Consider the following 57,671-nt stretch of genomic DNA (forward strand, 5'->3'; position numbering starts at 1 on the left):
TCTCCGCCACGCCCACCGCCGTGCGCTCCGGGCCCGCGCGGCCGGGAGCCGACACCGAGGGCGTCGCCCGCGACTGGGACGTGCCCGCGCTGCTCGACGCCGGGACAACTTGAGCACCCTGAACACCCTGAGCACCCCGTAAAGCACGGTCCGGACAGGAACCCGCCACTTCGGCACCCGCCACGACGGAACGGATGACCATGGAACGGCAGATCTTCGACGCCGAGCACGACGCGTTCCGCGAGACCGTGCGCACCTTCCTCGCCAAGGAGGTCGTACCCCACTACGAGCAGTGGGAGCGGGACGGCATCGTCTCCCGGGGCGCGTGGCGCGCCGCGGGCAAGCAGGGACTGCTCGGGGTCGCCGTGCCCGAGGAGTACGGCGGCGGCGGGAACGCGGACTTCCGCCACGCCGTCGTGCTGGCCGAGGAGTTCACCCGGGCGGGCGCCGCGGGCCTCGCGATCGGCCTGCACAATGACATCGTCGGCCCGTACCTGACCGGCCTCGGCACCGAGGAGCAGAAGCGCCGCTGGCTGCCCGGCTTCTGCGACGGCTCGCTGATCACCGCCATCGCCATGACGGAGCCGGGCGCGGGCTCCGACCTCCAGGGCATCCGCACCACCGCCGAGGACCGGGGCGACCACTGGCTGCTCAACGGCTCGAAGACGTTCATCTCGAACGGCATCCTCGCCGACCTCGTCGTCGTGGTGGCCCGGACCACCCCGGAGGGCGGCGCGCACGGCCTGTCGCTGCTCGTCGTCGAGCGGGACATGCCGGGCTTCGAGCGCGGCCGCAACCTCGACAAGATCGGCCAGAAGGCCCAGGACACGGCGGAGCTGTTCTTCCACGACGTACGCGTGCCCAAGGAGAACCTGCTCGGCGAGCTGAACGGCGCCTTCGTGCACCTGATGACGAACCTCGCGCAGGAGCGCATGGCCATCGCCGTCGCCGGGATCGCCGCGGCCGAGCACCTGCTGGAGATCACCACGGCGTACGTCAAGGAGCGCGAGGCCTTCGGGCGGCCCCTCGGCAAGCTCCAGCACATCCGGTTCGAGATCGCCGAGATGGCCACCGAGTGCGCCGTCACCCGCGCGTTCCTCGACCGCTGCGTCGTGGATCACTCGAACGGGCAGCTCGACCCGGTGCACGCCTCCATGGCCAAGTGGTGGGCCACGGAACTCCAGAAACGCGTCGCCGACCGCTGCCTGCAACTGCACGGGGGCTATGGCTACATGGCGGAGTACCGGGTCGCGAAGGCGTTCACCGACGGCCGCATCCAGACCATCTACGGCGGCACGACCGAGATCATGAAGGAGATCATCGGCCGTGCCCTCCTCGACTGACCCGACGCGCCCCTCCCGCACGACGGCCCCGGTAGTCATGGCAGTCCTGCCGGGACCGTCAGACCCGTCAGATCCGGCAGCTCCGGTAGTCCCGGCAGACCCATCAGATCCGGCAGTCCCCGCAGACCCAGCAGTCCCCGTAGACCCCACAGGCCCTCCCCGACCTCCCCGAAAGGCGTTCCAGTGAGCTCCGAAGCGTACGTGTACGACGCGATCCGCACCCCGCGCGGCCGTGGCAAGGCGAACGGCGCCCTGCACGGCACCAAGCCGATCGACCTCGTGACCGGTCTGATGCGCGAGATCCAGCGCCGCTCCCCGGACCTCGACCCGGCGGCGGTCGACGACGTGGTCCTCGGCGTCGTCGGGCCCGTCGGCGACCAGGGGTCCGACATCGCCCGGATCGCGGCCATCGCGGCAGGGCTCCCGGACACGGTCGCCGGCGTCCAGGAGAACCGCTTCTGCGCCTCGGGCCTGGAGGCCGTCAACATGGCGGCCATGAAGGTCCGCTCCGGCTGGGAGGACCTGGTGCTGGCCGGCGGCGTCGAGTCCATGTCCCGGGTGCCGATGGCGTCCGACGGCGGCGCCTGGTTCAACGACCCCATGACCAACCTCGACACCGGCTTCGTCCCGCAGGGCATCGGCGCCGACCTCATCGCCACCCTGGAGGGCTTCTCGCGGCGCGACGTCGACGAGTACGCCGCGCTGTCCCAGGAGCGCGCCGCCACCGCCTGGAAGGAGGGCCGCTTCGAGAAGTCCGTCGTACCGGTGAAGGACCGCAGCGGCCTCACCGTCCTCGACCACGACGAGCACATGCGGCCCGGCACCACCGCCGACTCCCTCGCCAAGCTGAAGCCGTCCTTCAAGGACATCGGCGACCTCGGCGGCTTCGACGCCGTGGCGCTGCAGAAGTACCACTGGGTGGAGAAGATCGACCACGTCCACCACGCGGGCAACTCCTCCGGCATCGTGGACGGCGCCGCCCTGGTGGCCATCGGCAGCAAGGAGGTCGGCGAGCGCCACGGCCTCACCCCGCGCGCCCGGATCGTCTCCGCGGCGGTCTCCGGCTCCGAGCCCACCATCATGCTCACCGGGCCCGCCCCGGCCACCCGCAAGGCCCTCGCCAAGGCCGGTCTGACCATCGACGACATCGACCTCGTCGAGATCAACGAGGCCTTCGCCGCGGTGGTCCTGCGCTTCGTCAAGGACATGGGGCTGAGCCTCGACAAGGTCAACGTCAACGGCGGCGCGATCGCCCTCGGGCACCCTCTCGGCGCCACCGGCGCGATGATCCTCGGCACCCTCGTCGACGAACTGGAACGCCAGGACAAGCGGTACGGCCTCGCCACGCTGTGCGTGGGCGGGGGCATGGGCATCGCCACGATCGTCGAGCGGCTGTAGGGCTCGGCGCCCCGGTTTCGCGCCGCGGCTCCGCGCCCTGGCTTCGCGCTGCGGCTTCGCGCCCTGGCTTCGCGCTGCGGCTTCGCGCCCCGGTTTCGCGCCGCGCGGTTCGGGGTGTGTCGCCGGCCGCGGGTGCGTCGTGGTCGCTCGCGCAGTTCCCCGCGCCCCTGAAAACGCACTCCGTGCGCCCCTCAGGCCGGCGAACCGCGCGACCGGCCCCCACCGGTGGCGTAGACCCGCCCTCCTCCATTCCGCCTGCCACAGACTTCACGGAGACACCGACATGACCGCAAGCACCACCATCCGCTGGGAACAGGACGACACCGGCGTCGTCACGCTCGTCCTGGACGACCCCGACCAGTCCGCGAACACCATGAACCAGGCGTTCAAGGACTCCATCATCGCGATCGCCGACCGCGCCGAGGCCGAGAAGGACTCCATCCGCGGGATCGTCTACACCTCCGCCAAGAACACCTTCTTCGCGGGCGGCGACCTCAAGGAGATGATCCAGGTCGGCCCCGAGAACGCCCAGGTGGCGTTCGACACCGGCACCGCCATCAAGAACGCGCTGCGCCGCATCGAGACGCTCGGCAAGCCGGTCGTCGCCGCCCTGAACGGCGCGGCCCTCGGCGGCGGTTACGAGATCGCGCTGGCCAGCCACCACCGGATCGCGCTCGACGCGCCCGGCAGCAAGATCGGCCTGCCCGAGGTCACGCTCGGCCTGCTGCCCGCGGGCGGCGGCGTCACCCGCACCGTCCGCCTCATGGGCATCGCCGACGCCCTGCTGAAGGTGCTGCTCCAGGGCACCCAGTACAACCCGAAGCGCGCCCTGGAGAACGGCCTGGTGCACGAGCTGGCCGCCACCCCCGAGGAGATGCTGGAGAAGGCCCGCGCCTTCATCGACGCCCACCCCGAGTCCCAGCAGCCCTGGGACGTGCCCGGCTACCGCATCCCGGGCGGCACCCCGGCCAACCCCAAGTTCGCCGCCAACCTCCCGGCCTTCCCGGCCAACCTGAAGAAGCAGCTCAACGGCGCCCCCTACCCGGCCCCGCGCAACATCCTCGCGGCCGCCGTCGAGGGCGCCCAGGTCGACTTCGAGACCGCGCTGACCATCGAGGCCCGGTACTTCACCGAGCTCGTCACCGGCCAGACCTCGAAGAACATGATCCAGGCGTTCTTCTTCGACCTCCAGGCCGTCAACTCCGGCGCCAACCGCCCCAAGGGCGTCGAGCCGCGCCAGGTCCGCAAGGTCGCCGTCCTCGGCGCCGGGATGATGGGCGCGGGCATCGCCTACTCCTGCGCCCGCGCGGGGATCGACGTCGTCCTCAAGGACGTCTCCGCCGAGGCCGCGGCCAAGGGCAAGGGCTACTCGGAGAAGCTGTGCGCGAAGGCCGTCTCCCGCGGCCGCACCACCCAGGAGAAGGCGGACGCGCTGCTCGCCCGCATCACGCCCACCGCCGACGCGGCCGACCTCGCGAACTGCGACGCCGTCATCGAGGCGGTCTTCGAGGACACCGCGCTCAAGCACAAGGTGTTCCAGGAGGTCCAGGACGTCGTCGCGCCCGACGCGCTGCTGTGCTCCAACACCTCCACGCTGCCCATCACCCAGCTCGCCGAGGGCGTCACCCGGCCCGCCGACTTCATCGGCCTGCACTTCTTCTCGCCCGTCGACAAGATGCCGCTCGTCGAGATCATCAAGGGCGAGCGCACCGGCGAGGAGGCACTGGCCCGTGCCTTCGACCTCGTCCGGCAGATCAACAAGACGCCCATCGTCGTCAACGACTCGCGCGGCTTCTTCACCTCGCGCGTCATCGGCCACTTCATCAACGAGGGCGTCGCGATGGTCGGCGAGGGCATCGAGCCCGCCTCCGTCGAACAGGCCGCCGCCCAGGCCGGCTACCCCGCGAAGGTCCTCTCCCTGATGGACGAGCTGACCCTCACGCTGCCCCGCAAGATCCGCAACGAGACCCGGCGCGCCGTCGAGGAGGCGGGCGGCACCTGGGCCGTCCACCCCGCCGAGGCCGTCATCGACCGCATGGTCGACGAGTTCGGCCGCCCCGGCCGCAGCGGCGGCAAGGGCTTCTACGACTACGGCGACGACGGCAGGCGCACCGGCCTGTGGCCGGGCCTGCGCGAGCACTTCACCAAGCCCGGGTACAGCATCCCGTTCGAGGACATGAAGGAGCGGATGCTGTTCGCCGAGGCGCTCGACACCGTGCGCCTCCTGGAGGAGGGCGTCCTCACCTCGGTCGCCGACGCCAACATCGGCTCCATCCTCGGCATCGGCTTCCCGGGCTGGACCGGCGGCGTGCTCCAGTACATCAACGGCTACGACGACGGCGCCGGCCTGCCCGCGTTCGTGGCCCGCGCGCGGGAGCTCGCCGAGCGCTACGGCGAGCGGTTCACGCCGCCCGCGCTGCTCGTGCAGAAGGCGGAGCGCGGCGAGACATTCCGCGACGGCTGAGGCGCCCCAGGCGCGTGTGGGGGAGTGGCCGCGGGCCCGGCGAGCAGGTGCTCAGGACCGCGAGCAGGGGCTCAAGGCCCCGGCCAGGTGCTCAAGGCTCCGGCCAGGGGCTCAGGACTCCGTGAGCCACTCCCTCAGCTCCTCCTTCAGCGACCGCTGGAACGCCGTGACCAGCGCCTGCACCACCAGCGGCTGCATGTGCGCCGAGAGCGACCTCATCGCCGCCACGTGCCCGGGGTCGCTCTCGCGCTCGCGGTAGGGGTCCCACACCTCGTCCCGGAAGAGCCGCGACAGCTCACGCGCCGCCGAGCGCGTGTGCTCCATCAGTACGGTGCGCGCGGCCAGGATGGTCTCGTGCGCGATCGGTACGTCGAGCAGCCGCACCCCGAGCCGCAGCAGCCCGGGGTCCACCCGGCAGCGGTCCGCCGCCGCGTCGTACGCGACGACGCCCATCGCCGCCAGGCGCTCCACGTCCTCCGCCGCCAGGGCCCGTCCCGCCCGGCGCTCCAGCTCCGCCCGGGACATCTCCTCCGCGCCCTCCGGCGCCCACGAGGCCACCACCGCGCGGTGGATGGCCAGGTCGTGCGCGCTCAGGTCCGGCGGCAACTGCTCCAGATACCGCTCGATGGCCGCGAGCGTCATGCCCTGGTGCTGCAACTCCTCGATGAGGGCGAGCCGGGAGAGGTGCCCGGGGCCGTAGAGCCCCACCCGGCGCGGACCGATCACGGGCGGCGGCAGCAGGCCCTTGGTGCTGTAGAAGCGGATGGTGCGCACCGTGACGCCCGCGCGCGCGGCCAGCTCGTCCACCGTGTACGTCGCCGCGGCGGACGCGCCCGCCGCGCCTTCCGCGCTCCCCGCGTACGCCGCCGGGGACGCGACCGCGGCGGCGTGGCCCGCCACGTCTCCGGGGTCGGCGCCGTCCGCCGCGTCCGCCGCGCCAGCCGCGTCCTCCACGACGTCGGCCGTCGCTTCGTCGGCGGATGCCTCCGTGTCCGTCGCCATGGCGGTGCGTCGCCTCCCCGGTCGTGCGGCAATGCGGTGCAACAGTATTGCTGTACCACCGCCGCTGTGAAAGCCTCCGGGGCAGTCACGCCACGTAGCCGATGACGAACCGACGGTACGAGCCGACGGTACGACCGACGGTGCCAGGAGGCGGTTCCATGACCACGACCCGGCGGCTTCCCGGGAACCCCGGCGACACCACCTTCCCCGCCCTGCTGCTCCGCAACGCCGAGGACCACCCCGGCGGGCCCGCGCTCTCCTGGCGCGAGGGCGCCGCGTGGACCACGCTCACCTGGGCCGAGGTGCGGCGCGAGGTCGCCCTGCTCGCCGCCGGGTACGCGGCGCTCGGCGTCCGCCGCGGCGAGCACGTCCTCATGATGATGGCCAACCGTCCCGAGCACTGGCTCAGCGACCTCGCCCTGACGCACCTCGGCGCCGTGCCCGTCACCGTGTACGGCACCTCGGCACCCGAGCAGGTCGCCCACATCGCCGGCACAGCCGCGCCCGCGTGGCCGTCGTCGAGGGCGCGGGCGAACTGGCCCGCTGGGAGCCGCTGCTCTCCGACGCCGGGGTGCGCCTCGCGCACCTGGTCGTCGTCGACCCGGCCGCCGCGGGCGACCACCGCTCCTACGCGTCGGTGCGTGCGAGCGGGGCCCGGCTGCACCGCACCGAGGTCTTCGAGAAGACCTGGCGCGAGGTCCGCGCCACCGACCCGCTGACCGTCGTCTACACCTCCGGCACCACCGGCGACCCCAAAGGCGTGTGCCTCACCCACCGCGGCGTCCTGCACGACGCCGTCCGCGTCGCCGAGACCACCGGCCTGGCGGTGCCCTCCGGCCACCTCTGCTACCTGCCGTTCGCCCACATCGCGGAGCGCATGCTCGGCATCTACCTGCCGCTGTACCGCGCGTCCCGGGTGTACCTGTGCGACGACCCGGCCAAGGTCGCCGAGGCGGCGCGGGAGCTGCGCCCCGAGCAGTTCTTCGGGGTCCCGCGCGTGTGGGAGAAGCTCGCCGCGTCCTTCCGGGCGGCCCTCGCCGGCCTGCCCGAGGAGCGGCGGCGCGCCGTGGAGGCCGCCACCGGCACGGCCCGCGCGCACGTGGCCTGCCGTGAGCGCGGCGAGACCCCGCCCCCCGACCTGGATGCGGCGTACCGCGAGGCCAAGAAGCGCGTGCTCGACCCGCTGCTCGCGTACGCCGGACTCGACCGGCTGAGCCGGGCGGCGAGCGCCGCGGCGCCGATGCCGGTGGAGGTGGCCCGGTTCTGGGCGGGCTTCGGCGTGGTGATCATGGACGCCTGGGGGCTGAGCGAGACGAGCGGCGTGGTCACGGCGAACAGCCCGGAGGCGTTCCGGCTGGGCTCGGTGGGCAGACCACTGCCCGGCGTGGAGTTACGCATCGCCGGCGACGGGGAGATCCTCGTCCGCGGCGACATCGTGTGCGAAGGCTATCTGCGGGCCGACGGCGGCCTCGACGACGTGCGCGACGCGGACGGCTGGTTCGCCACCGGCGACGTCGGGCGGCTCGACGAGGACGGCTTCCTGTGGCTCACCGACCGCAAGAAGGAGCTGATCGTCACCTCCACCGGCAAGAACGTCGCCCCCGCGCTGGTCGAGTGCGCCCTGAAGGAGCACCCCCTCGTCGGCCAGGCCCTGGTGTACGGCGACGGCCGCTCGTACCTGGTGGCGCTGCTCGTCCTGGACCCGGAGACGGCCGCGGCCTGGGCCGCCGCACGCGGCATCGAGGGAGATCCGGGGGCCAGCCCCGAGGTCCGGGCGGAGGTCGCCCGCGCCGTCGAGGCGGCCAACGCGCGCCTCAACCGCACCGAGCAGATCAAGCGCCACCTGCTGCTGACCGAGGAGTGGGGCCCGGAGACCGGCGAGCTCACCCCCACGCTGAAACTGCGCCGCCGGGTCGTCACAGCGAAGCACCGCCACCTCATCGAGAGCCTTTACACCGCGTGACCCATGGATGTACATGTGGCTCTCACCATGTGAGAAGTACCGCTATGTGACGTGCGCCACCGCGTTTCGGGCGTTGCGTAAGGGAAGGTGTCGGGTCGGTCCGTGGTGCGTCAGGGGTACTGCGGGCCCGAGCACATCCGGACCCCGGGAGCTCTTTCCGGGCACCACAGAGTGGACCTTCCACGTGAGCAACGACGCCGTAGACACGGCCGTGGACGCCAGCCGCACCGCTGCGTCCCAGGCCCCCGCGGACGCGGGCGACGCCGGTTACAGCAAGGACCTCAAGGCCCGCCACGTCAACATGATCGCCATCGGTGGCGCGATCGGCACCGGCCTCTTCCTCGGGGCGGGTGGCCGCCTCCACTCGGCGGGCCCCGCGCTCGCCCTCGCCTACCTCGTGTGCGGCGTCATCGCGTTCTTCGTCGTACGCGCCCTCGGCGAGATGGTCCTTTACCGGCCCTCGTCCGGCTCCTTCGTCAGTTACGCGCGCGAGTTCCTCGGCGAGAAGGGCGCCTACGTCGCCGGCTGGATGTACTTCCTCAACTGGTCGACGACCTGCATCGCCGACATCACGGCGATCGCCCTCTACACGCACTACTGGAGTTTCTTCACCGACATCCCGCAGTGGGTGCTCGCGCTGATCGCCCTCGCCGTCGTCCTCGCGGTGAACCTGATCTCGGTGAAGTACTTCGGCGAGATGGAGTTCTGGTTCGCGATCATCAAGGTCGCGGCGCTCGTCGCGTTCATGTTCATCGGCATCTTCCTGGTGGCGACGCAGCACGACGTGGGCGGCGAGACGCCCGGCCTGAGCATGATCACCGATCACGGCGGCTTCCTGCCGAACGGCGTCATGCCGGTCGTGATCGTCCTCCAGGGCGTCGTCTTCGCGTACGCCTCCCTGGAGCTGGTCGGCGTCGCGGCGGGCGAGACCAAGGACCCGCAGAAGGTCGTGCCGCGCGCCGTGAACTCGATCATGTGGCGCGTGGGCCTGTTCTACGTCGGCTCGGTCGTGCTGCTCGCGCTGCTGCTGCCGGGGTCGGTGTACTCGGCCGACCAGAGCCCGTTCGTGACGGTCCTGTCCAAGATCGGCGTCTCGGGCGCCGGCGACGTGATGAACTTCGTCGTCCTGACCGCCGCCATGTCCTCGCTGAACTCCGGCCTGTACTCCACCGGCCGCATCCTGCGCTCCATGGCGATGGCGGGCTCCGCGCCGAAGTTCACCGCGAAGATGAACCGCAACCACGTGCCCTACGGCGGCATCCTGCTCACCGCGAGCATCGGCGTCCTCGGCGTCGCGCTGAACCGGGTGGTCCCGGACCAGGCGTTCGAGATCGTCCTGAACGTCGCCTCGCTCGGGATCATCGGCACCTGGATCAGCATCATGGTCTGCCACCTGGCGTTCGTGAAGCGGGCCAAGGAGGGGCACATCACCCGGCCGTCGTTCCGGCTGCCCGGCAGCGGCGTCACGGAGTACGTCACCATCGCCTTCCTGCTGGCCGTGCTCGGTCTGATGTGGAAGGACGCGGAGGTCGGGCGCAAGACGCTGTTCCTGATTCCGGTGGTGGCCGCGGCGCTCGTGGTCGGCTGGTACGGGATCAGGCGCAAGGCCGACCGCGAGGCAGCCGCCCTCACCAAGTAACCGGGCCTCCACCCCGGCCCCCGGGGCCCGGCCCCGCTGGGCCCCAGGCCTGCCCCGGGGCTTCGCGCGACCTCCGGCTTCCCTGGGCTCAGCCCTGGCCCATACGAGGCCACCGGGCCTTCGCCTCTACGCCGACGGGCGGCACCCCACGCGGGTGCCGCCCGTCAACGTGTCTGCGGCGGCCTCAGCAGGCCTTTCCCACCCACCCGCCCGTACCGCCCCGGTGAGTAGGCCGGGCCTGTCCGGCGCCCCGGCGCCAGGCCTCGCGGCAGCGTCACAGGGGCTTTCCCACCCGCCCACCCGTACTGCCCTGGCGAGCAGGCCCGGCCTGCCCACCGCCCCGGCGCCAGGCCTCGCGGCAGCGTCACAGGGGCTTTCCCACCCGCCCGCCCGTACTGCCCTGGTGAGCAGGCCGGGCTTGTCCGGCGCCCCGGCGGTGACTCTCGCGGCAGCGTCGCAAACCTTTCCCACCCGCCCGCCCGTACTGCCCCGGCGAGCGGGCCCGGGTCAGCCCCACCCATCCGCAGCCCTGATCGCCCCCCTCGCGGCGGCGTAGGGGTTCCCGCCCGTCCGCCCCGGAAGGGGCGGGTGGGCGGGGGGACATCCGTCGCGGAGCGGCGGATCAGCGGACTACCACTCCAGTGATGGACGAAGGCGTACCCGAGCCCGGGAGGCCCGGGTGAAGCGAACTGCGTCCGAGCCCACCGCAGGCTGCCCGGCCTGCCCGTCCGCCCCGGAAGGGGCGGGCGGGCGGGGGGACATCCGTCGCGGAGCGGCGGATCAGCGGGCCACCACCCCAGCGACGGACGAAGGCGAACCCAAGCAGGAGCAAGCCCGAGCGACCCAGGCAGCCTGAGCAGGCCCGAGCAAGCCCGAGCGATCCGGGCAAACCCGAGCAGAGCGAACCGCGCCCCAGCCCGCCGCAGGCGGCCCGCCCCGCCCGCTCGCCCCGGGAAGGGGCGGGCGGGGCAGGGTGGGGAACATCCCTCGCGCAGCCCCGGGCCAGGGGCCCCCAGGCCAGGAGCGGCCGAGGGCCGGTGGAGGCGCCGGGGGGCAGGGGGGTCAGTGGTGGTCGTGGGCGGTGTTCGTTGCGGCGATCTTCTTCCAGGACTTCGGCTTCGCCGGAGCCTTCTCCCCCGCGGCCAGGGCAACCCCCGCCCCCCGCGCGGCCGGAGCGCCCGGCTTGCCCGCCTTGTACAGCCACGTCTCGAAGAGCCCGCTCAGCGGCTTGCCGCTGACCTCCTCGGCGTAGGACACGAAGTCCCGCACGCTCGCGTTGCCGTGGGCCCGCTCCGTGGGCCAGCCCTTCAGGATCTCGAAGAAGGCCTTGTCGCCGACCTTGTTCCGCAGCGCCTGCAGGGCGAGGGCCCCGCGGTCGTACACGGCGACGTGGAACTGGTTGTCGGGGCCCGGGTCACCCGGCTTGACCTGCCAGAAGGGGTCGTTCGCGGCGCGCGAGGCGTAGGTGTAGTCGGCCAGCTCCTGCGCCGTGCCCTCGCCCTCCTTCTCGGACCACAGCCACTGGCTGTAGCGCGCGAAGCCCTCGTTGATCCAGATGTCCTTCCAGTTCTCCACGGAGACGCTGTCGCCGTACCACTGGTGGGCCAGCTCGTGCACGACGATGGAGACGTTCGAGCCGTTGGCGAAGGCCCGGGGGCCATAGAACGGTCGTGTCTGGGTCTCCAGGGCGTAGCTCGCGGGGACGTTCGGGACGTAGCCGCCGAGGGCGTTGAAGGGGTACGGGCCGAAGAGGGTCTCCAGCCACTCGGCGACCTCGGTGGTGCGCTCGATGCTGGCGCGGGCGGCGCCCGCGTTGTCGCCGAGGTCCTTGCTGTAGGCGTTCAGGACGGGCAGGCCGTTCTCGGTTTTGTCCGTCGTGATGTCGAATTTGCCGACGGCGAGCGTCGCCAGGTACGGCGCCTGCGGCTTGTTGGAGCGCCAGTCGAAGCGGGTCCAGCCGAGGCGCGAGGTCTGCCGCTGGAGCACGCCGTTGGAGATGGCCTGGGAGCCGTCCGGCACGGCCACCGACACGTCGAACGTGGCCTTGTCGCGCGGGTGGTCGTTGGCGGGGAACCACCAGGCCGCCGACTCCGGCTCCTGCGCGGCGACGCCCCCGTCGGGCGTGCGCTGCCAGGCGGTGAAGCCGTGTATCTTCACCTCGGACGGCTTGCCCGCGTACCGCACGACGATCGTCACGGAACTGCCCTTCGGCAGCCCCGACTTGGGCGTGATCTCCAGCTCCTGCTCGCCGGAGCGCGTGAACGACGCCTTCTTGCCGTTGACGCGCACCTCGCTCACCTTGAGGCCGAAGTCCAGGTTGAAGCGCGACAGGTCCTGCGTGGTGGTGGCGGAGATCGTCGCCGTGCCCTCCAGCAGGTCCGTCTTCGGCTGGTACTTCAGGCGCAGGTCGTAGTGCGAGACGTCGTAGCCGCCGTTGCCGTGGTCCGGGTAGTAGGAGTCGCCCACGCCCGGGGCCCCGGGCGTGAAGTCGGCCGCCGTCGCCGGGATCGCAAGGAGGAGGGAGGCGGCGAGCGCGCCCGGGGCGATGAGTCTGCTGCGGTGCACGTGTATCTCCAAGTGGGTTGGCGGTGCGGGTCGATCGCGTCCGGCGGCGGCCCCGGTCGGAGACTGCGCGCCGGGCACCTCACGATGCGGACGACCCTATTGAGCCCCGCCACTCCCGGTCATGTCCATGGCCGCATATGTCACACGATCGCCATTCGGCCGACATGTGCGACCATGACCGACGCACCTTTCACCACCGCGCGCCGCCCGCGCCACGAGCCCCGTACGGCCCTCTTTCCGGCCGCTGTTGACCGGTGTACCTTCCGCGCCATGCCGATACGCGCGCGCACCCGCCTGCCGATGTGGAGAACGCTCTCGACCGCGGCCCTCACCGCCCTGCTCGCCACCCTCGTGTCCCCGGGCGCCGCGCGGTCCGCGCCCGGCGCCCCGGCCGCGTACGACAAGCCCCGGGAGAGCAGACCCGTCCACTCCTACGCGGACGCGATACGCGAGTCCGTGTGGGTGGACACCGGCCTCGACGGCGACGCGGACGGCACGGCCGACCGCGTCGCCGTCGACGTCGTCCGGCCCCGCGAACCCGCCGCGCGGGGGCGGAAGATCCCCGTCATCATGGACGCCAGCCCGTACTACGCCTGCTGCGGCCGCGGCAACGAGAGCCAGAAGAAGACGTACGACGCGCAGGGCAGGCCGGTGCGGTTCCCGCTGTACTACGACAACTACTTCGTGCCCCGCGGCTACGCGTACGTCGCCGTCGACCTCGCAGGGACGAACCGCTCCACGGGCTGCGTCGACGTCGGCGGGCGCTCCGACGTCCGGTCCGCCAAGGCCGTCGTCGACTGGCTGGGCGGCCGGGCCCGCGCGTACACCGCGCCCACCGGCGGCGAGCGCGTGCGCGCCACCTGGACCAACGGCCGCACCGGCATGATCGGCAAGAGCTACGACGGCACCGTCGCCAACGGCGTCGCCGCGACCGGCGTCAGGAACCTGAGGACCATCGTGCCGATCGGCGCCATCTCCTCCTGGTACGACTACTACTTCGCCAAGGGCGCCCCCCTGTTCAACAGCGGCCCCGACGGTCTGGCCCGCGCCGTGGAGAGCCCCGAGGGCCGCGCCCGCTGCGGCCACGTGAAGCAGCGGCTCGTCGAGGGCGCGCCCCGCAGCGGCGACTGGACCCCGCTGTGGACCGAGCGCGACCACGTGCCCGACGCCCGCAAGGTGCGGGCCAGCGTGTTCGCCGTGCACGGCATGCAGGACCTGAACGTGCGCATGAAGCACTTCGGGCAGTGGTGGGAGGCCCTCGGCGAGGCGGGCGTGCAGCGCAAGCTGTGGCTGAGCCAGGCCGGCCACGTCGACCCCTTCGACTTCCGCCGCGCCGACTGGGTGCGCACCCTGCACCGCTGGTTCGACCACGAACTCCTCGGCTACGCCAACGGCGTCGACCGCGAACCCATGGCCGACATCGAGCGCGCCCCCGACCGCTGGACCACCGACCGCAGTTGGCCGCCGCGCGCCACGGACACCGTCACGCTCCGCCCGGCCAAGGGCGCCGCCCCCGGCGTCGGCACCCTCGGCACCCGCCCCGGCAAGGGCACCGAGACCTTCACGGACGACCGGCGCGTCGGCGAGATCGCATGGGTCTCCGCCATCGACGTCCCCACGTCGTCCAAAGCGGGCTTCACCACCCGGCCGCTCGCCCGCGACCTGCGCCTGTCCGGCTCCTCCACGGTCACCGTCACCGTGACGCCCTCGGCCCCGACCGCGCACCTGACCGCCGTCCTCGCCGACATCGGCCCCGCCACCATCCGCGACTACGCGCACGACGACGAAGGCATCACCACGCTGCCCGGGCGCAGTTGCTGGGGCGCGAGCACCCCCGGCGACAGCTCCTGCTTCAAGGACACCGTCGCCAGGACCGCCGCCGTCGGCTTCACCGTCTTCAGCCGCGGCTGGGCCGACGTCGGCCACCACGCCGACCCGCACCACGGCCGCCCGCTCACCCCGGGCAAGCCCGTCACCCTCACCCTCGACCTCGCCGCGAGCGACCACGTCGTACCGAAGGGCCACCGGCTCGCGCTCGTCATCGGCGGCACCGACCGCAACCTGATCACCCCGCCCGCCGACACCCCGACCCTCACCGTCGACCTCGCCCGGACCACCGCCCGCCTGCCGCTCGTCGGCGGCGCCAAGGCCTTCGCCACCGCCCCGGGCGCCACCGGCACCCCCGCGCCGGGCGCGTCCCGCCTCGACGGCGTCGCCCCCGCACGCCCGATCGTCCCCGTACCGGGAGGCCGTACCTCATGACACCCCGCATCCGCGCGCTCGCCCTCGCCGCTGCCTGCGCCGCGCTCGCCGCCCCGCTCCTGGCGGCCCCCGCCCAGGCCGCCCCGGGCGCCGCCCCGGTTCCGCCGCGCACCGGCTTCGAGGAGAGCAACGGCGCGCGCTGGACCAGCCAGCCGGAGGAGCAGCGGCTGCTCGCGACCGTCGACAAGGCGAGCGACCGGGTCTCCGTCTCCCGCATCGGCACCACCGGGCAGAACCGGCCCCTCCAGCTCGTCCGCGTCGGCGAACGCCGCACCGCGAGCACCGTGCTGCTCGTGTGCAGCCAGCACGGCGACGAGCCCTCCGGACGCGAGGCCTGCCTCAGCACCGTGCGCGACCTCGCCTACGCCAAGGACAGGGCCACCCGACGGTTCCTGTCCCGCACCACCCTGCTCGTGATACCCACCGCCAACCCCGACGGCCGCGCCGCCGACACCCGCGGCAACGCCGACGGCGTCGACATCAACCGCGACCACCTCGCCCTGAAGACCGCCGAGGGCCGCGCGATGGCCGCCGTCGTCCGCGACCGGAAACCCGACGCGATCTACGACCTGCACGAGTACGGGGCCACGCCCCCGTACTACGACAAGGACCTGTTCGACCTGTGGCCGCGCAACCTCAACACCCACGACGCGGTGCACCGGGAGGCCAAGACCCTGTCGGGGTCCTACGTCCGCCCCGCCGCGACCGCCGACGGCCACACCGTCGGCACGTACGGCATCTGGACCGACCCCGTCACGGGCGAGCCGGTCAAGCAGGTCGCGGGCGACGGCCAGGAGCGCATCCTGCGCAACATGTCCGGCATCAAGCACGCCGCGGGCCTGCTCATCGAGAGCCGCGTCGACCCCCTCACGGACGCCGAGAAGAACGACCCGGCCCTCAACAACCGCCGCCGCGTCCACTCCCAGCTCTCCGCGCTGAAGGGCCTGTTCCGCTACGCCGACGCGCACCGGTGGCACCTGGAGGCCGCGACGACCGCCGCGCGCCTCGCGGGCCTGCGCGACCGGGGCCCCGTCTACCTCGGCGGCGCCGACAACGACCCCGCCGAGCCCGGCGAGATCCTCCAGGACCCGGCCTGCGGCTACCGGCTCACCAAGGAGCAGTACGCCGAGGTCGGCGACGAGCTGGGCCTGCACGGCGTGACCGTGCGCCGCGGCGGCGACGGCGGCGTGCTCGTACCGCTGCGGCAGTCCGCGCGCGCCCTGGTTCCGCTGCTGCTCGACGGCCGGGCGCCCTACCACCTCGTCAGCGGGCGGCCCGACACCGCCTGTTGAGCTCTCTCCTGGCATGTCGCATGTGGTAGGGGGTTACGGGAGAAGAGAAACCGACGATCAGTCAGTCCGTGACCGCCGCGCGAAAGGTGCCACTTGTGACGCAGGAACCCCAGAAGCCGGACGCCGGAGGAGGCCCGCCCCTGTCGGTGGGGGGCCACTCCGGCGGCCGCCCACCCCAGACCGACCGGATCGTGTTCGGCGTCACGGCCGTGCTCACCCTCGCCTTCGTGGTGTGGGGCGGCGTCGCCACGGACAGCCTCGAGAACGTCTCGTCGGACATGCTCGAAGGCCTCATCCACAACGGCGGCTGGGCCTTCATGCTCGCCGCGACGGGCTTCGTGGTCTTCGCCCTGTGGCTCGCCGTCAGCCGGTACGGCAAGATCACGCTGGGCCAGGAGGGCGAGGAGCCCGAGTTCCGCACCGTGTCCTGGGTCGCGATGATGTTCAGCGCGGGCATGGGCATCGGCCTGATGTTCTACGGGGTGAGCGAGCCCCTCGCCCACTTCACCACGCCGCCGCCCGGCACCGACCCCGCCGACGACGCCGCCGCCATGGAGGTCTCCATGGCGACGACGCTGTTCCACTGGACGCTCCACCCCTGGGCGATCTACGCCGTCGTGGGCCTCGCCATCGCGTACAGCACCTTCCGGCGGCGCCGGCGGCAGACCATCAGCTCCGTGTTCGTCCCGCTCATCGGCGAGAAGCACGCCCACGGCGCGTGGGGCCGGGTCATCGACATCCTCGCCATCTTCGCCACCCTCTTCGGCTCCGCCGCCTCCCTCGGCCTCGGCGCGCTCCAGATCGGCAGCGGCTTCGAGGAACTGGACTGGATGGACGACGCCGGCACGGGCCTGCTTGTCGCCATCATCGCGGTCCTGACCGTCGCGTTCGTGGCGTCCGCGGTGTCCGGTATCGAGAAGGGCATCCAGTGGCTGTCGAACATCAACATGGTGCTCGCGCTGCTCCTGGTCCTCTTCGTGTTCGTCGCGGGCCCGACCGTCATCATCCTCGACCTGGTGCCCACCTCCGTCGGCTCCTACCTGAACGAACTGCCCCAGCTCATCGGCCGTACCGAGGCGTCCAGCGGGGAAGGCGTCTCGGACTGGCTGGGGAGCTGGACGGTCTTCTACTGGGCCTGGTGGATCTCCTGGACGCCGTTCGTCGGCATGTTCATCGCCCGCATCAGCCGGGGCCGTACGATCCGGCAGTTCGTGGGCGGCGTCATCCTGGTGCCGAGCACGGTCAGCCTGCTGTGGTTCGCCGTCTTCGGCGGCAGCTCGATGCACGTGAAGCAGGACGGCGGCCTCAAGGGCGACGACACCCCGGAGGCCCAGCTCTTCGGCCTGCTGCACGAGTACCCGATCGCCACCGTCACGAGCCTGCTCGTGATGATCCTCGTCGGCATCTTCTTCGTGTCCGGCGCGGACGCCGCGTCCATCGTCATGGGCACGCTCTCCCAGAAGGGCTCCATGGAGCCCGGCCGCCTGATCGTGATCTTCTGGGGCGTGGTCACCGGCGCGGTCGCCGCGATCATGCTGCTCATCGGCGACGGCAAGGACAACGCCCTCACCGGCCTGCAGAACCTGACGATCCTCGTGGCCGCGCCCTTCACCCTGGTCATGATCGGCATGTGCGTGGCCCTGATGCGGGACCTGCGGCACGACCCCCTCATCGTGCGCGGCGAGCACGGCATCGAGGCCGTGGAGCGCGCCGTCATCGCCGGACACGAGCAGTACGAGGGCGAGTTCGAGATCCAGATCAAGCCGGCGGAGGACACCGACGACGGCACGGACACCGCCCCCGGCACCGGGGGCGGTGGTCCCTCCGGCGGTACTGACGGCGAGCCCGACGGCGGCCCCGCCGACGGCACGGGCCCGGGGAGCGGCGCACCGCCGCAGCCCGATCCCGTGCGCTGAGCGGGAGCCGGGCGGGGCCCGGCGGGACGAAGCGAGTGCGGGCGGGGTGCGCCATGCGGGGCGCACCCCGCCCGTCGCGGTGTCGGGCCTGTTCCGGGCTCCGCCTGTTCCGGGGTCCGCCTGTTCCGGGCCCTGCCCGTTTCGGGCTCCGCTCGTTCCGGGCCCTGCCCGTGCGGGGCCCTGCCTGTTCCCGGCCCCGAAAGGCTCGCGGCCCTTGGTGCGGGTCCGTCCTTCGCTGGGGCGAGCCGTCGCAGGGCCGATGTGTGCTGGGGCTGACCTGTCGCGGGTCCGACGCGTGCTGGGCCTGACCCGTGCCGGGGGCCAACCGGTGCCGGGTCCGCTCGTGTGTCGGGCATGTCCTGTGTCGGCCCCGGCTCTGCCGGGGGCCCGCTCGCCTCGGGCCCCGTCCGGCTCGGTCACGAGGTCTGGTGAGCCGTGAGGGGCGCCCGTTGCGGTGTCCGGCCTGTTCCGGGCCCCGCCCGTTCCAGGTTCCGCCTGCCTCACCGCGCCCGATGCGCGTTCGTTCGCCCGTCACAGGGGCGAACCGTCGCAGCACCGACTCGTGCCAGGACCGGCTCGGGCCGCCCCGCGCCCGAGCCCACCCGCGCCCGAGCCCACCCGCGCCCGAGCCGAACCCCGCCAGGGCCGGACCGTGGCAGACCGGCCCGTGCCGGGGCCCGGCCCTGTGCCGGGGCCCGCCCCTGGCGTCAGCCCCGGTCTCCCGCGTCAGCCCCGGTCTCCGCCGGGGCCCGGGCGCCTCAGGCCCCGTCCGGCTCCGTCGCCAGGCGGGACGCCTCCTGGGCGCAGCCCCAGGCGACCGTGATGCCCGCGCCGCCGTGTCCGTAGTTGTGCACCACCCGCCCGCCGTGCGCGCGCTCGCGCTCGCGCTCCAGGCGTACGGCGGGCCGGGCGGGCCGCAGTCCCACCCGGTGGCCGATGATCCGCGCTCCGGCGATCTCCGGGCGCACCCGGGCGCAGCGCGCCACGATCGCCTCCGCGACCGCCGGGTCCGGTGTGAGCGACCAGTCGCCGTCGTCGGCCGTGCCGCCCAGGACGAGGCCGCCGGGCTGCGGCAGGAAGTACGTCGTGTCCTGCGACGCGTGGTCCGCGGCCGTGAACCACGTACGGATCCCCGGGTTCTCCACCACGACGAGCTGCCCCCGCACCGGTCGCACCGAGTCGTCCGGCACCAGGTCACGGGCGCCGAGCCCGGAGCAGTTGACGACGCGCGGCGCCCGCGCGAGCGGCTCGGCGAGCGACGCCGCGGCCCGCACCTCGACGGCCACGCCCAGCGCGCGCAACTCCTCGCGCAGCCAGGCCAGATGCGCCGGCATGTCGATCAGCGGCAGCCGCGCCCACACGCCCGGCCCCGGGTGCCCGTGCATCTCGGCGGCCGTCGCCGCCCGCAGCCCCGGAACTCGCCCCGCCCAGGGGCCGAGCGTGTCCAGGCGGGTCTCGGCGTGTACGCCCTCGACCAGGCGTACGCCCGTGTGCGGGCCGTCCGCCGCCAACTCCCCGTACACCTCGAGGGAACGCAGCGACCAGTCGCCGACGCGGTCCTCCGGCTCGATGCGGTAGGGCCACCACAGGCCCCCCGCGACAGCCGAGGTCGTCCGCTCCGCGGGCTCCCGCGTCCACACCCGCACGCGCTGTCCGCGCCGCGCGAGCACCATGGCTGTGGTCAGTCCGGCGACACCGCCGCCCACCACGATCACATCCGTGTCATCGCCCTGCGTCATCCCGGCAACGTAGCGGAACGCGTCACGGCCCGCGCGCACACCCCCGCGACCGGGGATACTCACAGCATGTCCGCCGAGTACGCGACCTTCGGCCTGGCACCGGCGATGCGCGTCGGCGGGGTCCTCGCCGACGGTGCCTACCAAGTGCACCGTGACTACGTCGACTTCGTCGTGGACGGGCGCCCGCTGCTGTTCCGGCTGGCCGACCTCGACGCGGTGTCCCCGCTCGCGTCCGACGTCCCGCCCGCCATCTTCACCGCGCACGTACGCGGGCTGCTGCTGGAGGCGGAGCCGCCGCTGCGCGACGGGCGGCACGTCATCTACGGCTGCCCCGAGTGCGAAAGCCTGGAGTGCGGCGCGGTCAGCGCGGTCATCGAGCGCGCCGGGGACGACTACGTGTGGCGGGACTTCGCCTGGCAGACGTCCGACCACGCCGACCTGGAGCTGAACGGCTACCACGGCATAGGCCCGTTCCTCTTCCGGGGCGGGGAGTACCGCGAGCAGCTCGGCCGGCTGCTCACCGGCGACGATCCGGGGGCCCTGCGGCGCCGGGCCCTGCTCATCGGCGCGCGCGTCGCGCTCCTCGCGAGGCTCGCGGCGGCGCTGCGCGGCATCGGCATCGGCGCGGAGATCGCCGCGGACGCGGCGGACGTCCCCGCGGAGGAGCTGCGCACGTACGGCGCCGTGGTGTTCGGCCGGGCGGTGCCGGAGCGGGTGCGGCAGGGCGTGCTCGACGCGTTCGAGCGGGCCGGGGTCGAGGCCGCCCGCGTCGACGGGCTCGCGCCGATCGTGCCGCTGCTCGTCGCGCAGACCGAGTGCGCCCTGGACCGGGGCGCGGTACGGCGGCGCCGCCTCGCCCGACTCGCGGTCGCGGACGGGGCGGCGGTCGCGGAGGTCACGTCCCCGTGCCGGGTCCGCCTCACGGCGTACCGCGTGGACCGGCTGCGGCGTACGCGGGTCCACGAGGTCCTCGACGAGGTCCTGGAGCCGGGGGAGCACCGCCTCCCCCTCCCCGGCGGCGCGCCCTACGTGGTGGCCCGGACCTCCGACAGCGTCCTGGTGGCGGCGGCCGCCCCCGGCTGACAGTCCCGGCGTCCCCGTCGCCGCCGGGTGGGACGGGACGGAACGGTGGATACGGCCGGGGGCGGGGGAGCGCGGCCGGTACGGGCCGGTCCGCCCGGGCTTCGAGCCCCGGGCCCCGGGGCGGTACGGGCGTGGACCCCGAGCGCCGGGCCCCGAGCCCCGGGCCCCGAGCCCCGGGCCCCGAGCGCCGGGCCCCGGGGCGGCACGGGCGTGGACCCCGGGCGGCCCGGCCGCGGGTGCCGGGCAGCGGTTACGCTCGGGCCCTGATGAACGCAACCCTCGTCGCCAAAGACCTCGCCGCCGGCCACGGTGACCGCTCCCTCTTCGAGGGACTCGACCTCGTCGTCGCCCCCAGCGACGTCATCGGCCTCGTCGGCGCCAACGGCGCCGGGAAGTCCACGCTGCTGCGCCTCCTCGCGGGCCTGGACACCCCGGAGTCCGGCCGGATCAGCCTGTCGCCGCCGACGGCGACCGTCGGGCACCTGCCGCAGGAGCCGGACCGCCGCCCCGGCGAGACGATCCGCGCGTTCCTGTCCCGCCGCACCGGCGTCACCGCCGCCCAGCACGCCCTGGACGAGGCCACCGAGCGCCTGGTCGAGGGCGCGCCCGGCGCCGACGACGCGTACGCCACGAGCCTGGAGCGCTGGCTCGCGCTCGGCGGCGCGGACCTGGACGAGCGGGCCGAGGAGGTCGCGGCCACCCTGGGCCTGGCTGTCGGCCTCGACCAGCCGATGACGTCGCTGTCCGGCGGCCAGGCCGCCCGCGCGGGCCTCGCCTCGCTGCTCCTGTCCCGCTACGACGTCTTCCTGCTCGACGAGCCCACCAACGACCTGGACCTGGCGGGCCTGGAACGCCTGGAGGCCTTCGTGCGCGGCCTGCGCGCGGGCACCGTGGTCGTCAGCCACGACCGCGAGTTCCTGTCCCGCACCGTCACCAAGGTCCTCGAACTCGACCTGGCGCAGCGGCGGGTCAACCTCTACGGCGGCGGTTACGACGCCTACCTGGAGGAGCGCGAGGTGGCCCGCCGCCACGCCCGCGAGGACTACGACGAGTACGCCGACAAGCGCGCCGCGCTCCAGGACCGGGCCCAGATGCAGCGGACGTGGATGGACAAGGGCGTGAAGAACGCCCGCCGCAAGGCCACCGACAACGACAAGGCCGGCCGCAAGTTCCGCAGCGAGGCCAGCGAGAAGCAGGCCGCGAAGGCCCGCCAGACGCAGCGGATGCTGGAGCGCCTGGACCGCGACGAGGCCGTCGAGGAGCCGCGCAAGGAGTGGCAGCTGCGCATGGAGATCGCCGCGGCCCCGCGCTCCGGCGCGGTGGTCGCCACCCTGCGCGAGGCGGTGGTGCGGCGCGGCGGCTTCACGCTCGGCCCGGTCTCCTTGCAGCTCGACTGGGCCGACCGCGTCGCCATCACCGGCGCGAACGGCGCGGGCAAGTCCACGCTCCTGGCCGCCCTGCTCGGCCGCGTTCCCGCCGACGAGGGACACGCGGCGCTCGGCTCGGGCGTGGTCGTCGGCGAGGTCGACCAGGCGCGGGCCCTGTTCCACGGCCGGGAGCCGCTGCTCGACGCGTTCGGCGCGGCCGTGCCCGACACCGAGCCCGCCGAGGTCCGCACGCTGCTCGCCAAGTTCGGCCTGAAGGCCGACCACGTGCTGCGGCCGGCGGCGACGCTGTCCCCGGGCGAGCGCACCCGCGCCGCGCTCGCCCTGCTCCAGGGCCGCGGCGTGAACCTGCTGGTCCTCGACGAGCCGACGAACCACCTCGACCTGCCCGCGATCGAACAGCTCGAGGCGGCCCTCGACTCCTACACCGGCACCCTGCTCCTCGTCACCCACGACCGCCGCATGCTCGACGCCGTACGCGTCACCCGCCGCCTGGAGGTGGCGGAGGGCAAGGTGACCGAACAGTCACCCTGACCCCTTCGGGTGCCCCCAGTGGAGCGCCCCGAAGGGGCGGGGAACTGCGCGACCAGCCACGATGCGCCCGCAGACGCGTGACGACAGGGCTGGGCACCTTCAATGACGCACTCAACGCCGCTTGGGGTCGACAAGCCCGGCCCGCCGCAGAGCCTCCGCCATCGCATCGTTCGCAGGCGGCGCAGCCGACCGCTCCTTGCGCTGAGGGCCGCCGCCACCCCGGCGCTGCCGCTGCTGCGGCGGCCGCCCGCCCCGCTCCTTGCGCTCACCCGGGGCGGAGCCCGAGGCGTCGTCGTCCAGACGCAGCGTCAGCGAGACCCGCTTGCGCGCCACGTCGACGTCGAGGACCTTCACCTTCACGATGTCGCCCGGCTTCACCACGTCCCGCGGGTCCTTGACGAAGCTCTTGGACATCGCGGACACGTGCACCAGGCCGTCCTGGTGCACGCCGACGTCGACGAACGCGCCGAACGCGGCCACGTTCGTGACCACGCCCTCCAGCACCATCCCCGGCGCGAGGTCGCCGATCTTCTCGACGCCCTCCTTGAACGTGGCCGTCCTGAACGCCGGACGCGGGTCGCGGCCGGGCTTCTCCAGCTCCTTGAGGATGTCCGTGACGGTCGGCAGGCCGAAGGTGTCGTCGACGAAGTCGGCGGGCCTCAGGGAGCGCAGCGCCGCCGTGTTGCCGATCAGGGACGGCACGTCGACGCCCGCCTGCTGCACCATCCGCCGCACGACCGGGTACGCCTCAGGGTGCACGCTGGAGGCGTCCAGCGGGTCGTCGCCGCCGCGGATGCGCAGGAAGCCCGCGCACTGCTCGTAGGCCTTCGGGCCGAGGCGCGGCACGTCCTTGAGGGCCTTGCGGCTGGTGAACGGGCCGTTCGCGTCGCGGTGCGCCACGATGTTCTCGGCGAGGCCGGAGCCGATGCCGGAGACCCGGGCGAGCAGCGGGGCGGAGGCGGTGTTCACGTCCACGCCCACGCCGTTCACGCAGTCCTCGACGACCGCGTCGAGGGAGCGGGACAGCTTCACCTCGGACAGGTCGTGCTGGTACTGGCCGACGCCGATGGACTTCGGGTCGATCTTCACCAGCTCGGCCAGCGGGTCCTGGAGGCGGCGGGCGATGGACACGGCGCCGCGCAGCGACACGTCCAGGTCCGGCAGCTCCTGCGAGGCGAAGGCGGAGGCGGAGTACACCGACGCGCCGGCCTCGGAGACCATCACCTTGGTGAGCTTCAACTCCGGGTGCTTGGCGATGAGTTCACCGGCGAGCTTGTCCGTCTCGCGGGACGCCGTGCCGTTGCCGATGGCGACCAGGTCGACCGCGTGCTCCTTCGCGAGCCGGGCCAGGGTGGCGAGGGACGCGTCCCACTTGTTCGCCGGAACGTGCGGGTAGATGGTGTCGGTCGCGACGACCTTGCCGGTCGCGTCCACGACGGCGACCTTCACGCCCGTACGGAAACCCGGGTCCAGGCCCAGCGTCGCGCGCGTGCCCGCCGGGGCGGCGAGCAGCAGGTCGCGCAGGTTCGACGCGAAGACGCGCACGGCCTCGTCCTCGGCGGCGGTGCGCAGCCGCAGCCGCAGGTCGATGCCCAGGTGCACGAGGATGCGGGTGCGCCAGGCCCAGCGGACCGTGTCGCCGAGCCACTTGTCGGCGGGCCGGCCGCGGTCGGCGATCCCGAACCGCCGGGCGACCAGGCCCTCGTACGACGACGGGCCGTCCGTCGGCTCCTCGGGCTCCAGGGTCAGTTCGAGGACGTCCTCCTTCTCACCGCGCAGCAGGGCGAGGACGCGGTGCGAGGGCAGCTCCGTGAACGGCTCGGTGAAGTCGAAGTAGTCGGCGAACTTCGCGCCCGCCTCCTCCTTGCCCTCGCGGACCTTCGCGGCGAGCCGGCCGCGCACCCACATGCGCTCGCGCAACTCGCCGATCAGGTCCGCGTCCTCGGAGAAGCGCTCCGTCAGGATCGCCCGGGCGCCGTCGAGCGCGGCCTGCGCGTCCGCGACGCCCTTGCCGGCGTCGACGAACGCGGCGGCCGCCGCCGACGGCTCCACGCCCGGGTCCGCGAGCAGCCCCTCGGCCAGCGGCTCCAGGCCCGCCTCACGGGCGATCTGGGCCTTGGTGCGCCGCTTGGGCTTGTACGGCAGGTAGATGTCCTCCAGGCGGGCCTTGGTGTCGGCCTCGCGGATGCGTGCCTCCAGCTCGCCGGTGAGCTTGCCCTGCTCGCGCACTGATTCGAGGACGGCGGCGCGCCGCTCCTCCAGCTCGCGCAGGTAGCGCAGGCGCTCCTCGAGCGTGCGGAGCTGCGCGTCGTCGAGGGACTCGGTCGCCTCCTTGCGGTACCGCGCGATGAAGGGGACCGTCGACCCGCCGTCGAGCAGGTCGACGGCGGCCTTGACCTGCCGTTCCCGTACGCCGAGTTCCTCGGCGATCCTGCTTTCGATGGACGCTGGGGTGGACGTCTGCGAGGGTGCCACGTTCCGGTACCGCCTTCTCACTGAGGTTGCCCGGCAATTGTGGCAGGTGGCACCGACAGGGGACGTCCGGACCCGTCGGATTCACGGGCGCGTCAGACCCGTGAGCCGTGGACGAGAGTCGTCGACTCGTGGGCTGTCGACCGTGAGCCGCCGCCCTGTGAGCCGTCGACCGTGGGCCGTCGAACTCGTGGGCGGACGGACCCGCAGCCCCTCAGATCCGCAGCCCCTCAGATTCGTCAGGTCCGTCAGACCCGTCGGGCCCGCCCCGACCGGCCTCCGCCCCGCGCGGAGCTGGAGGCCCCGCCGAACAGCCGGGCCAGCGCCCGGAACGGAAGCGTCACCACGGTGGCGATGGCGCCACCGATCTGCCGCAGCACATCCGCGATCGCACGGAACACGTGGACTCTCCCTTCGTCGAGGCCCACGGAACGGGGCCGGGAACGAACGGGTACCTCGAACACCGCGGATCATGCGCCCCGGGTGGCCACCGGCTCTCCCGGCACCCCGGGCAGAGCCCCCGCTCCGAGACCCCCGCTCAGGCCTTGCCCAGCAGGTCCGCCGGGAACGCCCCCGCCCGTGCCGCCGCCCCGGCGAACGCCCCGCCCAGCTCGGTGAGGCGCGCGACGCCGGCCGCGCCCAGGTGCTCGTACGGCGCCCGGTCAAGGCGGTCGGTGTGCTCCTCGACCCGCTCCCGCAGCGCGGCGCCCGCCTCGGTCAACTCGCCGTCGGAGGTGAGGACTCCGCGCGCCAGCAGCCGCTCCACCGCCGCGTCCCAGTCCTCCTGGGTCCAGCCGCGCACGGCGAAGTTGCGCCGCGGCGTCATGCCCTTGCCGGTCGCCGTGTGGCTCACCAGGGCCTCCACCGGGTCGAGTCCGGCGTCCAGGAGGGCGGCCAGGTGCCCGTCGCCCCGGTGCTCGCGCAGCAGCGTCGCGGCGTGCCAGTACGCCAGGTGCGGCTCCTCGGGCACGGGCAGGTCGGCGTGGGCGGAGTACAGGGGCCGCGCGCCGCGCGTGCAGGCCTCGGTGGCGCGCAGCGCGAGCCGCGCCGCCTCCGCCATCTCCGGGGAGGCGACGGTCTCGTCGCCGAGCAGCCGCCGCAGCGTGGTGTCGACGGCCCGCAGCCGCGCCGCGAGGACGGCCTCGGGCGCCGCGACGCTCCAGACGGCGGGCACGTGCTCGGCGACGGTCTCCGGCCGGTAGTTGTAGAAGGCCGCCGTCACGGCCCCGGCGCCGACGGCGCCCATCGCCGCCGCGCGGGCGGCGAAGTTGACGGCCCGGGGGTGCTCGATCCCCAGGGCGCCCAGCTCCCGGCCCAGGTCGGGGGCGAAGTAGTGGGCCGAGTGCAGGGCGTTCAGCACGCCGTGGCAGCGGCGCCCCGCGCGCGGGTGCAGGTCCGTGCCGGCGGCGGAGGATGCGGAGGTCGTCGCAGAGGTCATGCCCATATGTTACCGACTGGTTGGTATGGCGGGAAGGGCGGGGCGTCGCGTACCCGCCCCGCACCGTCCGCCGGGGCTCCCGTGGCAGGAATGGTGGGGCACCCGTCATTGCGGCCACCCCGTCCCCGCCGAAGAATCGACGCCATGGCGCAGCGAACCGTCCTCGTCGTCCTCTTCGAAGGCGTCCAGAGTCTCGATGTCACCGGCCCCGCGGAAGTGTTCAGCGGGGCCGCCGACCCCAACGGCGACCCCGCGTACCGGGTGTCCACGGCCTCCCTGGACGGCGCCCCCGTGCGCACCTCCAGCGGCCTCACCCTGGTGCCGGACCACGCCCTGCGCGCGCTCGACGCGGCCCCCGCCCCGGACACCCTGCTCGTGCCCGGCGGGCTCGGCACCCGCCCGCGCTGCCCGGACCTGGTCGACTGGCTGCGCGTCCACGGGCCGCGCGCGCGGCGCCTGGTCTCCGTGTGCACCGGGGCGATCCTGCTCGCCCGGGCGGGCCTGCTCGACGGCCGCCGCGCCACGACCCACTGGGCCTACTGCGACAAGCTCGCCCGCGACCACCCGGCCGTCCGGGTCGAGCCGGACCCCATCTACGTACGCGACGGCAACGTGGCGACGTCGGCGGGCGTCACGGCGGGCATCGACCTCGCGCTCGCCCTGGTCGAGGAGGACCTCGGCCGCGCCATGGCCCTCACCATCGCCCGCCACCTGGTCGTGTTCCTGCGCAGGCCCGGCAACCAGGCGCAGTTCAGCGCCCAGTTGGCCGCGCAGACCGCGAGCCGCGAGCCGCTGCGCGAGGTCCAGCAGTGGATCACCGAGCACCCGGACGACGACCTGAGCGTCGAGAGGCTGGCCGCGCGCGCCCGGCTCTCGCCGCGCCACTTCGCCCGCGCCTTCCAGGCCGAGACCGGCATGACGCCCGGCAAGTACGTCGACCGCGTACGCGTCGAGCACGCGCGCCGCCTCCTGGAGGACACCTCGCGCGGGGTCGAGGAGGTCTCCCGCGCCTGCGGCTACGGCACCCCCGAGGCCATGCGCCGCGCCTTCCTCAAGGCGCTGGGCACCGCCCCCGCGGAGTACCGCCGCCGCTTCCACGCCCCGCCCTCCACGCCCGCCCCGCCCGCTTCCCGCACGTCCCTCACCCCGCTCACCTAGGAGTCCGTATGCAGATCGCCATCGCCCTGTACGAGCGCTTCACCGCCCTGGACGCGGTCGGCCCCTACCAGACGCTCGGCGGCATACCGGACGCGGAGGTCGTCTTCGTGGCCGAGCGCACCGGACCCGTGCGCGACGACACCGGCCGCCTCGCCCTCGTCGCCGACAAGGCCTTCGACGAGGTGCCGCGGCCGGACGTCCTGGTGGTGCCGGGCGGCCCCGGCCAGAGCGACCAGATGGAGAACGAGGCGCTGCTCGGCTGGCTGCGCGCCGCCGACGCCACCAGCACCTGGACGACGTCCGTGTGCACCGGCTCCCTCGCCCTGGCCGCCGCCGGGCTCCTCGACGGCCGCACGGCCACCTCCCACTGGCTCGCCCTCGGCGAGCTGGAGAAGCTCGGCGTGCGCCCCTCGGAGGAGCGCGTCGTCTTCGACGGCAAGTACGTGACGGCCGCCGGCGTCTCCTCCGGCATCGACATGGGCCTCGCTCTCGTCGGCAGGATCGCGGGCGACGAACGCGCCCGGACCGTCCAGCTCATGGCCGAGTACGACCCCCGGCCGCCCTACGACGCGGGCTCGCCCCGCAAGGCGCCCGCCCACCTCGTGGCGATGCTCCGCGCCAGGAGCCGGTTCAGCGAGGCGCGGCCGGCGTAGCGGCGCCGTCCGGCACGGCGGGCAGGGTCCAGGTGAAGCGCGGCTGCCTGCGCTCCAGGAAGGCGGCGACGCCCTCGGCGGCGTCGCCGCTGCCGCGCGCCTGCTCCGCCCAGTGCCCGTCCCGGTCCGTGCGCCCGGCCGCGAACTCCTTGGCCGCCGCCTGCGTGAGCAGCGAGCGCGAGGCCAGGACCCGCGTGAACTCCGCGACGCGGCCGGCCAGCTCACCGGCCGGGAGCACCTCGTCCACCAGGCCCGTGCGCAGGGCCCGCCGCGCGTCGATCGGCTCGCCCGAGAACAGCAGGTACTTCGCCGTGGCCGGGCCCACCAGGGCGGCCAGGCGGCGCGTGGCCGACGCCGGGTAGACGATGCCCAGCTTCGCCGGGGTCACCGCGAACGAGGCGCCCTCGTCCGCGAACCGCAGGTCGCAGGCCGCCGCGAGCTGGGCGCCGCCGCCCACGCAGTGGCCGCGCACCGCCGCGAGCGTCGGCTTGGGGAACGCCGCCAGGGCCTCCTCGGCGAGCACCGCCAACTCCTGCGCCCGGCCGGGCCCGGCGCGCAGCGAGGAGATGTCGGCCCCCGCGCAGAAGGTGTCCCCGGCGCCGGTCAGGACGAGGGCGCGCACCGCGGGGTCCGCGGCGAGGGCGTCCAGCAGCGGGGGCAGGGCGCGCCACATGTCCGCCGTCATGGCGTTGCGCTTCGCCGGATGGTCGATGACGACGGTGGCGACGCCGTCCGCGACGGCCTGCCCGATCTGCGGCTCCATGCGCCGGATGCTATCCGGCCGCTTCGATCGTACGATCGACGAGGGGCGGCTGCGCACGGCGGACGGAGGCGCTCATGTTCGGACGTGACAAGGCCCGGGGCACGACCCGGGTCCCGGCCGGTGCCCAGGGGCCCGACGGCGCGGACCCCAAGGCCCTGAGCCGCGGCTTCGGCCTGCTGGCGCTGCTCGGCGCCGTCCTCGCCCTCGGCGGCCTGGTCGGCCTGGTCTACGCGGGGGTCGCCACCCTCACCTCGATGCTGCTCTTCGGCTGGCTGCTGCTGGTCGGCGGCGTCGTGGCGCTGCTGCACGCGGTGCAGTCGCGCGGCACCAGCTTCTTCTGGCTCGGCGTGGTCGTCGCCGCGCTGAACCTCGCGGCGGGCGTCGTCGTCATCCGCAGGCCCGACGCGGCGGCGGAGACCCTGACGATGTTCGCGGCGCTGCTGTTCCTCACCGGTGGCGTCTTCCGGCTCGTGGGCAGCGTGGTGGTGCGCGGCCCGCAGATGGCGGTGACCCTGCTGCAGGGCGCCTTCGGCGTCCTCCTCGGCGTGCTGGTGCTCGCCGAGTGGCCGAGCAGCAGCCAGTACGTCATCGGCACCTTCTTCTCCCTGGCCCTGCTCTTCGACGGCCTCGGGCTGCTCGCCACCGGCATCGGGGCCCGGCGCATCATCAGCCTCGTGTCCGACGGCAGGTCCGACGGCGGCTCCGACGGCGGGTCCGGCCGCCCGGGCGACGCCGTTTTGAACACGGAGCGTGACGACCGCCTCGGAGGGGGCAGGGAAGCCGTACAACCTGAAGAAACGGTGAAGCAGACACAAGCGGACCAGGATCAGTCACGCGGCTGACGTGGGCAGACGTCGACGATCAAATTCCGTCGATACTCGCTGACTTCTGGTCAGTAGTGCGGTACGGACCAGCGCGTTATCAACACTCTTAGTGTGGTGACAATCGAGCGCGAGGGCGGGGACCGGGCGATGGGGAACGACGGGAGAGGGCCGGGCCCACTCCCTCGGAGCAATGGGCGAGTGCCGTACGAAGGCGTGTGGCGGTTCACCGCACCCGCCGTCGACGCCTCGGTGCCGCAGGCACGGCGCGCGGTGCGCGACCTGCTCGCGCGCCAGGGCGTGCCGGCCTCGGACGAGGTGGTGCAGGGCCTGCTGCTCATCGTCTCCGAGCTGGTCACCAACGCGGTACGGCACGCGGCGCTGCTCTCCCCGACGCTCGCCGTGGAGGTCGCGGTCGGCGCCGAGTGGGTACGGGTGTCCGTCGAGGACAACCACCCCTACCGCCCGACCGCCCTGGTGGCCGATCACGGCCAGACCGGTGGCCGCGGACTGCTGCTGGTCCGTGAGATCACCCGCGAGGCGGGCGGCGCCTGCGACGTGGAGCACACGGCGAGCGGCGGCAAGGTCATCTGGGCGGCGCTGCCCCTGAAACCCGGCGGCGCCCGGGGGAGGCCGCACCACGGCTGAGGACGCGGCACCGCTGCGGGCGGGCGCCCCCGGCCGGGCGGGCACGCTCCTGGCAGGCGGTCAGGCGCTCCGGCGGACGTGCCCGGGGCCGCCCGCGGCGCACCCCGGGTGCTACCAGCCCGCGGCGGCGCCCGTCAGCTCCTTGATCGCGGGGCGTGCCGCGTCCAGGACCGTCATGAACCAGGCGGAGAACGGCTCCCTCGCGTGCCGCTCCGCCAGCTCCTCGGCCGTGACGAACGCCGTCCCGCCGACCTCCTCGGGGTCCGGCCGCAGCGCGGCCTGCACCATCCCGACGAACAGGTGGTTGTACTCCTGCTCGACCAGGCCCGAGTCCGGGTCCGGGTGGTTGTAGCGCACCGTGCCCGCCGCGGCGAGCAGCGACGGCGAGACGCCGAGCTCCTCGAAGGTGCGCCGGGCCGCGGCCGCGAAGGGCGCCTCGCCGGGGTAGGGGTGGCCGCAGCAGGTGTTGGACCAGACACCGGGGGAGTGGTACTTGCCGAGCGCCCGCTGCTGGAGCAGCAGCCTGCCCTGCTCGTCGAAGAGGAAGACGGAGAACGCCCGGTGCAACTGCCCGGGCGCCTGGTGGGCGGCGAGCTTCTCCGCCGTGCCGATCGTCCTGCCGTCCTCGTCGACGAGTTCGAGCAAGATTGTCTCTCCGGCGCCGTTCGACGAGCTGTGCGCCGCGGTGGCAGGTGTGATCGGCATACCCATCCTTAGCTTCGTTCTCGGACCTCAAGTCTGCCGTACGAAACCGGTGTATCCGGCACTTCGGGGACCCCGCATGTCCCGTCCGCGACGGTCGCGGACGGGACGCGCGGGGCCGCGGTATCAGACCCCGAAGGCGGGCGGATACGTGATCGTGCCGCGCGGCACGGCCCCCGCATCACCTGGTCCGGCGGGTCCGTCGAGGACCAGCGCCATCATCGCCTCGTCCGGCACCTCGAAACCTGGCTTGATCCCGTGGCGCGAGGCCGGGACGAACCCGAACCGCGGGTAGTACTCGGGGTGGCCGAGGACGAGGACCAGATGCTCGCCACGGGCGCGCGCGGCGCTCAGCACGGCGCGCACCACCGCCGAACCGGCGCCCGTGCGCTGGTACGCCGGCAGCACGGCCACGGGCGCCAGACACAGCGCGGGAGCCCCGCCGACGCGGCAGCGCGTGAGGAGCGCGTGCGCCACGACCTCGCCCTCGGGCGTCTCGGCGACGTACGACATGCCCTCCAGCCAGGCGTCCGCGTCGGCGCGCAGCGCGTCCACCAGGTCGGCCTCGGCCCGGGTGGGGAAGGCCGCGGCGTGCACGGCGTGCACCGCCGCGCGGTCGGTGCCCGACGCGGCCTCGGGCCGGGTGCGCCAGCCGTCGCCCGCGGGGCGCAGGACGTACCCGGTGTACCCGTACTCGGCCCCGTGGTCGCGGCGCATCGCGAGCTCGGCCCGGGTGGCGGCGAGGGCCTCGGCCATGCCCGGCCGCCCCGGGTCGGCGGCGTCGGCGCGGGCCCGCAGCGGGGCGTAGTACTCCTCCCAGTCAGACTCCGGCTGCGGCACGACGCCGAGCACGGAGTAGCCGGCGGCGAGGGCCGCGCGCGTGTTCTCCTCGGTGGTGCGCAGCCGGTACTGCCCGTCCCAGAAGGCGCGGGCCTCCGGGGAGGGCCGGTCGGTCGTCCACTCGCACTCGGTGAGGACGAGTGTCCCGCCCGGCGCGAGCAGCCGCCGCCAGGTGCGCAGGGCGTTGTCGAAGCCGAGGCAGTACACGGAGCTCTCGGCCCACACGAGGTCGAAGGACCCGTCCGGGTGGGGGAGCGCGCCCATGTCGGCGGCCTCGGCGCGGACCGAGCCGTCGAGCCCGCGGGCGCGGGCGGCCGCGCGCAGCTCGTCGAGGAACGGCTCGTGCAGGTCGACGGCGGTCACCTCGGCGCCGGCCGCGCCCGCCTCCGCGGCGAGCAGCAGCGCCGACCGGCCGGGCCCGCAGCCCAGGTCGAGCACGCGCGGACGGTCGGGCAGCTCACCGGCGAGGGCGAGCAGGCGACGGGTGGTGGTGTCGGAGCCGGGGCCCTGCCGGGGCAGGCCGTGGTGCAGGGCGAAGAAGGCGTCGTGGATCTGCTGCTGAACCTGCTGCTGGAGCTGGTGCTGGTTCTCGTGCTGAGTCAACGGTGGAAACCCTTGAGTCGAGGGCCCGGCCGCCGCGAGGGGGCGCCCGCGTACGCGTCACACGTACGGGAAGGGCGTCCGCGAAGGGGTCAGCCGTGGGCCCGGGAAGTGGGGATGAGCGCGTCGCCGCGCGGGGCGGCGTGGACCGCGGCCGTCATCAACCCACCTCCTCCTTCCGTCCGCGGGGCTCGATGTCCCCGCCTGCTCAAGGTCATGGCCAATGTAGCACTGCCCGTGACAGCACCGCCCGCGCGTGCGGGGCGGCGGCACGGGTCAGTGGCAGAGCCGCGGCTCGTGCACCGCGTGGCCGCCCGGCTCCAGTTGGAACGTGCAGTGCGCGACGTCGAAGTGGTCGCCCAGGCAGCCCTGGAGGTCGTGCAGCAGCTTCTCGTGGCCGACGGCGCTCAGCGTCCCCCCGCTCACCACGACGTGCGCGGACAGCACCGGCATGCCCGAGGTGATGGTCCAGGCGTGCAGGTCGTGTACGTCCTCGACGCCGGGCAGGGCCAGCATGTGGGCGCGCACCTCGTCCATGTCGACGCCCTTGGGAGCCGCTTCGAGCAGCACGTCCAGGGTGTCGCGCAGCAGCTTCCAGGTGCGCGGCACGATCATGAGCCCGATCACGATCGAGGCGATCGGGTCGGCGGTCTGCCAGCCGGTGAGCAGGATGACGGCCGCCGACACCAGGACCGCCACCGAGCCGAGGGCGTCCGCCATGACCTCCAGGAACGCGCCGCGCACGTTGAGGCTGTCCTTCTGGCCGCTCATCAGCAGGAGCAGCGAGACGAGGTTCGCCGCCAGGCCGACGAGGCCGAAGACGGCGGTGAGGCCGCCCTCGGTCTCGGACGGCGTGACGAACCGCTGCACCGCCTCGTACAGGACGTAGCCGCCGACGCCGAACAGCAGCAGGCAGTTGGCGAGCGCGGCGAGGATCTCGGCGCGGGCGTACCCGAAGGTGCGGTGCGCGCTCGCCGGGCGGCCCGCCATGTGCACGGCGAACAGCGCCATGCCCAGGCCGAGCGCGTCGGTGGCCATGTGCGTCGCGTCCGCGATCAGCGCGAGCGAATCCGCGACCACGCCGCCGACGATCTCCACCACCATCACCGTGAGCGTGATCGCCAGGGCGATCCGCAGGCGCCCCCGGTACGCCGCGGTCGCCGTGCCCGTCGCGGGCGGCGCGTGGCCGTGGTCGTGGCTTCCCGTGCCCATGACGCGCTCCTCCGGTTCCGCGGACGCCGTACGCCGCCCCTGGCGGCGCTCCCAGTGAACTACGGGTGGGGGGTATCCGGCAACGCGACCCTGAACACCGTTGTCATCTGCACTGGCCTGCGGAAACGCGGTGCGCGCGGCCCCGGCGGACCGTGCCCGTCAGCCCTGCCGGGCCTCGGGGTGGCGCAGGCACCAGCCCGCCCACGCCGAGGCCACCATCTCCCGCACCCCGCGCGTGGCGGTGAAGCCCAGCTCCCGCTCGGCCCGGCGCACGTCCGCCACCGCGCGCGGGGCGTCACCCGGGCGGCGCGGCTCCACGACGGGCGCCCGCCCGTCCCCCGTCACCTCGGCGATGACCGCCAGGAGTTCGCGGACGGAAACACCCTTGCCCCGGCCGATGTTCACCGTCAGGTCCGTGCCGGGGGCGCCCTCCCTGCGGGCGGCGGCGAGGTGCGCCTCCGCCAGGTCGCTCACGTGCACGTAGTCGCGCACGCAGGTGCCGTCGGGCGTGGGGTGGTCGGCGCCGAAGACGCGCGGGGCCTCGCCGCGGGTCAGCCGGTCGAAGACCATCGGGATCACGTTGGACACCCCGGTGTCCGCCAGCTCGGGCCGCGCGGCACCCGCCACGTTGAAGTACCGCAGGCACGTCGTGGCGATCCCGTGCGCCCGCCCGGCGGCCCGGATCAGCCACTCACCGGCCAGCTTCGTCTCGCCGTAGGGGCTGACCGGCGCGCACGGCGCGTCCTCGGCGACCAGCTCGGCCGCGGGCGGATCGCCGTACACCGCCGCCGATGAGGAGAAGACGAACCGCCGGACCCCGGCCGCGACACCGCGTCCAGGAGCGTGACGAGGCCCCCGACGTTCTGCTCGTAGTAGCGCAGCGGCCGCTCCACGGACTCCCCGACCTGCTTGCGCGCCGCCAGGTGCACCACGCCCGCCACCCCGTATTCGGCGCACACCCGCCGCACCAGGTCCCCGTCGAGCGACGAGCCCCGTACGAGAGGGATGTCCGCGGGCAGCCGCTCGGGGATCCCCGACGACACGTCGTCCAGGGCGACGACCCGCTCCCCGGCGTCCGCCATGACGCGCGCCACGTGTGCCCCGATATATCCGGCTCCACCGGTGATCAGCCATGTCATGGACGTCCACCTTAGGCGGGCTTGGGCGGGTCGGTCCCCCGCGGTTTGTGGCCGCGGGCCGCCATCGACCATGATGATCGCGGCGATCGAAGGCCGCGCCGCCTGCGCGGCCCCCCGCAGATCGGGCTGATCGGGGCGTGAACGGGCGGTGAACGCCCGCTTCCATTCATCCGATAGCCTCAGCCGACATGCCGCCCGGCCGCACCCCGGCGAGGGCGCCCCCCTGTCACGCATGTGCCCGCGCGAGCCGCGCCGGGAATCAAGGAGTGAGTTCGTCCTGTCGACCGCCATCCTCACCGGCCAGCCGGTGCCCGGCTCGCCCCTCGAAGGCGATCTGCGGTCCCTGGGCTTCGACGTGCGGACCGCCGAGGACGCCGCCGCCGTGGAGGCGCTCGTCCGCGCCGTCCCCGCCGACCGGCGCGTCGCCGTCGTCGACACCCGCTTCGTCGGTCACGCGCACGCGCTGCGCCTCGCCCTGACCGACCCCCGCTTCCCGGCCGCCGCCGTGCCCGGCGCCGTCACGGCCAAGCCCGAGGCCCGCGCCGCGCTGACGCACGCGCTGCGCGCCGTGGCCGTCACGGGCGGCGGCCCGGCCGTCGCGACCGTGCCCGACGCCGTGCCGGACCGGCTCGCCCAGGCCCTGGAGGCCGACGGCGCCGCCGTGCACCGGCCCGAGCTCGGCACCCTGGTCGCGACCGTGCCCACCGACCCCGAGGCGCGCAACGCCGCACGGCAGGCCGTCGCCGCCGTCGACGAGGAGGCCGTACGGCTGCGCGGCGCGGTCAAGGCCCGCGACGGGTTCTTCACCACCCACTGCGTCAGCCCGTACTCCCGCTACCTCGCCCGCTGGTGCGCCCGCCGCGGCCTCACTCCGAACCAGGTCACCACCGCCTCGCTGCTCGTCGCCCTGGTGGCGGCCGGCTGCGCGGCCACCGGCACCCGCGGCGGCTTCGTCGCCGCCGGCCTCCTGCTGCTGTTCTCCTTCGTCCTGGACTGCACGGACGGCCAGCTCGCGCGCTACTCCCTGCAGTACTCGACGCTCGGCGCCTGGCTCGACGCGACCTTCGACCGGGCCAAGGAGTACGCCTACTACGCGGGCCTCGCGCTCGGCGCCGCCCGCGGCGGCGACGACGTATGGGCGCTGGCGCTCGGCGCGATGATCCTCCAGACCTGCCGCCACGTCGTGGACTTCGCCTTCAACGAGGCAACCTCCGACAGTACCGGCAGCACCGACAGTACCGGCAGCACCGGCAGCACCGGCAGCACCGGCGGTACCGGCAAGACCGGCAGCACCGGCGGTACCGGCAAGACCGGCAGCACCGCCAACACCAGCCCCACCGCGGCCCTCTCCGAGAAGCTCGACAGCGTCGGCTGGACGGTCTGGGCGCGCCGCATGATCGTGCTGCCCATCGGGGAGCGCTGGGCCCTGATCGCCGTTCTGACCGCGCTCACCACCCCGCGCGTCACGTTCGTCGTACTCCTGATCGGCTGCGCGTTCGCCGCCTGCTACACCACCGCGGGCCGCGTCCTGCGCTCGCTGACCCGCACGGCGCGGCGCACCGACCGGGCCGCCGCGGCGCTGGCCGACCTCGCCGACACCGGGCCCTTCGCGGGCGCGTTCGCCACGCTCAAGGGACTCCCCGGGCTCGCCCCGGTCCTCGCCCTCGCCGGCGGCGCGGCCGTCGTCGCCACCGCCGCCCGCGCCTCCTTCGGCAGCCCGTGGCCGGTCATCGCCGCCTTCGCCTACGTGATCACCTCGGGCCTCGCCGTCGCCCGCCCGCTCAAGGGCCCCCTCGACTGGCTGGTGCCCCCCTTCTTCCGCGCCGCCGAGTACGCCACCGTCCTGGTCCTCGCGGCCAAGGCGGAGGTGAACGGAGCCCTTCCTGCGGCTTTCGGGCTGGTGGCCGCGGTCGCCTACCATCACTACGACACCGTGTACCGCATTCGCGGTGTCGTGGCGCCGCCGCGCTGGCTGGTGCGGGTGATCGGCGGACACGAAGGCAGGACCCTCGCGGTCACCGTCGCCGCCGCCCTGCTGACAACCACAGATTTCACCGTCGCGCTCACGGCGCTCGCCGTGGCCGTGGCACTCGTGGTGCTCGTCGAGAGCATCCGCTTCTGGGTGACCGCCCACAACCGCGGCGCACCCGCCGTACACGATGAAGGAGAACCCGCATGATCGGCCTCGTCCTGGCCGCCGGCGCCGGCCGCCGTCTGCGCCCCTACACCGAAACGCTGCCGAAGGCGCTGGTGCCCGTGGTGGGCGAGGGAACCGAGAACGAGCTCTCCGTGCTCGACCTCACCCTGAAGAACTTCGCCGAGATCGGCCTGACCGAGGTCGCGATCATCGTCGGCTACCGCAAGGAGGCGGTCTACGCGCGCAAGGAGGCCCTGGAGGCGACGTACGGCCTCAAGCTCACCCTCATCGACAACGACAAGGCCGAGGAGTGGAACAACGCCTACTCCCTGTGGTGCGGCCGTGACGCCCTCAAGGACGGTGTGATCCTCGCCAACGGCGACACCGTGCACCCGGTCTCCGTCGAGAGGACGCTGCTCGCCGCCCGCGGCGACGGCAAGAAGATCATCCTGGCCCTCGACACGGTGAAGCAGCTCGCCGACGAGGAGATGAAGGTCGTCGTGGACGCCGAGAAGGGCGTCCAGAAGATCACCAAGCTGATGGACCCGGCCGAGGCCACCGGTGAGTACATCGGCGTCACCCTCATCGAGGGCGAGGCCGCCGAGGAGCTCGCCGACGCCCTGAAGGCCACCTTCGAGCGCGACCCCGACCTGTACTACGAGGACGGCTACCAGGAGCTCGTCAACCGCGGCTTCAAGGTCGACGTCGCGCCCATCGGCGACGTCACGTGGGTCGAGATCGACAACCACGACGACCTCGCCAAGGGACGTGAGATCGCGTGCCAGTACTGACGAGGCTCATCCCCTCGCCGGTCGTCGTCGACATCCGGCCGGGGGCGTTGAACGACCTGGCCGGTGTCCTCGCCGACCAGAGGATCTGCTCGTCCACCGGCAAGCTCGCCGTCGCGATCAGCGGCGGCTCCGGCGCGGTCCTGCGCGCCCGGCTCGCCCCGTCGCTGCCGGGCGCCGAGTGGTTCGAGGTGGGCGGCGGCACGCTCGACGACGCCATCAAGCTCGCCGACGCCATGAAGAAGGGCCGCTACGACGCGGTCGTCGGCCTCGGCGGCGGCAAGATCATCGACTGCGCCAAGTTCGCCGCGGCGCGGGTGGGCCTGCCGCTGGTCGCCGTCGCGACGAACCTGTCGCACGACGGCCTGTGCTCGCCCGTCGCGACCCTCGACAACGACGCGGGCCGCGGCTCCTACGGCGTGCCGAACCCGATCGCCGTCGTCATCGACCTCGACGTCATCCGCGAGGCCCCGGTCCGCTTCGTGCGCTCCGGCATCGGCGACGCCGTCTCCAACATCTCCGCCATCCGGGACTGGGAACTCGCCGCCCGCGAGCGCGGCGAGGACATCGACGGCCTCGCCGCCGCGATGGCCCGCCAGGCCGGGGAGGCGGTCCTGCGCCACCCCGGAGGCGTCGGCGACGACAACTTCCTCCAGGTGCTCGCCGAGGGCCTGGTCCTCACCGGCATCGCGATGTCCGTCTCGGGCGACTCCCGCCCGGCCTCGGGCGCCTGCCACGAGATCAACCACGCCTTCGACCTGCTCTTCCCCAAGCGCGCCGCCAGCCACGGCGAGCAGTGCGGCCTCGGCGCCGCCTTCGCCATGCACCTGCGCGGCGCCCACGAGGAGTCGGCCCACATGGCCGAGGTGCTGCGCCGCCACGGCCTGCCGGTGCTCCCGGAGGAGATCGGCTTCACCGTGGACGAGTTCGTCGAGGTCGTCGCGTACGCGCCGCAGACCCGGCCGGGCCGCTACACGATCCTCGAGCACCTCAATCTGAACACCGACCAGATCAAGGACGCATACGCCGACTATGCCAAGGCCATCGGTAGCTGAACTCCGGCCCGTCGTTCACCCCGCGGGGGTGAAGGACCGGCGCAGCGGTGAGCACTGGGCGGGACGCCTGTACATGCGGGAGATCTCGCTGCGCTGCGACCGGTACCTGGTGAACACCAGGATCACGCCCAATCAGCTCACCTACTTGATGACCGTCGCGGGCGTCCTCGCGGCCCCGGCCCTGCTGGTGCCCGGGATCCCCGGCGCCGTGCTCGGCGTCGTCGCCGTTCAGCTCTACCTGCTGCTCGACTGCGTCGACGGCGAGATCGCCCGCTGGCGCAAGCAGTACTCGATGTCCGGGGTGTACCTGGACCGCGTCGGCGCCTATCTGTGCGACGCCGCGGTCCTGGTCGGCTTCGGCCTGCGCGCCGCCGACCTGTGGGGCTCGGGCCGGATCGACTGGCTGTGGGCCTTCCTCGGCACCCTCGCCGCCCTCGGCGCCATCCTGATCAAGGCCGAGACGGACCTCGTCGGCGTCGCCCGGCACCAGCAGGGGCTGCCGCCGGTCCAGGAGTCGGCGTCCGTGCCGCGCGCGTCCGGGGTGGCGCTGGCCCGCAAGGCCGCCGCCGCGCTGAAGTTCCACCGCCTGATCCTCGGCATCGAGGCGTCCCTGCTGATCCTGGTCCTCGCGATCGTGGACGCGGCCCGGGGCGACCTCTTCTTCTCCCGCCTGGGCGTCGCCGTCCTGGCCGGCATCGCGCTCCTGCAGACCCTGCTGCACCTGGTGTCCATCCTCGCGTCGAGCAGGCTGAAGTGAGCACGCCGACATCCGCCCTCAAGGTCGGCGCGGTCGTCATCACCATGGGCAACCGGCCGCAGGAGCTGCGCGCCCTGCTCGACTCGGTCGCCAAGCAGGACGGCGACCCGGTCGAGGTGGTCGTCGTCGGCAACGGCGCCCCCGTGCCCGACGTCCCGCCGGGCGTGCGCACCATAGAACTGCCCGAGAACCTCGGCATCCCCGGCGGGCGCAACGTCGGCATCGAGGCCTTCGGGCCCGGCGGCACCGACGTCGACATCCTGCTGTTCCTCGACGACGACGGCCTCCTGGCGCGCACGGACACCGCCCAGCTCTGCCGCGAGGCCTTCGCCGCCGACCCCGAGCTGGGCATCATCAGCTTCCGCATCGCCGACCCCGACACGGGCGTCACCCAGCGCCGCCACGTGCCCCGGCTGCGCGCCTCCGACCCCCTGCGCTCCTCGCGCGTGACCACGTTCCTCGGCGGCGCCAACGCCGTGCGCACCCGGGTCCTGGAGCAGGTCGGCGGCCTGCCCGACGCGTTCTTCTACGCCCACGAGGAGACCGACCTCGCCTGGCGGGCCCTGGACGCGGGCTGGCTGATCGACTACCGCGCCGACATGGTGCTGCACCACCCGACCACGGCCCCCTCCCGGCACGCGGTCTACCACCGCATGGTCGCGCGCAACCGCGTCTGGCTCGCGCGCCGCAACCTGCCCGCCGTGCTGATCCCGGTGTACCTCGGCGTATGGCTGCTCCTGACCCTCGCCCGGCGCCCGTCGCGGCCCGCCCTGAAGGCCTGGTTCGGCGGCTTCAAGGAGGGCTGGACCACCGCGTGCGGCCCGCGCAGGCCCATGCGGTGGCGTACGGTGTGGCGGCTGACGCGACTGGGCCGACCTCCTGTCATCTGACAAGCTCTGGTCTGACAACATTCGGGCCGTATCCCGGTCCCCGGCCCGGCCTCAGCACGACTGGCCCACGCCTACGCCCGACCGGCCGCGCATCTGAAGACGAAAGTTTCCACTCGTGAGTGAGACAACGCAGGACGGTGGAGTCGCGGTGACCGCGCCACCGTCGCCCGACGACGGGCTTTCCCCGGCCGAGCTCGCGGCCAAGTACGGTCTGTCCGTCAGCGGTGCCCGCCCGGGCCTCGCGGAGTACGTCCGCCAGCTCTGGGGGCGGCGCCACTTCATCCTCGCCTTCTCGCAGGCGAAGCTGACCGCCCAGTACAGCCAGGCCAAGCTCGGCCAGCTCTGGCAGGTCGCGACCCCGCTGCTCAACGCGCTCGTCTACTTCCTCATCTTCGGCCTGATCCTCAAGGCCGACCGCGGCATGTCGCGCGAGGTGTACGTGCCGTTCCTGGTCACCGGCGTCTTCGTGTTCACCTTCACGCAGAACTCCGTGATGGCGGGCGTACGGGCGATCTCCGGCAACCTCGGCCTGGTGCGCGCGCTGCACTTCCCGCGCGCCTCGCTGCCCGTCTCGTTCTCGCTCCAGCAGCTCCAGCAGCTGCTGTTCTCGATGATCGTGCTGTTCGTGGTGGCGATGAGCTGCGGCAGCTACCCGCAGCTGTCCTGGCTGCTCATCGTGCCGGTCCTGACGCTGCAGTTCCTGTTCAACAGCGGGCTCGCGCTGGTCATGGCCCGGCTCGGCAGCAAGACGCCGGACCTGGCCCAGCTCATGCCGTTCGTGATGCGCACGTGGATGTACGCGTCCGGCGTGATGTTCTCCATCCCGGTGATGCTGAAGGACCACCCCGGGTGGATCGCCGACATCCTGCAGTGGAACCCCGCGGCCATCTACATGGACCTGATGCGCTTCGCCCTCATCGACGGCTACGGTTCCGAGAACCTGCCGCCGCACGTCTGGGCGGTCGCGCTCGCCTGGTCCGTGCTCGTCGCCGCGGGCGGCTTCGTCTACTTCTGGAAGGCTGAGGAGCGGTACGGCCGTGGCTGACGACAAGAGCACCGGGACCCGCGTCCCCACCGTGATCGCCGACGAGGTGCACATCGTCTACCGGGTCAACGGGGGCAGGACGGGCAAGGGCAGTGCGACGGCGGCGCTGAACCGCATCATCAGACGGAGCGAGTCGCCGGGCGTGCGCAAGGTGCACGCCGTGCGGGGGGTGAGCTTCACCGCCTACCGGGGCGAGGCCATCGGCCTGATCGGCTCCAACGGCTCCGGCAAGTCGACGCTGCTGCGGGCCATCGCGGGCCTGCTGCCCCCGGAGAGCGGCAAGGTCTACACCGACGGCCAGCCCTCCCTGCTGGGCGTGAACGCGGCGCTGATGAACGACCTGACCGGGGAGCGCAACGTCATCCTGGGCGGCCTGGCGATGGGCATGAGCCGCGAGCAGATCCGCGAGCGCTACCAGGAGATCGTGGACTTCTCGGGCATCAACGAGAAGGGCGACTTCATCACCCTGCCGATGCGCACGTACTCCTCCGGCATGGCCGCCCGCCTGCGGTTCTCCATCGCGGCGGCCAAGGACCACGACGTGCTCATGATCGACGAGGCGCTCGCCACCGGAGACCGCAAGTTCCAGAAGCGCTCCGAGGCCCGCATCCGCGAGCTGCGCAAGGAGGCCGGCACCGTCTTCCTGGTCAGCCACAACAACAAGTCGATCCGCGACACCTGCGACCGCGTGCTGTGGCTGGAGCGCGGCGAGCTGCGCATGGACGGCCCGACCGACGAGGTCATCAAGGAGTACGAGAAATTCACCGGTAAGTAGCCGGATGGCCGCCGTCCGGTCGCGGCCGAACGGAGCAGGGCCCCGCCGGGACGAGCCGGCGGGGCCCTGGTGTGTTCCCGGACACCCGCTGTCCCTCAAGTCACGTACGTTCAGGGAAGCTTGGAGCCAATCGGTGCGTTCTTGTGATGTGCGGAACGCCCCGACGAACCGCCGTCCGTTGTACAACGTAAGCTGTACCGGTGCTGATTCGCGGCAAGTGGGGCGATATCGCTTCCCGGTCGGATGCGGAACGCCGCGCACCGCGTGGCGGCTTTGGCGGCGTGTCCGAAATAGGATGTTTTGGGTAGGCAGTGTAGAACGGGAGATGTGACGGCAATGGCTACGGACGATCTCCGGCTCCGCGATGCGTCCGCCGTCCTCGCCAAAGCCGCGGACGAGAACTTCCCCGTGGCCCCGTTCTTCCTCCCGCGCGCCTGGCGCGAGGACCTCATGGCCGTGTACGGCTTCGCCCGCCTGGTCGACGACATCGGCGACTCCGACCTGGACCGCTCCGCCGCGCACGCCCGCTACCTGGGTGCCGGTCCCGACGCCGCGGGCGACCCGCTCGCCCTGCTCGACGCCTTCGAGGCCGACCTGCGCCGGATCTTCACCGCCGGCCAGGAGCCCGGCCACCCGCTGCTGCGGACGCTCGCGGCCACCGTGCGCCGCCGGGACCTGACCCCCGAGCCCTTCCTCGGCCTGATCGCCGCCAACCGCCAGGACCAGCTCGTCACGCGCTACGAGACCTACGACGACCTCGTCGCCTACTGCGAGCTGTCCGCGAACCCGGTCGGCCGCCTCGTCCTCGCCATCACCGGCACCGCGACGCCCGAGCGTGTCCGGCTGTCGGACGCCGTGTGCACCGCGCTCCAGATCGTCGAGCACCTCCAGGACGTGCCCGAGGACCTCGCCCGCGACCGGATCTACCTGCCCGCCGAGGACATGAAGCGCTTCCACGTCCAGGAGCGGGACCTGGCCGCGCCCACCGCGGGCGCGTCGGTGCGCGCCCTGGTCGCGTTCGAAGCGGAACGCGCCCGACGCCTGCTGAATGAAGGCACCCCCCTGGTGGGTAGCGTCCACGGCAGGCTGAAGCTGCTGCTGGCAGGGTTCGTGGCAGGGGGGAGGGCGGCCGTCTCGGCGATCGCCGCCGCCGGATTCGACGTACTTCCAAGGCCGCCGAAGCCCACGAGGACGCGCACGCTGCGCGAGGTGGGCGCGGTTCTGCGAGGAGAGGGGTGAGCGGGACCGTGGAGTCGGAACCTCGCATGTCCGCGCCGGTGCTGGCGGCATACACCTACTGCGAGGCCGTGACCGGGCAGCAGGCGCGCAACTTCGCGTACGGCATCAGGCTGCTGCCGGCGCCGAAGCGGCGCGCCATGTCCGCGCTGTACGCGTTCTCGCGGCGCGTGGACGACATCGGTGACGGCGCGCTCGCGCCGGACGTGAAGCAGGCGCGGCTCGACGAGACGCGCGGGGTGCTCGCCCGGATCCGCGACGGCGCCGTCGCCGAGGACGACACCGACCCCGTGGCGGTGGCGCTCAGCCACGCCGCGCGCCACTTCCCGATCCCGCTCGGCGGCCTCGACGAGCTCATCGACGGCGTCCTGATGGACGTGCGCGGCGAGACGTACGAGACCTGGGAGGACCTCAAGGTCTACTGCCGCTGCGTGGCCGGAGCCATCGGACGCCTCTCGCTCGGGGTGTTCGGTACGGAGCCGGGGGCGCAGGGCGCGGAACGCGCGCCGGAGTACGCCGACACGCTCGGGCTCGCGCTCCAACTCACCAACATCCTCCGGGACGTTCGCGAGGACGCCCTGGAGGGGCGCACCTACCTCCCCGGTGACGACCTCGCCAAGTTCGGCTGCTCCGCCGGGTTCGCACGGCCCGAGCCGCCCGCCGGGTCGGACTTCGCGGGGCTCGTCCACTTCGAAGTGCGCCGCGCCCGCGCGCTGTTCGCCGAGGGCTACCGGCTGCTGCCCCTGCTCGACCGGCGCAGCGGCGCCTGCGTGGCGGCCATGGCGGGCATCTACCGCCGCCTGCTCGACCGCATCGAGCGGGAGCCGGAAGCGGTCCTCCGGGGCCGCGTCTCCCTGCCCGGGCGCGAGAAGGCCTACGTCGCCGTGCGCGGCCTGTCCGGCCTCGACGCCCGCAGCGTCTCGCGGCAGGTCATCAGGAGACGTACGTGATCCGCCGCGGCGGCCCCGACCGGCGGGCAACCCTCCGCGTGACCTGGGCGTCCCAGACTGCAACCGCCGAAAGGGAGGACGCATGACGCAGGACGACAGCCGGCCCGGACCGGGCGCCGACGCGGACCGCCCGGGCGGCCGCCGCGCCGAGCGACCCGCCGAGCGCCGGCCGTCCGGCCCCGCCGCCCGGGCGGACCGGGCCCCGGCCGGGGCCCCGGCGCCGCGGGCGCCCGGCCCCGCGTCCCCCGACCCGGCGGACAGTGCTCCCGCCGCCCGGTCAGGCAGCGCTCCCGCCGCCCCGGCGACGGACGACGCCTCTTCGAAGCCTCGGACACCGTCCGAGGCTTCGGCCAAGTCGGCGGCGGACACCTCGCCCGCCCCGGCGGCGACGGACCGCCCGGCCCCCGGCGGAGGCAGTGCGTCACACCGGCCCCATGACACCGTGCCCGACGAGACGGACGAGGGTGCCGTGCCCGACGAGACGGATGAACCGAACGAGACGGACGAAGGCGCCGTGCCCGACGAGGTGACCGCGACCGGCGGGAGTCCGGCGGCACGTGCGGCGACGGCGCGGGGGAGCGCGGCGGACGCCTCCGCCAGGAAGTCGGCCGTCGTCGTCGGCGGCGGTCTCGCCGGCATCACCGGCGCGCTGGCCCTCGCCGACGCCGGGCTCGACGTGACGCTGCTCGAAGGCCGGCCCCGGCTCGGCGGCCTCGCCTTCTCCTTCCGGCGCGGCGAGCTGACCGTCGACAACGGCCAGCACGTCTACCTGCGCTGCTGCACCGCCTACCGCTGGTTCCTCGACCGTGTCGAGGGCGCGCACCTCGCACCGCTGCAGGAACGTCTCGACGTACCCGTGCTCGACGCCACGCGGCGCCGCCTCGGCAGGCTGCGCCGCACCGCGCTGCCCGTGCCGCTGCACCTGGCCGCGAGCCTCGCCACCTACCCGCACCTGTCGCTCGCCGAGCGCGCCCGGGTGGGCCGCGCGGCGCTCGCCCTCAAGGGGCTCGACCCGGCCGACCCCGCGCTCGACCACCAGGACTTCGGCAGCTGGCTGGCCGCGCACGGCCAGTCGGCGCGCGCCATCGAGGCCCTGTGGGACCTCGTGGGCGTGGCCACGCTGAACGCCGTCGCGGGCGACGCCTCGCTCGGGCTGGCCGCGATGGTGTTCAGGACCGGGCTGCTCTCCGACCCGGGGGCCGCCGACATCGGCTGGGCCCGGGTGCCCCTCGGTGACCTCCACGACGGGCTCGCCCGCAAGGCGCTCGACTCCGCGGGCGTCCGTACCGAACTGCGCACACGTGTCACCTCCATCTCGCCTCTGGAGAACGGCCGTTGGCGCGTCGAGGTTCCCGGCGAGCGCATCGAGGCCGACACCGTCGTGCTCGCCGTGCCGCAGGCCGAGGCGCACGACCTGCTGCCCGAGGGCGCGCTCGACGACCAGGACCGGCTGCTCGACATCGACACCGCGCCGATCCTCAACGTCCACGTGGTGTACGACCGCAAGGTCCTCAAGCGGCCCTTCTTCGCCGCGCTCGGCACCCCGGTCCAGTGGGTCTTCGACCGGACCGAGGCCTCGGGCCTGCGCTCGGGCCAGTACCTCGCGGTGTCCCAGTCCGCCGCGCAGGACGAGATCGACGCCCCCGTGGCAGCGCTCAGGGAGCGCTACCTGCCGGAGCTCGAGCGCCTCCTGCCCGCCGCGCACGGCGCGCGCGTCCTGGACTTCTTCGTGACCCGGGAGCGCACCGCGACCTTCGCGCCGACGCCGGGCGTCGGCCGCCTGCGACCGGGCGCGCACACCAAGGCGCACGGGTTGTACCTGGCCGGCGCGTGGACCGCCACCGGCTGGCCCGCGACGATGGAAGGCGCCGTACGCAGCGGCATCAGCGCCGCACGGGCCGCGCTGACCGCACTCGACCGCCCCCGTGACCATCTCTTCGAGGAGGCGGCGTGACGCTCGACCTTCTGGGGCCGTCCCAGAACCCCCGCACCGGAACTAGAGGAGAGACTGTGCCGACTGTGCCCTCGGCCGAACCGGCCGCTGTGGACGTGACCTCGCTGCTCGAGCGGGGCCGGACGCTGGCCACCCCGGTGCTGCGGTCCGCCGTGGACCGCCTCGCGCCGCCCATGGACACCGTCGCCGCCTACCACTTCGGCTGGATCGACGCCGAGGGCAACCCGGCCGACGGCGACGGCGGCAAGGCCGTGCGCCCCGCGCTCGCCCTGCTGTCCGCCGAGGCCGCGGGCGCGCCCCCGGAGGTCGGCGTGCCCGGCGCGGTGGCCGTCGAGCTCGTGCACAACTTCTCGCTCCTGCACGACGACCTGATGGACGGCGACGAGCAGCGCCGCCACCGCGACACCGTGTGGAAGGTGCACGGACCCGCGCAGGCCATCCTCGTCGGTGACGCCCTGTTCGCCCTGGCCAACGAGGTCCTCCTGGAGCTCGGCACCGTCGAGGCGGGCCGCGCCACGCGCCGCCTGACCACGGCGAGCCGCGCCCTCATCGACGGCCAGGCGCAGGACATCTCGTACGAGCACCGCGAGCGGGTCACCGTCGAGGAGTGCCTGGAGATGGAGGGCAACAAGACGGGCGCCCTGCTCGCCTGCGCCGTCTCCATCGGCGCGGTCCTCGGCGGCGCCGACGACGCCACCGCCGACACCCTGGAGCGGTACGGCTACCACCTCGGCCTCGCCTTCCAGGCCGTGGACGACCTGCTCGGCATCTGGGGCGACCCGGAGGCCACCGGCAAGCAGACCTGGAGCGACCTGCGCCAGCGCAAGAAGTCGCTGCCGGTCGTGGCCGCGCTGGCCGCGGGCGGCCCGGCGTCCGAGCAGCTCGGCGACCTGCTCGCCGCCGACGCCAAGAGCAACGACTTCGACAGCTTCTCCGAGGAGGAGTTCGCCGCGCGCGCCGCGCTCATCGAGGAGGCGGGCGGGCGCGAGTGGACCGCCGAGGAGGCGCGGCGGCAGCACACCGTCGCCATCGAGGCCCTGGACACGGTCCGGATGCCGGACCTGGTGCGGGCGCAGCTCACCGCGCTCGCCGACTTCGTCGTCGTACGGAAGAGATGATCACTATCGGGCACACCTGACTCGCAGTCGCCGGAACACCGTCCTGGTGAGGGCGGTGTCCGACGGCGGACCCAGCAGAGAAGAAGCACTGCGTCGAAGGGGAAGCCATGACAGCGACGACCGACGGTTCCACCGGAGCGGTGACGCCCCGCGTGGCCTCGGCCACCGGAACACCTGACACGAACCCCGGGGCGGCCGGGGCACCGGAAGCCGCCAGACGGGCCATACAGCGGTCCACCGAGTACCTGCTGTCCCGCCAGGACGCCCAGGGGTGGTGGAAGGGCGACCTGGAAACCAACGTGACCATGGACGCCGAGGACCTGCTGCTCCGCCAGTTCCTTGGCATCCGGGACGAGGCCACCACCCGCGCCGCCGCCCTCTTCATCCGCGGCGAGCAGCGCGACGACGGCACCTGGGCCACCTTCTACGGCGGCCCCGGCGAACTCTCCGCCACCATCGAGGCCTACGTGGCCCTGCGCCTGGCCGGGGACGCGCCGGACGAGCCGCACATGGCAAAGGCCGCCGCCTGGATCCGCGAGCGCGGCGGCATCGCCGCCGCCCGGGTCTTCACCCGCATCTGGCTCGCCCTCTTCGGCTGGTGGAAGTGGGACGACCTGCCCGAACTCCCGCCGGAACTCATCTACTTCCCGAAGTGGTTCCCGCTCAACATCTACGACTTCGGCTGCTGGGCGCGGCAGACCATAGTGCCGCTCACGATCGTCTCCGCCAAGCGCCCGGTGCGCCCGGCCCCCTTCCCGCTGGACGAGCTGCACACCGACCCGGACGCGCCCAACCCGGGCAAGCCCCTTGCCCCGCTGGCCAGTTGGGACGGCGTGTTCCAGCGCCTGGACAAGGCGCTGCACCTGTACCACAAGGTCGCGCCGCGCCCGGTGCGCAGGGCCGCGATGAACAGCGCCGCGCGCTGGATCATCGAGCGGCAGGAGAACGACGGCTGCTGGGGCGGCATCCAGCCGCCCGCGGTGTACTCGATCATCGCGCTGCACCTGCTCGGCTACGACCTCGACCACCCCGTGCTCAAGGCGGGCATCGAGTCGCTCGACCGGTTCGCGGTGTGGCGCGAGGACGGCGCGCGCATGATCGAGGCCTGCCAGTCCCCGGTGTGGGACACCTGCCTGGCCACGATCGCCCTCGCCGACGCGGGCGTCCCCGCCGACCACCCGCAGCTCGTCAAGGCCGCCGACTGGATGCTGGGCGAGCAGATCGTCCGGCCCGGCGACTGGGCGGTGCGCAAGCCCCACCTCACCCCGGGCGGCTGGGCGTTCGAGTTCCACAACGACAACTACCCCGACATCGACGACACCGCCGAGGTCGTCCTCGCGCTGTGCCGCGTCGCGCACCCGGACCGGCGGCGGATGGACGGCGCCATCGCCCGCGGCGTGCGCTGGAACCTCGGCATGCAGTCGAAGAACGGCGCCTGGGGCGCGTTCGACGTCGACAACACCAGCCCGCTGCCGAACAAGCTGCCCTTCTGCGACTTCGGCGAGGTCATCGACCCGCCGTCGGCCGACGTCACCGCGCACGTGGTGGAGATGCTCGCGTACGTCGGCAAGGCCCACGACCCGCGCGCCCGGCGCGGCATCGAGTGGCTGCTCGCCGAACAGGAGGAGAACGGCGCCTGGTTCGGCCGCTGGGGCGTCAACTACGTCTACGGCACCGGCTCGGTGGTGCCCGCCCTGATCGCGGCCGGTCTGCCCGCCGCGCACTCGGCGATCCGGCGCGCGGTCGGCTGGCTGGAGTCGGTGCAGAACGACGACGGCGGCTGGGGCGAGGACCTGCGCTCGTACCGCGACGAGCGGTGGATCGGGCACGGCGCCTCCACCGCCTCGCAGACCGCGTGGGCGCTGATCGCGCTGCTCGCCGCCGGGGAGCGGGACTCCCCGGCCGTCGAGCGCGGCGTGGCCTGGCTCGCCGAGGCCCAGCGCGAGGACGGCTCCTGGGACGAGCCGTACTTCACCGGCACCGGCTTCCCCTGGGACTTCTCCATCAACTACCACCTGTACCGGCAGGTCTTCCCGCTGACCGCGCTCGGCCGGTACGTGCACGGAGAGCCGTTCCCCGGCGGCTCGGGCAAGGGGAGCTGATGGCCGCGGATCCGGCCGCACCGGGGCCCGTCCCGCTCCTCGTCGCCTGCGCGCTCGGCATCGAGCGGCTCGCCCTGCGCACCGGCGACCGCGGCGGCGCCGACGGGTCCGTGACCGTGCTGCGCACGGGCATGGGCCCGCGGGCCGCCGCGCGCTCGGTCACGCGCGCCCTCGGCAAGGAGGCGCTGCGCGACGCGGCCGTCGTGGCCACCGGGTTCTGCGCCGGCCTCGCCCCCGGCATGCACCCCGGTGACCTCGTGGTCGCCGACGAGACCCGGCACCACGGCGGCAGCACCCCCTGCCAGGGCACGAAGCTGCTGGTCGAGGGGTTGACGCGGGCCCTGCCCGGCCGGACCGTGCACACCGGCCCGCTCACCGGCTCCGACCACGTGGTGCGCGGCCCCGAGCGCGGCGCCCTGCTGGCCACCGGGGCCATCGCGGTCGACATGGAGTCCGCCGTCACGCTGCACAGCGCGGTCGCGGCCGGGCCCCGGCCGGTTGCGGCCGTCCGGGTGGTCGTGGACGCCCCCCAGCACGAACTGGTCCGCATCGGCACGCTGCGCGGTGGAATATCGGCTTTCCGCGTGCTCCGTGCCGTGCTCCCCGCTTTTTTCGAATGGCACCGTTCTTCGCCGCTCCCCCGGAGGTGAGCCCAGATGGCTATGCCGCTGCGTCAGTCAATCAAGGTCGCTACTTATCTCTTCGAGCAGAAGCTGCGCAAGCGTGACAAGTTCCCGCTGATCGTCGAGTTGGAGCCGTTGTTCGCGTGCAACCTGAAGTGCGAGGGCTGCGGCAAGATCCAGCACCCGGCCGGTGTGCTCAAGCAGCGCATGCCGGTGGCGCAGGCCGTGGGCGCCGTACTGGAGTCCGGGGCGCCGATGGTGTCCATCGCCGGTGGCGAACCGTTGATGCACCCGCAGATCGACGAGATCGTGCGGCAGTTGGTGGCCAAGAAGAAGTACGTGTTCCTGTGCACGAACGCGATGCTGCTGCGCAAGAAGATGGACAAGTTCACGCCCTCGCCGTACTTCGCGTTCGCCGTGCACATCGACGGCATGCGGGAGCGCCACGACGAGTCCGTGGCCAAGGAGGGCGTCTTCGACGAGGCCGTGGCCGCCATCAAGGAGGCCAAGCGGCGCGGCTTCCGGGTGACCACCAACTCGACCTTCTTCAACACGGACACCCCGCAGACCATCATCGAGGTCCTGAACTACCTCAACGACGACCTCAAGGTCGACGAGATGATGCTGTCGCCCGCCTACGCGTACGAGAAGGCACCCGACCAGGAGCACTTCCTCGGCGTCGAGCAGACCCGCGAGCTGTTCAAGAAGGCCTTCGCCGGCGGCAACCGGCGCCGCTGGCGGCTGAACCACTCGCCGCTGTTCCTCGACTTCCTGGAGGGCAAGGTCGACTTCCAGTGCACCGCCTGGGCGATCCCCAACTACTCGCTCTTCGGCTGGCAGCGCCCCTGCTATCTGATGAGCGACGGCTACGTCCCCACGTACCGGGAGCTCGTCGAAAAGACCGACTGGAGCAAGTACGGCCGCGGCAAGGACGACCGGTGCGCCAACTGCATGGCGCACTGCGGCTACGAGCCGACCGCCGTGCTCGCCACCATGGGCTCCCTCAAGGAGTCGCTGCGCGCCATGCGCGAGACGGTCAACGGGAACCGGTGACGTCATGACCCCCTCCGGCCCCGCGGCCCCGGGCCTGCGCGTCACCGTCGTGGCCCGCGGGCGCGGCGCCGCGCCGGTGGCGCCCGCGGGCCGGGCCGGCGGGGGCCGGGGCGAGGGGGTCCGCCGCGCGGACGGGGCCGCGGGCGCCCCGTCCGGCGAGCCGACACCGCCGTGAGCTGAGGACAACCAGTGAAGGGGGCCCGAGCATGACCATTCTGGAGACCGTCAGGGGGCCGCGCGACCTGAAGGCGCTGACCGAGTCCGACCTGCGCCAACTGGCGGAGGAAATCCGGGAGTTCCTGGTGAGCGCGGTCGCGCGGACCGGCGGGCACCTCGGACCCAACCTGGGGGTGGTCGAGCTGACCATCGCCCTGCACCGGGTCTTCGAGTCGCCCGTCGACCGCCTGGTGTGGGACACCGGCCACCAGAGCTACGTCCACAAGCTGCTGACCGGCCGTCAGGACTTCTCCAAGCTGCGCGGCAAGGGCGGCCTGTCCGGCTACCCCTCGCGCGAGGAGTCACCGCACGACATCGTCGAGAACAGCCACGCCTCCACGGCCCTCGGCTGGGCCGACGGCCTCGCCAAGGCGCGCGACGTGCTCGGCGAGCGCGGGCACGTCGTCGCCGTCATCGGCGACGGCGCCCTCACCGGCGGCATGGCCTGGGAGGCGCTGAACAACATCGCCGCCGCCAAGGACCAGCCGTTGATCATCGTCGTCAACGACAACGAGCGCTCCTACGCCCCCACCATCGGCGGCCTCGCCAACCACCTCGCCACCCTGCGCACCACCGACGGCTACGAACAGGTCCTCGCCTGGGGCAAGGACGTCCTCCAGCACACCCCCCTCGTCGGCCGCACCCTGTACGAGTCCCTGCACGGCGCGAAGAAGGGCTTCAAGGACGCCTTCGCGCCCCAGGGCATGTTCGAGGACCTCGGCCTGAAGTACGTCGGGCCCATCGACGGGCACGACATCAAGGCCGTCGAGTCCGCGCTGCGCCGCGCGAAACGCTTCCACGGCCCCGTCCTCGTCCACTGCCTGACCGAGAAGGGCCGCGGCTACGAACCGGCCCTCGCCGACGAGGCGGACCGCTTCCACACCGTCGGCGCCATGGACCCCCTCACCTGCGAGCCGCTCACCCCGGCCGGCGGCCCCTCGTGGACCTCCGTCTTCGGCGACGAGATGGTCCGCATCGGCGCCGAGCGCGAGGACGTCGTCGCCCTCACCGCCGCGATGCTGCACCCCGTGGGGCTCACGCGGTTCGCCGCCGCCCACCCCGACCGGGTCTGGGACGTCGGCATCGCCGAGCAGCACGCCGCGGTCTGTGCCGCCGGGCTCGCCACCGGCGGCCTGCACCCGGTCGTCGCCGTCTACGCCACCTTCCTCAACCGCGCCTTCGACCAGCTCCTGATGGACGTGGCCCTGCACAAGTGCGGCGTCACCTTCGTCCTGGACCGGGCCGGGGTCACCGGCGCCGACGGGCCCTCCCACAACGGCATGTGGGACCTGTCCGTCCTCCAGGTGGTGCCGGGCCTGCGGATCGCCGCGCCGCGCGACGCCGACCAGCTCCGCGCGCAGCTGCGCGAGGCCGTGGCCGTCGACGACGCGCCCACGCTGCTGCGCTTCCCCAAGGAGTCGGTGGGGCCCGCGATCCCGGCCGTGGACCGGCTCGGCGCCATGGACGTGCTGCGCCGGGACACCGCGCCGGACGTGCTCCTCGTGGCTGTCGGGGTGATGGCGCCGGTGTGCCTCCAGGCCGCCGACCTGCTCGCGGAGCGCGGCATCGGCTGCACGGTGCTCGACCCGCGCTGGGTCAAGCCCGTCGACGAGGCGCTGCCGCCGCTCGCCGCGCGCCACCGGCTCGTCGCCGTCGTGGAGGACAACAGCCGCGCGGGCGGCGTCGGTTCGGCCGTCTCCCTCGCCCTGGAGGACGCCGGCGTGGACGTGCCCGTACGCCGCTTCGGCATCCCGGAGCAGTTCCTCGCCCACGCCAAGCGCGGCGAGGTCCTCGCCGACATCGGCCTGACCCCGGTGGAGATCGCGGGACGGATCGGCGCGGCGGCGGCCCGCTGGGGCGGCGCGTCGGGCGAGGCGGGAGGGACGGCCGTGACACCTGCGGGGGCACCCGCGACCGCGACGGGCGCGACGCCTGCCGGGGCACCCGCCACCGAGGCGGCGACCACGCCCGCCGGAGCGAACGCCACCGGGTCGGCCGCGACGCCCGCGGGGGCACGCCCCGCGGACGTACGCCCCGCGGGGACGGCCGAAGCAGCCGCCACGAGGACGGCCCGAGTACCCGCCCCCACGAACGCCGGTACACCCGGCCTGGACGACGCCGGTACACCCGGCCTGGACGACGCCGGTACACCCGGCCAGGAGAGCGCCGGAGCACCCGGCCCGGAGCAGGCCGGCGCGGCCGGCGAGGAGACCCGAGCATGACCGGCACGAGCAAGGAGTTCGACCTCGGCAGGCTGCTCGCCGAGCGCGGCGGCGAGCGCTACGAGCTGCACACCCGGCACCTCAACCACCAGCTCCCGCGCATGCTGCGCACCATCGGCTTCGACAAGGTCTACGAGCGTGCCGAGGGAGCCTACTTCTGGGACGCCGACGGCCACGACTACCTGGACATGCTGGCCGGCTTCGGCGTCATGGGCCTCGGCCGCCACCACCCCGTGGTCCGCAAGGCGCTGCACGACGTCCTGGACGCCTCCCTCGCCGACCTGACCCGCTTCGACTGCCAGCCGCTGCCCGGGCTGCTCGCCGAGCGCCTGCTCGCCCACAGCCCGTACCTGGACCGCGTGTTCTTCGGCAACAGCGGGACCGAGGCCGTCGAGACCGCGCTGAAGTTCGCCCGCTACGCCACCGGCAGACCGCGGGTCCTGTACTGCGCGCACGCCTTCCACGGCCTGACCACCGGCTCCCTGTCGGTGAACGGCGAGACCGGCTTCCGCGACGGCTTCGCCCCGCTGCTTCCGGACACGGCCGTGCCGCTCGGTGACCTGGACGCGCTGCGCCGGGAGCTGCGGCACGGGGACGTCGCCGCGCTCATCGTCGAGCCCGTCCAGGGCAAGGGCGTGCACGAGGCCCCGCCCGGCTATCTGCGCGCCGCCCAGGAGCTCCTGCACCGGCACAAGGCGCTCCTGATCGCCGACGAGGTGCAGACCGGCCTCGGCAGGACCGGCGCCTTCTACGCCCACCAGCACGAGGAGGGCGTCGAGCCCGACCTGGTGTGCGTCGCCAAGGCGCTCTCCGGCGGCTACGTGCCGGTCGGCGCGACCCTCGGCAAGGACTGGATCTTCAAGAAGGTCTACTCGTCCATGGACCGCGTCCTGGTCCACTCGGCCAGCTTCGGCTCCAACGCCCAGGCCATGGCGGCCGGGCTCGCGGTCCTGGCCGTCATGGACGACGAGGGCGTCGTGGAGAACGCGCGCGTGACCGGCGAGCTCCTGAGGTCCCGCCTCGCGGCGCTGGTCGACCGGTACGAGCTGCTCAGCGACGTGCGCGGGCGCGGCCTCATGGTCGGCATCGAGTTCGGCAGGCCCACGTCCCTGAAGCTGCGCAGCCGCTGGGCGATGCTCCAGGCGGCCCGCAAGGGGCTGTTCGCGCAGATGGTCGTCGTACCGCTGCTCCAGAAGCACCGCATCCTCACGCAGGTCTCCGGCGACCACCTGGAGGTCATCAAGCTCATCCCGCCGCTGATCATCGGCGAGAAGGAGGTGGACCGCTTCGTGACGGCGTTCACCGACGTCATGGAGGACGCGCACGGGGGCGGCGGCCTCATGTGGGACTTCGGCAAGACGCTGGTGAAGCAGGCGGTCGGCAACCGGTGACGACCCCCGGCCCGGGCGGCGCGGCAGGCCCGGCCCAGGCGGCGCGGGCGGGCCGCTCGGGGGAGGGAGGGCTTTGCCTCTGAGGCAACAAAATTGCCCCGGAGGTAAGACTCTGGCTCAATCAAGGTATGAGCCCTGCCACCCCGGACAGTGACGAGGCGGTCGACGCACTGCCCGTCGTCGCTCCGCAGCTCCGCGCGCTGCGCCGCCGGGCCGCCCTGACCCTGGAGGCGGCGGCCCGGGCCGCGGGTCTCTCGCCCGCGCACCTGTCCCGCCTGGAGACCGGGCACCGGCAGCCGTCGCTGCCGATGCTGCTCGCGCTCGCCCGTACCTACGGTACGACGGTCTCGGAGCTCCTGGGCGAGACGCCCGCCGACCGGGACGCCGTCGTACGCGCCCCGGACATGGAGCCCACCGCCGCCGGCGGCTGGACGTACTGGCAGGCGGGCGCGCCCGGCCGGGGCATGCAGGCGCTGCGCGTGCACGTCCCGGCCGGCGCGCAGGGCGACATCGTGCGGGTGCACCCCGGCGAGGAGTGGCTGTACGTCCTCGACGGGCGGCTGCGGCTGCGCCTGGGGGACACCTCGTCCGTGCTCGCCCCCGGCGACAGCGCGCACTTCGACTCGCTGACGCCGCACCGGATCGCCGCCGTGGACCCGAGCGGCGCCGACTTCCTGTTCGTCCACACCTTGCTGCAGAGCCCTGCCGCCGCGCTCTGCCTCGGCGGCCCGACCCGGGGAGACCGACATGACGGAACCTGAACCGCAGCCGCCGCGCCGCATGGCCATGGAGGAGAAGTTCCCGCGCGGGCTGTGGGTGCGGCTGATCATCTACGTCGCCGTGGGCCACCTCTTCGCGGGCTTCATCTACCTGCTGTTCGTCCTCGGCGGCCAGAACCAGTAGCCGGCCGGCAGCCCCTCAGTCCAGGAGGCGCTCGCGCAGGCGCTCACGCGTCGGCGGCGCGATCCGCAGCCCCTTGGTGAGGTAGGTCTCCGTGTCGCCCCAGGTCTCGTCGATGGTGGCGAAGGCCGCCGCGAGGTACTCGGCGCGGGCGTCGAACAGGGGGCTCAGGAGCTCCATGATCTCCGGCGACATGGCGTCCGGGGCCGTGCTGCTGCGGTGCACCTTGTACCGGCGGTGCGCGGCGTTCGACTCCAGGTAGTCCGCCTCGATCGCCTCGCGCTCCACGCCGACGGCGAGCAGCGTGACGGCGATCGACAGGCCCGCGCGGTCCTTGCCCGCCGCGCAGTGCATCAGCGCGGGCACGCTGTCCTCGGCCAGCGCGTGCAGCACCTGGCTGTGCTCGGCCGTGCGCTCCTTGATGATCGTGCGGTACGAGTCCGCCATGCGGCCGGCCGCCTTCCCGTCGGACAGGACGGAGCGGAGCTGGTCCAGGTCGCCGTCGCGGACCATCTTCCAGAACTCGGCGCCGTCGGCCGGGTCGGTCAGCGGCAGGTTCACGTTCCGGACGCCCGGCAGCTCCACGTCGGGGCCCTCAAGACGCTGGTCGGCCGCGTTGCGGAAGTCGAAGACGGTGTGCAGGCCCAGCGAGGACAGGAACGCGGCGTCGGCGGCCGTGGCGTGCGCGAGGTGCCCGCTGCGGAACAGGACGCCGTGGCGGACCCGGCGGCCGTCGACGGTCGGCAGGCCGCCCACGTCACGGAAGTTGCGCACACCGGCCAGCTCGGGTTCGGTCGACGGGACCTGCTGCGTCACGGGCTCTCCTCAAGGTCGGTGGCCTGCCCCCCCCGGGGCGGCGCGGTGCCGCGCGCGGCGGCGGTGGATGCGCCTTCGACCATACGACACGGGTTCCTGAGGCAATCAGTCGTGGCGGAGCGTGCACGGGCGGAGCCCCGATGCTTGCATGGGCTCGCGGATGTGCGTACGCCCGCGGATCTGTCGAGATCGCGCGCTCATCCGGTGAGATCCGTCAGCGGACCTGTGGGGGTTTGATGATCGAGGTCGGCGAGGACGCCCGCACCTGGCTCCTGTCGGGCCCCACCAGCAGCTACGCCCTGCATCTGACCGACCGCGACGAACTCTTGCACCTGCACTGGGGACCGCGGCTCGCGCTCGCCGACGCCGAGGCCCTGGCCGCCGCGCCGCTGCCGCCCGAGCGGCCCTTCGAGTCGCGGCTCGACGGGCGCGAGGAGTACCCCGTCGAGGGCGGCCCGCGGTTCGTGCGGCCCGCGCTCTCGGTGCGCGGCGGCGGGGTGCGGGGCACGGAGTGGCGGTTCTCCGGCGCCCGGCACGACGAGGACGAGCTCCGGCTCACCTTCACCGACCCCCTGCACCACCTGGAGGTGCTGCTCGTCCACCGGCTGCGCG

Annotated in this window: 45 protein-coding genes and 2 pseudogenes (2 of these 47 cut by a window edge); 35 read left to right on the top strand and 12 right to left on the bottom strand. The window is 73.4% G+C overall.

Going from position 1 to position 57,671, the window contains the following annotated elements:
• The 4 genes from QK440_RS05755 to QK440_RS05770 all read left to right on the top strand — a co-directional run.
• Positions 1 to 113, top strand: partial view of a CaiB/BaiF CoA-transferase family protein gene (locus tag QK440_RS05755; protein ID WP_282791868.1) — the final stretch only. The gene continues 1,027 nt to the left of window position 1, outside the view; 113 of the gene's 1,140 nt are visible here — the last part of the coding sequence; its start codon lies off the left edge, out of view; the stop codon is at positions 111 to 113.
• A gap of 87 nt (positions 114 to 200) precedes the next feature.
• On the top strand, positions 201 to 1,343 hold the full coding sequence (locus QK440_RS05760) for an acyl-CoA dehydrogenase family protein (RefSeq protein ID WP_282791869.1): 1,143 nt from the start codon (positions 201 to 203) through the stop codon (positions 1,341 to 1,343).
• 183 nt (positions 1,344 to 1,526) lie between these two features.
• Entirely contained in the window at positions 1,527 to 2,741 is a 1,215-nt protein-coding gene (locus QK440_RS05765; RefSeq protein WP_282791870.1) for an acetyl-CoA C-acetyltransferase, read from the top strand.
• 283 nt (positions 2,742 to 3,024) lie between these two features.
• Complete coding sequence (locus tag QK440_RS05770; RefSeq protein ID WP_282791871.1) at positions 3,025 to 5,205, top strand: 3-hydroxyacyl-CoA dehydrogenase NAD-binding domain-containing protein; 2,181 nt, start codon at positions 3,025 to 3,027, stop codon at positions 5,203 to 5,205.
• A gap of 111 nt (positions 5,206 to 5,316) precedes the next feature.
• Here QK440_RS05770 and QK440_RS05775 read toward each other — a convergent pair whose 3' ends face one another.
• The gene (locus QK440_RS05775; RefSeq protein WP_282791872.1) at positions 5,317 to 6,207 is read right to left on the bottom strand and encodes a MerR family transcriptional regulator; all 891 of its coding nucleotides are present in this window, start codon (positions 6,205 to 6,207) and stop codon (positions 5,317 to 5,319) included.
• A 158-nt stretch (positions 6,208 to 6,365) separates the two neighbouring features.
• Here QK440_RS05775 and QK440_RS05780 point away from each other — a divergent pair.
• Positions 6,366 to 8,170 (top strand): annotated as a pseudogene (locus QK440_RS05780) (AMP-dependent synthetase/ligase).
• Between the two features lie 184 nt (positions 8,171 to 8,354).
• Positions 8,355 to 9,809, top strand: coding sequence for an amino acid permease (locus QK440_RS05785; protein ID WP_282791873.1), 1,455 nt, complete (start codon positions 8,355 to 8,357; stop codon positions 9,807 to 9,809).
• A 1,062-nt stretch (positions 9,810 to 10,871) separates the two neighbouring features.
• Here QK440_RS05785 and QK440_RS05790 read toward each other — a convergent pair.
• On the bottom strand, positions 10,872 to 12,374 hold the full coding sequence (locus tag QK440_RS05790) for a M1 family metallopeptidase (protein ID WP_282791874.1): 1,503 nt from the start codon (positions 12,372 to 12,374) through the stop codon (positions 10,872 to 10,874).
• A gap of 270 nt (positions 12,375 to 12,644) precedes the next feature.
• Here QK440_RS05790 and QK440_RS05795 point away from each other — a divergent pair, with 270 nt between their 5' ends.
• The 3 genes from QK440_RS05795 to QK440_RS05805 all read left to right on the top strand — a co-directional run bounded on the left by QK440_RS05795 (position 12,645) and on the right by QK440_RS05805 (position 17,844).
• Positions 12,645 to 14,636: a Xaa-Pro dipeptidyl-peptidase gene (locus tag QK440_RS05795; protein WP_282791875.1), complete on the top strand. Its 1,992-nt coding sequence runs from the start codon at positions 12,645 to 12,647 to the stop codon at positions 14,634 to 14,636.
• Positions 14,633 to 15,928, top strand: a complete 1,296-nt coding sequence (locus QK440_RS05800; RefSeq protein WP_282791876.1) for a M14 family metallocarboxypeptidase — start codon at positions 14,633 to 14,635, stop codon at positions 15,926 to 15,928. The genes QK440_RS05795 and QK440_RS05800 overlap by 4 nt, the downstream gene beginning before the upstream one ends.
• A 140-nt stretch (positions 15,929 to 16,068) precedes the next feature.
• On the top strand, positions 16,069 to 17,844 hold the full coding sequence (locus QK440_RS05805) for a BCCT family transporter (protein ID WP_282791914.1): 1,776 nt from the start codon (positions 16,069 to 16,071) through the stop codon (positions 17,842 to 17,844).
• A gap of 758 nt (positions 17,845 to 18,602) precedes the next feature.
• On the opposite strand, the gene QK440_RS05810 is transcribed toward QK440_RS05805, so the two are convergent.
• Positions 18,603 to 19,583 (bottom strand): FAD-dependent oxidoreductase, encoded by a 981-nt coding sequence (locus QK440_RS05810; protein WP_282791877.1) that lies wholly within the window; start codon positions 19,581 to 19,583, stop codon positions 18,603 to 18,605.
• A 66-nt stretch (positions 19,584 to 19,649) separates the two neighbouring features.
• On the opposite strand from QK440_RS05810, the gene QK440_RS05815 reads away from it, so the two are divergent.
• Both QK440_RS05815 and QK440_RS05820 read left to right on the top strand, forming a co-directional pair.
• Complete coding sequence (locus tag QK440_RS05815) at positions 19,650 to 20,666, top strand: oxidoreductase (protein ID WP_282791878.1); 1,017 nt, start codon at positions 19,650 to 19,652, stop codon at positions 20,664 to 20,666.
• 266 nt (positions 20,667 to 20,932) lie between these two features.
• A complete protein-coding gene (locus QK440_RS05820; RefSeq protein ID WP_282791879.1) occupies positions 20,933 to 22,585 on the top strand; it encodes an ABC-F family ATP-binding cassette domain-containing protein in 1,653 nt (550 codons plus the stop codon).
• A 111-nt stretch (positions 22,586 to 22,696) separates the two neighbouring features.
• Here QK440_RS05820 and QK440_RS05825 read toward each other — a convergent pair whose 3' ends face one another.
• The 3 genes from QK440_RS05825 to QK440_RS05835 form a co-directional block, all read right to left on the bottom strand.
• Positions 22,697 to 25,060 carry a Tex family protein gene (locus tag QK440_RS05825; protein ID WP_282791880.1) on the bottom strand — a complete coding sequence of 788 codons (2,364 nt, stop codon included), beginning with the start codon at positions 25,058 to 25,060 and terminating at the stop codon, positions 22,697 to 22,699.
• A gap of 245 nt (positions 25,061 to 25,305) precedes the next feature.
• Positions 25,306 to 25,458 (bottom strand): LPFR motif small protein, encoded by a 153-nt coding sequence (locus tag QK440_RS05830; protein ID WP_282791881.1) that lies wholly within the window; start codon positions 25,456 to 25,458, stop codon positions 25,306 to 25,308.
• Positions 25,459 to 25,595: 137 nt separating this feature from the next.
• The gene (locus tag QK440_RS05835; protein WP_282791882.1) at positions 25,596 to 26,501 is read right to left on the bottom strand and encodes a hypothetical protein; all 906 of its coding nucleotides are present in this window, start codon (positions 26,499 to 26,501) and stop codon (positions 25,596 to 25,598) included.
• A gap of 138 nt (positions 26,502 to 26,639) precedes the next feature.
• Here QK440_RS05835 and QK440_RS05840 point away from each other — a divergent pair, with 138 nt between their 5' ends.
• Together QK440_RS05840 and QK440_RS05845 are read left to right on the top strand one after the other, a co-directional pair.
• Positions 26,640 to 27,653 (top strand): GlxA family transcriptional regulator, encoded by a 1,014-nt coding sequence (locus tag QK440_RS05840; protein ID WP_282791883.1) that lies wholly within the window; start codon positions 26,640 to 26,642, stop codon positions 27,651 to 27,653.
• Between the two features lie 8 nt (positions 27,654 to 27,661).
• The gene (locus tag QK440_RS05845) at positions 27,662 to 28,306 is read left to right on the top strand and encodes a DJ-1/PfpI family protein (RefSeq protein WP_282791884.1); all 645 of its coding nucleotides are present in this window, start codon (positions 27,662 to 27,664) and stop codon (positions 28,304 to 28,306) included.
• Here the strand turns inward: QK440_RS05845 and QK440_RS05850 are convergent.
• On the bottom strand, positions 28,284 to 29,069 hold the full coding sequence (locus QK440_RS05850) for an enoyl-CoA hydratase/isomerase family protein (protein WP_282791885.1): 786 nt from the start codon (positions 29,067 to 29,069) through the stop codon (positions 28,284 to 28,286). The two genes, QK440_RS05845 and QK440_RS05850, sit on opposite strands and share 23 nt — an antisense overlap.
• Before the next feature lie 74 nt (positions 29,070 to 29,143).
• Between QK440_RS05850 and QK440_RS05855 the strand changes: the two genes are divergently transcribed.
• Both QK440_RS05855 and QK440_RS05860 read left to right on the top strand, forming a co-directional pair.
• Positions 29,144 to 29,911 carry an HdeD family acid-resistance protein gene (locus QK440_RS05855; RefSeq protein WP_282791886.1) on the top strand — a complete coding sequence of 256 codons (768 nt, stop codon included), beginning with the start codon at positions 29,144 to 29,146 and terminating at the stop codon, positions 29,909 to 29,911.
• A 129-nt stretch (positions 29,912 to 30,040) separates the two neighbouring features.
• Positions 30,041 to 30,538 carry an ATP-binding protein gene (locus QK440_RS05860; protein WP_282791915.1) on the top strand — a complete coding sequence of 166 codons (498 nt, stop codon included), beginning with the start codon at positions 30,041 to 30,043 and terminating at the stop codon, positions 30,536 to 30,538.
• Positions 30,539 to 30,649: 111 nt separating this feature from the next.
• On the opposite strand, the gene idi is transcribed toward QK440_RS05860, so the two are convergent.
• The 4 genes and pseudogenes from idi to galE all read right to left on the bottom strand — a co-directional run bounded on the left by idi (position 30,650) and on the right by galE (position 35,031).
• Complete coding sequence (gene idi / locus QK440_RS05865; RefSeq protein WP_282791887.1) at positions 30,650 to 31,243, bottom strand: isopentenyl-diphosphate Delta-isomerase; 594 nt, start codon at positions 31,241 to 31,243, stop codon at positions 30,650 to 30,652.
• A 123-nt stretch (positions 31,244 to 31,366) separates the two neighbouring features.
• Complete coding sequence (locus QK440_RS05870; protein ID WP_282791888.1) at positions 31,367 to 32,683, bottom strand: bifunctional class I SAM-dependent methyltransferase/N-acetyltransferase; 1,317 nt, start codon at positions 32,681 to 32,683, stop codon at positions 31,367 to 31,369.
• A 273-nt stretch (positions 32,684 to 32,956) separates the two neighbouring features.
• Positions 32,957 to 33,892 (bottom strand): cation diffusion facilitator family transporter, encoded by a 936-nt coding sequence (locus tag QK440_RS05875; protein ID WP_282791889.1) that lies wholly within the window; start codon positions 33,890 to 33,892, stop codon positions 32,957 to 32,959.
• 159 nt (positions 33,893 to 34,051) lie between these two features.
• Positions 34,052 to 35,031 (bottom strand): annotated as a pseudogene (gene galE / locus QK440_RS05880) (UDP-glucose 4-epimerase GalE).
• A gap of 277 nt (positions 35,032 to 35,308) precedes the next feature.
• Here galE and QK440_RS05885 point away from each other — a divergent pair.
• The 19 genes from QK440_RS05885 to QK440_RS05975 all read left to right on the top strand — a co-directional run bounded on the left by QK440_RS05885 (position 35,309) and on the right by QK440_RS05975 (position 56,246).
• Positions 35,309 to 37,210 carry a DUF5941 domain-containing protein gene (locus tag QK440_RS05885; protein WP_282791916.1) on the top strand — a complete coding sequence of 634 codons (1,902 nt, stop codon included), beginning with the start codon at positions 35,309 to 35,311 and terminating at the stop codon, positions 37,208 to 37,210.
• A complete protein-coding gene (locus QK440_RS05890) occupies positions 37,207 to 37,959 on the top strand; it encodes a phosphocholine cytidylyltransferase family protein (protein ID WP_282791890.1) in 753 nt (250 codons plus the stop codon). Before QK440_RS05885 ends, QK440_RS05890 begins: the two co-directional genes overlap by 4 nt.
• Positions 37,947 to 39,011, top strand: a complete 1,065-nt coding sequence (locus QK440_RS05895) for an iron-containing alcohol dehydrogenase family protein (protein ID WP_282791891.1) — start codon at positions 37,947 to 37,949, stop codon at positions 39,009 to 39,011. The genes QK440_RS05890 and QK440_RS05895 overlap by 13 nt, the downstream gene beginning before the upstream one ends.
• Positions 38,989 to 39,768: a CDP-alcohol phosphatidyltransferase family protein gene (locus QK440_RS05900; protein ID WP_282791892.1), complete on the top strand. Its 780-nt coding sequence runs from the start codon at positions 38,989 to 38,991 to the stop codon at positions 39,766 to 39,768. The genes QK440_RS05895 and QK440_RS05900 overlap by 23 nt, the downstream gene beginning before the upstream one ends.
• Positions 39,769 to 39,812: 44 nt before the next feature.
• Positions 39,813 to 40,658 carry a glycosyltransferase gene (locus tag QK440_RS05905; protein ID WP_282791917.1) on the top strand — a complete coding sequence of 282 codons (846 nt, stop codon included), beginning with the start codon at positions 39,813 to 39,815 and terminating at the stop codon, positions 40,656 to 40,658.
• A 115-nt stretch (positions 40,659 to 40,773) separates the two neighbouring features.
• Positions 40,774 to 41,703: an ABC transporter permease gene (locus tag QK440_RS05910; protein ID WP_282791893.1), complete on the top strand. Its 930-nt coding sequence runs from the start codon at positions 40,774 to 40,776 to the stop codon at positions 41,701 to 41,703.
• Complete coding sequence (locus QK440_RS05915) at positions 41,696 to 42,478, top strand: ABC transporter ATP-binding protein (protein ID WP_282791894.1); 783 nt, start codon at positions 41,696 to 41,698, stop codon at positions 42,476 to 42,478. The genes QK440_RS05910 and QK440_RS05915 overlap by 8 nt, the downstream gene beginning before the upstream one ends.
• 336 nt (positions 42,479 to 42,814) lie before the next feature.
• Complete coding sequence (gene hpnC / locus QK440_RS05920; RefSeq protein WP_282791895.1) at positions 42,815 to 43,717, top strand: squalene synthase HpnC; 903 nt, start codon at positions 42,815 to 42,817, stop codon at positions 43,715 to 43,717.
• Entirely contained in the window at positions 43,714 to 44,664 is a 951-nt protein-coding gene (hpnD, locus tag QK440_RS05925; RefSeq protein WP_282791896.1) for a presqualene diphosphate synthase HpnD, read from the top strand. Before hpnC ends, hpnD begins: the two co-directional genes overlap by 4 nt.
• Before the next feature lie 526 nt (positions 44,665 to 45,190).
• Entirely contained in the window at positions 45,191 to 46,618 is a 1,428-nt protein-coding gene (gene hpnE, locus QK440_RS05930; protein ID WP_282791918.1) for a hydroxysqualene dehydroxylase HpnE, read from the top strand.
• Positions 46,615 to 47,736, top strand: coding sequence for a polyprenyl synthetase family protein (locus QK440_RS05935; protein WP_282791897.1), 1,122 nt, complete (start codon positions 46,615 to 46,617; stop codon positions 47,734 to 47,736). The genes hpnE and QK440_RS05935 overlap by 4 nt, the downstream gene beginning before the upstream one ends.
• Before the next feature lie 107 nt (positions 47,737 to 47,843).
• The gene (gene shc, locus QK440_RS05940; RefSeq protein ID WP_282791898.1) at positions 47,844 to 49,838 is read left to right on the top strand and encodes a squalene--hopene cyclase; all 1,995 of its coding nucleotides are present in this window, start codon (positions 47,844 to 47,846) and stop codon (positions 49,836 to 49,838) included.
• Complete coding sequence (locus tag QK440_RS05945) at positions 49,838 to 50,488, top strand: 1-hydroxy-2-methyl-2-butenyl 4-diphosphate reductase (protein WP_282791899.1); 651 nt, start codon at positions 49,838 to 49,840, stop codon at positions 50,486 to 50,488. The genes shc and QK440_RS05945 overlap by 1 nt, the downstream gene beginning before the upstream one ends.
• 6 nt (positions 50,489 to 50,494) lie before the next feature.
• Positions 50,495 to 51,514: an adenosyl-hopene transferase HpnH gene (gene hpnH, locus QK440_RS05950; RefSeq protein WP_282791900.1), complete on the top strand. Its 1,020-nt coding sequence runs from the start codon at positions 50,495 to 50,497 to the stop codon at positions 51,512 to 51,514.
• Between the two features lie 4 nt (positions 51,515 to 51,518).
• On the top strand, positions 51,519 to 51,689 hold the full coding sequence (locus QK440_RS05955; RefSeq protein ID WP_282791901.1) for a hypothetical protein: 171 nt from the start codon (positions 51,519 to 51,521) through the stop codon (positions 51,687 to 51,689).
• A gap of 31 nt (positions 51,690 to 51,720) precedes the next feature.
• On the top strand, positions 51,721 to 53,952 hold the full coding sequence (gene dxs, locus QK440_RS05960) for a 1-deoxy-D-xylulose-5-phosphate synthase (RefSeq protein ID WP_282791902.1): 2,232 nt from the start codon (positions 51,721 to 51,723) through the stop codon (positions 53,950 to 53,952).
• Complete coding sequence (locus tag QK440_RS05965) at positions 53,949 to 55,343, top strand: aspartate aminotransferase family protein (protein WP_282791903.1); 1,395 nt, start codon at positions 53,949 to 53,951, stop codon at positions 55,341 to 55,343. The genes dxs and QK440_RS05965 overlap by 4 nt, the downstream gene beginning before the upstream one ends.
• Before the next feature lie 128 nt (positions 55,344 to 55,471).
• Positions 55,472 to 56,104: an XRE family transcriptional regulator gene (locus QK440_RS05970; protein WP_282791904.1), complete on the top strand. Its 633-nt coding sequence runs from the start codon at positions 55,472 to 55,474 to the stop codon at positions 56,102 to 56,104.
• 19 nt (positions 56,105 to 56,123) lie between these two features.
• Entirely contained in the window at positions 56,124 to 56,246 is a 123-nt protein-coding gene (locus QK440_RS05975) for a DUF6126 family protein (RefSeq protein ID WP_282791919.1), read from the top strand.
• A 15-nt stretch (positions 56,247 to 56,261) separates the two neighbouring features.
• Here the strand turns inward: QK440_RS05975 and QK440_RS05980 are convergent, their stop codons facing one another.
• The gene (locus QK440_RS05980; protein WP_282791905.1) at positions 56,262 to 57,059 is read right to left on the bottom strand and encodes a tyrosine-protein phosphatase; all 798 of its coding nucleotides are present in this window, start codon (positions 57,057 to 57,059) and stop codon (positions 56,262 to 56,264) included.
• Positions 57,060 to 57,295: 236 nt separating this feature from the next.
• On the opposite strand from QK440_RS05980, the gene QK440_RS05985 reads away from it, so the two are divergent.
• Positions 57,296 to 57,671, top strand: partial view of an alpha-galactosidase gene (locus tag QK440_RS05985; protein WP_282791906.1) — the beginning only. 1,736 nt of this gene lie beyond the right edge of the window; only the first 376 of its 2,112 coding nucleotides appear in the window; its start codon is at positions 57,296 to 57,298; its stop codon lies off the right edge, out of view.

The organism is Streptomyces sp. CC224B (assembly GCF_030010595.1).
GTDB lineage: Bacteria > Actinomycetota > Actinomycetes > Streptomycetales > Streptomycetaceae > Streptomyces > Streptomyces longispororuber.

Coding starts and splice junctions, on each gene's coding strand:
- QK440_RS05760 (WP_282791869.1), top strand. CDS start 201: ATGGAACGGCAGATCTTCGACGCCGAGCACGACGCGTTCCGCGAGACC.
- QK440_RS05770 (WP_282791871.1), top strand. CDS start 3,025: ATGACCGCAAGCACCACCATCCGCTGGGAACAGGACGACACCGGCGTC.
- QK440_RS05775 (WP_282791872.1), bottom strand. CDS start 6,207: ATGGCGACGGACACGGAGGCATCCGCCGACGAAGCGACGGCCGACGTC.
- QK440_RS05795 (WP_282791875.1), top strand. CDS start 12,645: ATGCCGATACGCGCGCGCACCCGCCTGCCGATGTGGAGAACGCTCTCG.
- QK440_RS05800 (WP_282791876.1), top strand. CDS start 14,633: ATGACACCCCGCATCCGCGCGCTCGCCCTCGCCGCTGCCTGCGCCGCG.
- QK440_RS05810 (WP_282791877.1), bottom strand. CDS start 19,583: ATGACGCAGGGCGATGACACGGATGTGATCGTGGTGGGCGGCGGTGTC.
- QK440_RS05815 (WP_282791878.1), top strand. CDS start 19,650: ATGTCCGCCGAGTACGCGACCTTCGGCCTGGCACCGGCGATGCGCGTC.
- QK440_RS05820 (WP_282791879.1), top strand. CDS start 20,933: ATGAACGCAACCCTCGTCGCCAAAGACCTCGCCGCCGGCCACGGTGAC.
- QK440_RS05835 (WP_282791882.1), bottom strand. CDS start 26,501: ATGGGCATGACCTCTGCGACGACCTCCGCATCCTCCGCCGCCGGCACG.
- QK440_RS05840 (WP_282791883.1), top strand. CDS start 26,640: ATGGCGCAGCGAACCGTCCTCGTCGTCCTCTTCGAAGGCGTCCAGAGT.
- QK440_RS05845 (WP_282791884.1), top strand. CDS start 27,662: ATGCAGATCGCCATCGCCCTGTACGAGCGCTTCACCGCCCTGGACGCG.
- QK440_RS05850 (WP_282791885.1), bottom strand. CDS start 29,069: ATGGAGCCGCAGATCGGGCAGGCCGTCGCGGACGGCGTCGCCACCGTC.
- QK440_RS05855 (WP_282791886.1), top strand. CDS start 29,144: ATGTTCGGACGTGACAAGGCCCGGGGCACGACCCGGGTCCCGGCCGGT.
- QK440_RS05860 (WP_282791915.1), top strand. CDS start 30,041: ATGGGGAACGACGGGAGAGGGCCGGGCCCACTCCCTCGGAGCAATGGG.
- idi (WP_282791887.1), bottom strand. CDS start 31,243: ATGCCGATCACACCTGCCACCGCGGCGCACAGCTCGTCGAACGGCGCC.
- QK440_RS05875 (WP_282791889.1), bottom strand. CDS start 33,892: ATGGGCACGGGAAGCCACGACCACGGCCACGCGCCGCCCGCGACGGGC.
- QK440_RS05890 (WP_282791890.1), top strand. CDS start 37,207: ATGATCGGCCTCGTCCTGGCCGCCGGCGCCGGCCGCCGTCTGCGCCCC.
- QK440_RS05900 (WP_282791892.1), top strand. CDS start 38,989: ATGCCAAGGCCATCGGTAGCTGAACTCCGGCCCGTCGTTCACCCCGCG.
- QK440_RS05905 (WP_282791917.1), top strand. CDS start 39,813: ATGGGCAACCGGCCGCAGGAGCTGCGCGCCCTGCTCGACTCGGTCGCC.
- hpnC (WP_282791895.1), top strand. CDS start 42,815: ATGGCTACGGACGATCTCCGGCTCCGCGATGCGTCCGCCGTCCTCGCC.
- shc (WP_282791898.1), top strand. CDS start 47,844: ATGACAGCGACGACCGACGGTTCCACCGGAGCGGTGACGCCCCGCGTG.
- QK440_RS05945 (WP_282791899.1), top strand. CDS start 49,838: ATGGCCGCGGATCCGGCCGCACCGGGGCCCGTCCCGCTCCTCGTCGCC.
- hpnH (WP_282791900.1), top strand. CDS start 50,495: ATGGCTATGCCGCTGCGTCAGTCAATCAAGGTCGCTACTTATCTCTTC.
- QK440_RS05955 (WP_282791901.1), top strand. CDS start 51,519: ATGACCCCCTCCGGCCCCGCGGCCCCGGGCCTGCGCGTCACCGTCGTG.
- dxs (WP_282791902.1), top strand. CDS start 51,721: ATGACCATTCTGGAGACCGTCAGGGGGCCGCGCGACCTGAAGGCGCTG.
- QK440_RS05965 (WP_282791903.1), top strand. CDS start 53,949: ATGACCGGCACGAGCAAGGAGTTCGACCTCGGCAGGCTGCTCGCCGAG.
- QK440_RS05970 (WP_282791904.1), top strand. CDS start 55,472: ATGAGCCCTGCCACCCCGGACAGTGACGAGGCGGTCGACGCACTGCCC.
- QK440_RS05975 (WP_282791919.1), top strand. CDS start 56,124: ATGGCCATGGAGGAGAAGTTCCCGCGCGGGCTGTGGGTGCGGCTGATC.